Genomic DNA, 57,671 nt, shown 5'->3' with positions numbered 1-57,671 from the left:
CAGCCACATTGTGGTGCCGCGCCTGAATCGGGACACCGAAGCCTACATCCTGCAGAACGAGGACGAGCGCATCGTGTTCGTCATCCCCTACGAGGACCAGTTTTCGCTGGTCGGCACCACCGACGTCGAATACGAGGGCGATCCGAAGAAAGCCCGGATTTCGCCGGAAGAGACCCGGTACCTGCTGGACATCGTGAACGCCCACTTCGCTCGGCAACTGACCGCCGAGGACGTGGTCTGGTCCTATTCCGGGGTGCGACCGCTGATGGACGGGGAAGAAGAAAACGCGCAGAAGGCGTCCCGAGACTACTCGTTCGAGGTCAACAGCGGCCCCAACATGGCACCATTGATTTCGGTATTCGGCGGCAAGATCACCACCTACCGGAAACTGGCGGAAGCGGCCACCGACAAGCTCTGCCAGTTCTTCCCCCAGGCCGGGGCCCGGTGGACCCGGACCGCGGTCCTGCCCGGCGGTGATTTCGACAACCAGGAACAGCTCGCGGCGCGGTTGCACGGCGATTTTCCGTGGCTGCCGGAAACCCTGATCAGCCGCTACGTGCGCACCTACGGCACCAGCACCTACGACCTGCTGCGGGACTGTGGCTCGCTCGAGGATATGGGCCAGCGCTTTGCCGGCAACCTGTACGCCGCCGAGGTCAATTACCTGCGCGCGGCCGAATGGGCGGTGGATGCGGACGACATCCTCTGGCGCCGGACCAAGCAGGGGCTCTATGCCAGCGCGGCGGACGTGTCGGCCCTGAACGATTACCTGCAGGCGGAGCAACCGGCGCCAATGGCGGACGATGCCGCCCATCGCAGTGCCTAGTCGGTTTGCCCCAGCACCTCGGCCACCCGCCTCTGCAAGGCTGGCACCACCTCCTGCTCGAACCAGGGATTGCGCCTGAGCCAAAGATTGTTGCGCGGGCTTGGGTGCGGCATGGGCACCAGTGTCGGCCAGTACCTGGCCCATTGTTGGACGTTGCCGGTCACCGACCGCTCGCCATCGGGCAGATGCCAGGCGTGGGCGTACTGGCCAATGACCAGGGTCAGCGCGATGTCGGGCAGCCGGTCCAGCAGCAGTTGCCGCCACGCCGGCGCACATTCGGGCCGGGGCGGCAGGTCGCCCGATTTACCCGTACCCGGATAACAGAAGCCCATGGGGAGAATCGCCAGCTGCCGGTCGTCGTAGAAGGTGTCCCGGTCGATGCCCATCCAGGCCCGCAAGCGGTCGCCGCTCGGGTCGTTAAAGGGTAACCCGGTGTCGTGCACGCGTCGGCCCGGCGCCTGCCCGACCACCAGAATTTTCGACGTCTGCGACAACTGGACCACCGGCCGGGGCCCCAGGGGTAAATGGTCCGCGCACAGGGTGCACGCCCGCACCCGTTGCACCAGCTCCTGAAACGGCAGCTCCGCCAGCTGCTCCGTCATGTCACCCTCACTCACAGGCCCAAGCCCGCCTCCAAAGTCATTCCGGCAATTGCATCAGGGGCAGTTTGTGGTATCCATGGGTTCCCAGCAACCCACACTGAAAGGAAGCCATCATGAACGCCAATGCCGGCGCCTTGCCCGAGATCAACGTTGAGGAGTTTCAGAAGGTGGTGCGCTCACGCCGGTCCGTACGCCGGTTCCTGAGCGAGCCCGTACCGCCCCAGGTGCTGGCCGACTGCCTGGAACTGGCCACCCTGGCGCCCAATTCCAGCAACCTGCAACCCTGGGAATTCTACGTGGTGCAGACCCCGGAACTGAAAGCCCGGCTGGCCGAGGCCTGCCTGGGCCAGAATGCGGCCCGGACGGCGCCGGTGCTGATCGCCATCGTCGCCCGCACCGACACCTGGCGGCGCCACGCCCGGCTGGCGCTGGAGCACTGGCCCGAGGCTACCTTACCGCCCATCGTCGACAAGTACTACCGGAAGATCGCGCCGATCCACTACAACCAGGGCCCGTTTGGGGTACTGGGCGCGGCCAAGAAAGCGGCCGGGCTGGTGCTCGGGCTGGCGCGCCCGGTTCCGCGCGGCCCTTACTCGCCCGCTGAAATGAACGTCTGGGCCACCAAGTCGACCGCGCTGGCCGCGCAGAACCTGATGCTGGCCCTGCGCGCCCACGGCTACGACTCCTGTCCGATGGAAGGCTTCGACGAGTATCGGGTGAAAAAACTGCTCGGGATTCCGCGCCGCGGTCTGGTGACCATGGTGGTCGCCGCCGGCCGGCGCGCGGAGAACGGGGTCTACAACCAGCAATACCGGTTCGACCAGGACCAGTTGGTCCACTACCTGTGACCAGGCTCTGGTAGCAGGAAGGCTCAGACTTCGGCGTTGGCCAGGGCCTCGGCGGCACCCAGGAGCCCGGTGTAGGGCTCGGTCACCACGAACACCGGCGTGCGCTCGATCAACGGGCGCATCCGCCCCTTGTCCTCAAGGCCCGCGCGAAACGGGCTTTCCAGGAAGAAATCGAGGAAGCGTGGCAAAATACCGCCACACAGGTAGACGCCTCCGGTACTGCCCAGGGTCAGGACCGCGTTGCCAGTGACCCGCCCCAGGATCTCGCAGAAATGCCGCAGGCTGGCGCGCGCCAGCGCATCCTCCTGTCCCAGGGCCGCGGCCGTGATTTTCTCGGGCGCGTCCAGCGGCGCCGGCAGGCCCTGAATTTCGGCGTGGGCCTGGTAGAGGTTCAACAGGCCCTGGCCGCACAGAATGCGCTCCACCGACACCCGACCGAAGCGTGCTTTGAGAATTCGCAGGATGGCCATCTCGGTGTCTTCGGTCGGGGCGAAATCCACGTGGCCGCCCTCGGTCATCAACGGCACCCAGCCGTTGGTGATGGGCACCAGTCCCGACACCCCCAGGCCGGTGCCGGGCCCAATCACCAGCCTGGGCCGATGCGGGTCGCCCGGTCCGCCGCACACCGGTACCAGGTTGTGCTCGGGCACGTGGGGCACCCCCAGCGCCATCGCGGTAAAATCGTTAATCACCTTGAAGGTCCGCCAGCCAAATCGGGCCCGGACCTCTTCGGTGTCAAACCGCCAGTGATTGTTGGTCATTCGGATCTGGGTTCCGGTGACGGGCGAGGCCACGGCAAAGCAGGCTTCCGCAACCTCGGCAACCCCGGCCCGGGCCAGGTAATCGACCACGGCTTCGTCCAGGGTGCCGTAGTCACCACAGGCCAGGACCTCGATCGCCTGGGGCTCGAAGCCGCCCTGCTCGACCAGGGCGAATCGGGCGTTGGTGCCGCCGATGTCACCCACCAGGGCGTACTGAACGGCAGTCATGCGTCGTGATTCCAGAAAAAGCTGGCGCCTTCCTCGGGGTTGCCGGCGGCGCGGCGCATCCAGCCAAACAGTTCCCGTCCGTAGCCGTGATGGTACCCGGTCAGGTCCGCGCTGGCCGATTCCCGGTCGGCGAAAACCCGGTCCTCAAGCTGCACCGACAGCACGCCCTGCTCGGCATCCAGCCGAATCAGATCGCCGTTCTTGACCCGCGCCAGGGGCCCGCCTTCCAGGGCCTCCGGGTAGACATGAATGGCTGCCGGCACCTTGCCGGACGCGCCCGACATGCGGCCGTCGGTGACCAGGCCAACCTTGTACCCGCGATCCTGCAACACCCCCAGGTACGGCGTGAGCTTGTGCAGTTCCGGCATGCCGTTACTCTTGGGTCCCTGGAAGCGCACGATCACCACGCAATCCCGGTCCAGATCACCGGCGTCAAAAGCGGCCTTGAGCTCGTTCTGGTCATCGAACACCACCGCCGGCGCCTCCACCACCCGGTGCTCCGGGGCCACCGCCGAGACCTTGATCACGCCCCGGCCCAGATTGCCATCCAGCACCCGCAAGCCACCATCCGGTGCGAACGGCTCGGCGGCCGAGCTGAGTACATCCGGGCGCAAGCTCTTTTCCGGTGCCGGTTTCCAGACCAGCTTACCGCCCTCCAGCTCTGGCATCTCGGTGTAACGCTCAAGACCGTGGCCGACCACCGTGTTGACATCGTTGTGCAGGTACCCGCCCGACAGCAGCTCGCGAATCAGAAACGGCGTGCCACCGGCCTCGTGGAAGGCGTTCACGTCTTCCTGACCGTTGGGGTAGATTCGGGTCATCGATGGCACCACCGAGGACAGCTCGGCGTAATCGTTCCAGTCAATGATGATGCCCGCCGCCCGGGCAATGGCGATCCAGTGAATGGTGTGATTGGTGGAGCCGCCGGTGACCAGCAAGGCCACCAGGGCATTGACGATGGCTTTCTCGTCGACCATGTCCGCCAGGCCCAATTCGCCGCCGTGGGGTTTGGACAGCCGGATGACCTGCTCGGTGGCAAACCGGGTCAGCTCATCCCGCAGGGGCGTGTTGGGATTCACAAAGGCCGAACCGGGCAGATGCAGACCCATCACCTCAACCAGCAGCTGGTTGCTGTTGGCGGTGCCATAAAAGGTGCAGGTGCCGGGGCTGTGGTAGGACTTGCTTTCGGCCTCCAGCAGCTCGTCCTTGCCGACCTTGCCTTCGGCGTAGAGCTGACGGATCCGCTGTTTCTCCTTGTTGGGCAAGCCGGACGGCATGGGACCGGCAGGCAGCAGGATGGTGGGCAGGTAGCCAAAACTGAGCGAGCCAATCAGCAGACCGGGCACGATCTTGTCACAGATCCCCAGCAGCAGGGTGGCGTCAAACATGTTGTGACTCAGCGCCACCGCGGTGCTCATGGCGATGGTGTCCCGGGAAAACAGGCTCAGTTCCATGCCCGGCTGCCCCTGGGTCACGCCGTCGCACATCGCCGGGGTGCCACCGGCCACTTGGGCCACCGAGCCCATGCCACGCGCCGCCTCCCGGATCATCTCCGGGAACTTTTCATAGGGTTGGTGGGCCGAAAGCATATCGTTGTAGGCCGTCACCATGGCGACGTTGGCCTTGTTCATGAACTTCAGGGTGTATTTGTCATCCTGGCCGCAGGCCGCGAAGCCGTGGGCGAGGTTGCCGCAGGACAGTGAGCTGCGGTGGGGGGATTGCGCCTTCAAAGCGTTCATGCGTTGAAGGTAGTCCTGCCGCGTACCGCGGCTGCGCTCGATGATTCGCTGGGTAACCTTGTCGACGGTGGGGTGCATGCTGAGCTCCATCGCGTTCATTATTAGAGTGGTGGTTTTAAGATGTAATTTTACTTCCTTTTTTTGGCATTTCCACCCTTTGATCGTTCATTTACTCTTTTTTTGTTGTTATATTTACTACAAAATAGAGATGAAACGAACAAAAATTAGCCAAACAAGGAGTCAGAACATGACAATCCGCATCGCAATCAACGGTTTTGGCCGCATCGGTCGCAATGTTCTCCGGGCATTGTATGAAAATAACTACCGCAACCAACTTCAGATCGTCGCCATCAACGACCTCGGCGACGCCGAAACCAACGCCCATCTGCTCAAATACGACAGTGTGCATGGCCGCTTCGCCGCCGACGTCAGCCACGATGCCGAATCCCTGACCGTTGACGGCGACCGGATCGCCATTACCGCCCTGCGCAACCCGGAACAGTTGCCCTGGGGCGACCATCGCGTTGACGTGGTGTTCGAATGCACCGGCCTGTTCACCAAACGGGACCAGGCCGCCGCCCACCTGCGCGCGGGTGCGAAAAAGGTCATCATCTCCGCCCCCAGTCCGGACGCGGACGCCACCGTGGTTTACGGCGTCAACGATCAGGCCCTGACCGCCGATGACAACATCATCAGCAACGCCTCCTGCACCACCAACTGCCTGGCACCGGTGGTGGAAGCCCTGCACAAGACCGTGGGCATCGAAAGCGGCCTGATGACCACCATACACTCGTACACCAACGACCAGAAATTGAGTGACGTGTACCACAGTGACCTGTACCGGGCGCGCTCGGCCACCCAGTCCATGATCCCGACCAAGACCGGCGCCGCCGCCGCCATCGGCAAGGTGATCCCGGCCCTGGACGGCAAACTGGACGGCCTGGCCGTGCGGGTGCCGACCATTAACGTGTCCCTGGTCGACTTCGGCTTCATCGCCAGCCGGGATACCACGGTGGAGGAAATCAACGCGGCCGTGAAAGCGGCTGCCGAGAACAACCCGGTGCTGGGTTACAATATCGAGAAACTGGTCAGCGTGGACTTCAACCACAATGCCCTCTCCAGCGTCTTCGATGCCAATCACACCCGCGTCCTGGGCCGTCATGTAAAAGTCATGGCCTGGTACGACAATGAGTGGGGTTTTTCGAATCGCATGCTGGATAATGCCATCGCACTGATGAAAGCCGGCCACTAACACTGGCCGGCCCGGAATATTCCGCTACCCTGTTCGAGCCTCTACCAAAGAACCAAAGGACACCAACCATGCTCAGGCGTACCAAAATTGTCGCCACCCTCGGCCCCTCCACCGACTCGCCAGAGTCCCTTGCCGCCATCATCGGCGCCGGAGTCGATGTTACCCGACTGAATTTCTCCCACGGCAGCGCCGAAGAACACATCGGACGCGCCCGACGGGTGCGCGAGGCCGCCGCCGCTCAGGGCCGCTTCGTTGCCCTGCTGGCCGACCTCCAGGGCCCGAAACTGCGCATTGCCCGCTTTGCCGAAAACAAGGTCACCCTGAGCGCCGGCCAGACCTTCGTGCTGGACGCCGCCATGGACAAGGAAGCGGGTACCGACCAGCGCGTGGGTATCGACTACGAACAGCTGATCCGGGACGTCGAGCCTGGCGACATCCTGGTACTCGACGACGGCCGCATTGAAATGGAAGTGCAGTCCGTTGACGATCACAGCATCACCTCCAAGGTGCTGATCGGCGGCCCGCTGTCCAACAACAAGGGCCTGAACAAGCGCGGCGGTGGTCTGTCTGCCGACGCCCTGACCGAAAAGGACAAGCAGGACATAGTGACCGCCGCCAAACTGGACGCGGACTATGTTGCGGTGTCCTTCGTTCGGACCGCGGACGACATGCACGTGGCCCGCAAACTGCTCAAGGATGCCGGCTCCAACGCCGGCCTGGTGGCAAAGATCGAACGGGCGGAACTGGCCCACGACGTCGAAGCCCTGGACGCGGTCATCGAGGCCTCCGACGCCGTCATGGTGGCCCGGGGCGATCTGGCGGTCGAGATTGGCGATGCCGAACTGGTGGGCGTGCAGAAGCACATCATCCAGCGAGCCCGGGTACTCAACCGTGCCGTGATCACCGCCACCCAGATGATGGAATCGATGATCACCAGCCCCATGCCCACCCGCGCGGAAGTCTCCGACGTCGCCAACGCAGTCATGGACTACACCGACGCGGTGATGCTGTCGGCCGAAACCGCGGTGGGCGACTACCCGAAAGAGGCCGTGGAAGCCATGGTGCGCATCTGCCTGGGCGCCGAGAAGCACCCGTCCATGCACCAGTCCAAGCACCGAATTCACGAAAGCATGGAGGAAGTGGACGAAGCCATCGCCCTGTCCGCCATGTACGCCGCCAACCACCTGGAGGGTGTCGCCGCGATCATCTGCCTGACCGAAACCGGCGCCACACCGCGACTGATGTCCCGCATCAAGTCGAGCCTGCCAATCTTTGCGTTCTCCCGTCATCACTGGACCCAGCACCGGGTCGTGCTGTATCGGGGCGTGCAGACCATCCCCTTCGACTCCGCCAAGGTGCCAAATGAGCGCACCAATGCGCTGGCGATCTCTGAACTGGTGAATCGGGGAGCCGTGAAGGAAGGTGACCTGGTGGTTATCACCAAGGGTGACTATGTGAATGCCCAGGGCGGCACCAACACCATGAAGATTGTTCGGGTTGGCTCGGAGATTCGCTAGCCCAACTCCATTGGCGTTTTAGCATGAAAACCAGGCCCCACTCGATGGGGCCTAGTTTTTTGTGGCCGACTTCTTTCAAAGAGACTAAGGACAACTGCTGAGATATCGCTGCAGCTGGCAGCGGCCCGGGGACCGGCGTTCCGGGAATGTGGCTGGCCAAGGATGGCCAGCCTCAAGGGCACATGGATGTGCTCGCAGCGATTCCCGGAATGCCGGTCCTCGGGCTGCCAACTCCAGAACTGGCAGGCTTCAGGCAGTACACTCACCCCTGAAGGTCAGCCAAACTCCCACGGGCGATTTCAGTAATCTGGGCCCAGTCCTTGTTGGCCACCACATCCGCCGGCGTCAGCCAGGAGCCACCAACGGCCTTGACGTTTTTCAGGGCCAGATAGTCCTTCGCCGTGTCGCGGCGGATACCACCAGTGGGGCAGAAGGTGACGTCACCGAACGGACCGCTGAAGGCTTTCAAGGCCGCGGCTCCGCCGGATACCTCGGCAGGGAAGAACTTGAACTCACGATAGCCCAGGGCATAGCCCATCATCAGTTCCGATACCGTGGAAATGCCGGGCAGCAGCGGTGCCTCCGAGGTAACGCCGAACTCCAGGATGGCCTCGGTAACTCCGGGGGTGATGACGAACTGGGCGCCGGCGGCCTCGACCTTGCGGTACTCGGCCACGCTGGTGACCGTCCCTGCCCCCACCCAGGCCTCGGGGATGGCTTCGCGGACGGCGCGGATGGCGTCGACCCCGTGTTCGGTACGGAGGGTGATTTCCAGTACCTTGATGCCGCCATCGACCAGGGCCTGACACAGGGGCACGGCGTCCTCCAGCTCCTGGATGGCAATTACCGGCACCAGGGGTGAGGCCGCCAATACGGCCTGGACCCGCTCCCTTTGAAATTCAGACAGTTGAGTCATAGTGGTCTCCAAAAACAGAAAATCGGGCTCAGGGACTCCAGAACAGGCTCAGTCCCGGAGTGAGAAATGCGCGAATGGGCATGGCCGCCAGGTTGTCGGGTTCGGCCAGGGCCCGTTGCAGGGTGTCGAGCTTGTCCTGCCCTTTCAGGTGCAACGCCGTGAATCGGGCTCCCTGAAGCACCGGACGGGTCAGGGTAATGCGCCGCTGCGACTGAGACGGCGGGCTGGCCGGAGCCACCCGGTCCGGGCACGCGGCGCTCAGGGCATGGGCCAGCTCCGGGGCGTCCGGGAACAGCGAGGCGGTATGGCCATCATTGCCCATACCGAGAATAACCACATCCAGCGGCAGCTCCAGATCGGCCACGGCGGCGCTGGCGGCGGCCAGGCCCTCGGCCGGGGTGTCACCGGGCTGCTTCAGGGACAGGTAACGGGCGGCCGCCGCGGGTCCCTGCAACAGGCTGGCCTTCACCAGTCGGGTGTTGCTGTCCGGATGGTCTTCCGGCACCCAGCGCTCGTCCGCCAGCAACACATCCACACGGGACCAGGCCAGGGACTTTTGGGCCAGCGCCTTGAAAAACGGCAGCGGCGTGGAGCCGCCGGACACCACCAGACTGGCCCGCTCTGCCTGTTCCAAGCGGCTCGCCAGCACCTCGGCGGCGGCGTCGGCCAGCGCCAGGGCGACCTGGTCCGGGGTATCGTCAACGTGAACCTCGACGCCGGCCGGCAATCCAAGATCAGGCGTCTTCATACCAGCTCCTGCCGTCGCGGGTGATCATAGCGATGGAGGCCACCGGCCCCCAGGTTCCGGCGGCGTAGCGCTTGGGGGGCGCGCCGCTGTCACGCCAGTTCTGGATGACCTGATCAACCCAGCTCCAGGCGTGCTCCACCTCGTCCCGGCGGACAAACAGGTACTGGTTGCCCTTCATGACCTCCCACAGCAGTCGCTCGTAGGCGTCCGGGATGCGGTCGTTTTCGAAGGTTTCCGAAAAGGTCAGTTCGAGCGGGCCCTGGCGCAGGCGCATGCCTTTATCCAGGCCCTGGTCCTTGGTCAGAATCTTCAGCGACATGCCCTCGTCCGGCTGCAGCCGGATGATCAGCTTGTTGTTGGCCAGGTGCTTCTGGTCCGGATCAAAGATGTAGTGGGGCGCCGGCTTGAAGTGGATGATGATCTGGGACAACTTCTCGGGCAGGCGCTTGCCGGTACGGATGTAGAAGGGCACCCCGGACCAGCGCCAGTTTTCGATTTCGGCCTTGAGCGCGACGAAGGTTTCGGTGTCGCTGCCCTTGTTGGCACCCTCTTCTTCCAGGTAGCCCGGTACGGGCTTGCCGTTGCTGGTGCCGGCCGTGTACTGACCGCGCACCACGTGGCTCTCCATCATGTCCGGAGTGACCCGACGCAGGGCCTTCAGCACTTTCACCTTCTCGTCGCGAATGCTGTCGGCGGACAGATCCGAGGGCGGATCCATGGCGATCAGGCACAGCAGTTGCAGCAGGTGGTTCTGGATCATGTCGCGAATCTGGCCGGCCTTGTCGAAGTAGCCCCATCGGCCCTCGATGCCGACACTTTCTGCCACCGTGATCTCCACGTGGGATATGTGGTTCTGGTCCCACTGGGACGCGAACAGGTTGTTGGCGAAGCGCAGGGCAATCAGGTTCTGCACCGTTTCCTTGCCCAGGTAGTGGTCAATGCGGAACAGCTGGCTTTCCTTGAACACCTCGCCCAGTTCGTCGTTGATCACCCGGGACGATTCCAGGTCATGGCCGATCGGCTTTTCGACCACCACCCGGGTGTTCTCGGTGCAGCAACTGGCGGCGCGCAGATTGCGGGCGATGACGCCATACATGGACGGCGGTGTCGCCATGTAGACGATCAGTTCACCGCTGCCCTGCTGATGCCAGTCATTCAGCGCGCCAAACCCTTCCGGCTCGCTGAAATCCAGGCGCAGGTAATCGACGCGCTGCAGGAACCGGTCGGCAAGTTCGGCGTCCATTTCCTCAGGCTTTACGTAGTGCGTCAGCTTCTCGCGCAGCTGGGACCGCACCGCGTCGGTGTCGACGTCGGTCCGGGCGATGGCGAGAATCCGGCTGCCGTCGGCCAGCAGATTGGCTCGCTCGAGTTGATACAGGGCGGGAAACAACTTGCGCTGCGCCAGGTCACCCAGGGCGCCAAACAGCATCAGGTCGCAACGGGTATTGCTCTTGTTGGCCATTGGATCCTTCTCTCTGATGGGTGGGGCGTGGCGATGTCACGCCCCCGAAACACGACAAATGTAGTAATTTTATCAAAATAATGACAGGCAAAATCGACTTTTCCAAGAAAAAATTTGCCTTAATGATATTTTTACTACCCAAAGTCCGTAAGAAACGCGGTATAATCGCCGCGTTATTCCACTACTGATCGCCACGAAACAGGGAGTACCTTTCATGGCCGCGAACCAGGCGCACCGGGACGACAACCTGCTTGAAGACATCCAGGCCCGACTGGACAATCTCAACAAATCGGAGCGCAAAGTCGCCGAGGCCATTCTCCGGGACCCCAGTGCCGCCACCCGATACAGCATAGCTGCCCTGGCCCGGGCGGCCGAGGTTAGCGAACCGACGGTGAACCGGTTCTGCCGGGGCTTCTCCGCCACCGGGTTCCCGGACTTCAAGATCCGCCTGGCCCAGAGCATTGCCACCGGCACGCCCTACGTCGGCCAGAACGTGCAACCGGACGACACGGTGGCGGAGTTTGCCGACAAGATCATGCTCAGTACCATCGCCAGCCTCGACAAGGCCCGCCAGGCGCTGGATCCGAAGGCCCTGGCCCGGGTCATCGACTACCTGATCCAGGCCAAGCAGATCAGCTTTTTCGGCATGGGTGGCTCGGCCGCCGTCGCCCTGGACGCCCAGCACAAATTCTTCCGGTTCAACATTCCGGTCATGGCCTACGACGACGCCCTGATGCAGCGCATGGTCGCCGCCGGCACCGCGGTTGGCGACGTCATTGTGCTGATCTCCTATACCGGCCGGACCCGCGAAACCGTGGACATTGCGCGCCTGGCGCGGGACAACGGCGCCACCGTGATCGGCATCACCAATCCGGACTCGCCGCTGGCCCAGGTCTGCACCGCGGTCCTGGGAGTCACGGCACCGGAGGACACCGAGGTGTACATGCCGATGTCGTCGCGGATCATCCACCTGACGGTGATCGACATCCTCGCCACTGGCGTGACCCTGAAGCGCGGCGCCGATTTCCTGGGCCACCTGAAAAAGATCAAGGAAAGCCTCAAGCCCACTCGCTTCCCGTCGGAATAAACCTTACCTACGCCCCTCCTCCCCCTGAACTCTCACCCCCCTTTTTGTTCAGGGTGGAGGATGCACCACCCCACCGGTTCCCACACCATGAAATCCGGTTTCCCCAATGTCCGATTGGCAGAAGCTGCAATCAAGGGAACCGGACGTCCAGATCGAACCATTCCTGGCCGGCCGGACCGAACCGGCGCTTCCGATTCCCTGACATTCAACAATGACAAAAAACACAGGACTCAGAACATGCAGAAGCACTCCCTCCTCTCCGCACGCAAGCTCCCCCTTGCCGTGGCGGTGACGGCGGCCGTGATGGCCACGCCGACCGCCGCCGTCGACTTCCACGGCTACGCCCGGGCCGGCGTCTCCAGCAATCTGGGCAGTGGTGGCGAACAAACCTGTTTCGGCAACGGCGCCACTGGCCACTACGTCGGCCGCCTTGCCGACGAATGCGACACCTACGCCGAGCTGGCCCTGGGCGACGAGCTCTATAACGAGGACGGCAAAACCTTCCGCTTCGACACCATGCTGGCGTACAGCGCCGATCCCCAGGGCAACGACTACCAGGCCCTGAACGGTGGCAACAACATCAACAGCGTCGATTTCGACACCGCCGAGACAAGCACCAACAACGCCGACCCCTATGGCGGCGGCGACATTGCGCTGCGCCAGATCTACGTCTCGGCCAAGAATGTGATCGAGTCCCTGCCCGGCTCGACCCTGTGGGCCGGCAAACGCTTCTACCAGCGCAAGGACATTCACCAGCTCGACCTCTACTACCTGAACAATTCCGGATACGGCGCCGGGATTGAGAACATCCAGGCCGGCCCAGGCCGCCTGTCGATCGCCTACACCAACTCCGACACCAGCGATGGCGAGGACCTGGTCCAGAACAACAAAGTGGACCTGCGCTACGCCTTCCCGGTGGGCGAGCACACCCTGGAGCTGGTCGGCATTTACGCCATGGCCGACTTGACCGACCAGCAGGAAGCGGCCGGCATTGAGGACGAGCACGGGTACTTTCTGACAGCCGAACTGTCCACCGGCGTCATGGGCGGCTTCAACAAGTTTGCGATCCAGTACGGCGCCGATTCCATGGGGTTTGCCAACGCCGAGGGCAGCAGTGGCGGCCGGGTGGATAATGGCAACGTCGCCGGCTACTTCGAATCCAGCTGGCGCATCCTCAACCACGGCGTCATCAGACTGAGCGACAACCTCGAGCTGGGCCATTCCATCGTCTACGAGCAGGCCGAATCCCACGACCCGGCCGCCGACGATGGCGAGCGCCTGAGCCTGGTGGCCCGGCCCGTCTACAACTGGACCCCGATCATGAGCACTGCCGTGGAGCTGGGTTACAGCGAAACCGACCGGCCCTGGTTCGCGAGCTCGCAGGACCTGGCCAAGGTCGCGATTGCGCAGCAGTGGCAGGCCGGCCCCGGGTACTGGGCACGCCCAGTCATCCGCACCTACGCGGCGACCTTCTTTGGCGATGAGGCCGAATCCGCCCGGGGCGGCGAAGGCATTGACGGCGACATCCAGATTGGCGCCCAGATCGAGGCCTGGTGGTAAGGTGAATTAACGCGTCTCCCTTTGGACCCATTTAGCCGGCCTCGTGCCGGCTTTTTTGGGCCTAAATCCCGGGCACCGGGCATAAAAAAACCCGGGAGGATCCCGGGTTTTCGTTACTTGGGGCACCGGCGGCGCCCCGCGGTCCGCCGCTTACGGGCGCTCGACCTCGGCGCGGTTGCGCAGCAGTTGCTGGTAGGCACCGTACTCACGCTGCCCTTCCAGTGACGCCAGGAACTGGCTCAACTGGCCGAACTCGGCACCGCCATCGTCGACCTCGCCTTCGTTGACCGCGTCCAGCGCCACGATGGCCGCTCGGCTTGGGGTAACGGCGTGACCGTAGCTGGCCTCGCCTTCAGCCGGACGCGCCAGCGAGAACACGGTACCCATCACGTCGGCACCGGCTTCCTGGTTATTGCGGGACGCCGCTTCATAGCTGACCCACTCGCCTTCCACCAGCTCGTCCAGGCTCTGGCCGGCTTCCAGACCGGCTATAATGGCCTCGGCGCGGCCACGCAGGGCCGCCCGGGTTCTTTCCGCCAGCAGGCGCGCACGGACGTCACCGGCCACCTGCTCCAGCGGCAGCTGCTGCGCCTCGCGGTATTCGCGAACCCGCGCCACAACGGACACGTTATCACCCACATCAATCAGCTCGGTGTTGTAACCGTCCTCAACCACATCGGCAGAGAACAGCTGGCGCACCAGGCCCTGATGATCGAACGGCGCCATGCCGCCGTCACGGGTGATGCCCTTAGCCTCGCGCACCTCAAGGCCCAGCTCTTCCGCCGGTCCGGCCAGGTCGTCCGCGGAATAGGCGGAATCGGCCAGCTTGGTGCGGTACTCCGCGAACCGCTCCTCGGCGCGGTCACGAGCCAGCTCGTTACGCAGCTGGTCGGCAATGTCGGCCAGAGCCGGCACATCGGAACGACGCACCTCTTCCAGCTTGATCAGGTGTACGCCGAAACTGGTTTCCACCGGCTCGGACACCTCGCCCTCCTCCAGCGCAAACAGCGCCTGCTCGAAGGCCTGGTCGTAAACACCACGGCCGGCGAAACCCAGATCACCACCCTCACGGGCGGAGACAGTGTCCACCGAGTATTCCTCGGCCAGATCGGCGAAGGAGGCACCATCCGCCAGCTCTTGCTGGATCTTGGCCATGGTCTCGTCCGCGTTCTCGCCATCCTCAATCAGGATGTGCGCGGCCCGACGCTCTTCCCGGGCCAGCTCCGAGGCCCGCTGCTCGTAATAGGTCTGCAGCTCCTCGTCGCTGACCTCAATGGTGTCCGCGAGGGCACCCAGCGACAGGGTAATGTAGGCAGCATCCACCTGCTCTGGCTGCTGGAAGGCACTGCTGTTGGCCTGGTAAAAGGATTCGACGTCCTCGTCAGTGACCTCGACCTCATCGGCCACCGCGCTCTCGGGCACGGTGACGACGCGGAAGTCCCGGGTCTGGTTCTGGATGCGCAGCAGCTGTGCAACGTTTTCGTCGGCGGCCACGCCGCTTTGCACGATGCCGGCACGAATCTGGTTCACCACGTACTGCTTGCGCATGGCCTCCCGGAATTCACGCACCCCCATGCCCATGTTGCGGACGGTGGAAACGAAGCGGTCACGATTGAACTGGCCGTCCACCTGGAACTGGGGCATCTGGGTAATCAGGGCGTCGATGTCGGCGTCGGTCAGGGCCAGCCCCTGGCTGTCGGCGTCCTGGATCAGGACCTGCTGCTGGATCAGGGACTCGAGCACTTCGCGACGGATCTGGTCGTCGTTCAGCAGGGACGGATCCGGCGTTTCCATGCGCGACAGACGACGCTGACTTTCCATCTGGACCAGGCGCAGGAATTCGCGCTCGGTAATATCTTCACCATTGACGGTCGCCACCTCGGGCTCGCCGGAGAAGCCGCCAATGATGGCGTCCATTCCCCAGATGGATAGCGACACGATCAGCAGACCGATAATGATCTTGGCAATGGTGCCTTGGGCATTTTCCCGAATATCTTGAAGCATGTTTCTCCCGAATCCCTGTTCAAGGTCCTGAGGTTTTTATCGTTTGGCGATGGGCACTGGGGCACTGAACGTAAAAAGGCGCACCCTGTCCGGAATGCGCCTTGAATTCTTCTGGGCAGCCCCCTGCGACAGGAGCTGCCTGAGAAAGAACCGTTACTTAACGGCGTCTTTCAGGGCCTTGCCTGCTTTGAAACCAGGCACTTTGGAGGCCGGAATCTTGATCTCGGCACCAGTCTGCGGGTTACGACCGGTACGAGCAGCACGCTCTTTTACAGAGAAAGTACCAAAACCGATCAGGGTAACCTGATCACCCTTTTTCAGGGCACCGGTGATGGAGTTGGTCATGGAATCCAGAGCACGGCCAGCGGCGGCTTTGGAGATATCTGCGGACTCTGCAATTGCATCAATAAGTTCGGACTTGTTCACACTAAACCCCTTCGATTTCAGGTTGAAGATGTTATAGGTTGGTTTGTTTTTTCGCGGACGCTCTCGACTATCGCATAAGCGGTCGGAGAATTCCATTCTTCAGTTTTCTTATTCCTTGCGGCTGTTAACCGGTGCTCGGAATAGGCACTTAATGCGCGGGAGCCCTTGGTATTGGCTGCTTCACGGCGAAACAGTTATACCAACGGGCTCTCTGGCGTGTCAACAACTCCACAAGGCTTTAATGAGTATTTATGCGCTCTGCGGCGTCGCCTTCGTCGTCCCGGGGTTTGCCCGATCCGGCGCCGGATGACTCGTCGGCGGTGCGTGGCTCGGGCGGATACGCCAGCGCAATATCCAGCACCTCGTCGATCCACTTCACCGGACGGATCTCCAGCGATTCCTTGATATTATCCGGTATCTCCTTGAGATCACGAACATTTTCATCAGGGATCAGAACCGTCTTGATGCCACCGCGATGGGCCGCCAGGAGCTTCTCCTTGAGCCCGCCAATGGCCAGGACACGGCCGCGCAGGGTAATCTCGCCGGTCATGGCCACGTCGGCCCGAACCGGAATTTTGGTCAGCGAAGACACCAGCGCGGTGCACATGCCAATACCGGCACTTGGCCCATCTTTCGGGGTTGCGCCCTCCGGCACGTGCACGTGCAGGTCGTGTTTTTCGTGGAAATCGTCAGGGATACCGAGACCCGGGGCGCGACTGCGCACCACGGTCAGGGCAGTCTGGATCGACTCCTGCATGACGTCACCCAGGGAACCGGTCTTCACCACCCGGCCCTTGCCGGAGGTCAGCGCACACTCGATGGTCAGCAGCTCGCCACCCACCTGGGTCCAGGCCAGGCCGGTGACCTGCCCGATCTGGTTCTTCTCTTCCGCCAGGCCGTACTTGAACTTCTTGACCCCGGAGTAGTCCTCCAGCATGTCGGGCTCGAGGGTCACCGACGCCTTGTCGTTGGCCTCAACGTGCTCACGCACCACCTTGCGGCAGATCTTGGCGATCTCGCGCTCCAGGCCACGCACACCGGCTTCCCGGGTGTAGTAGCGGATCAGGTCGCGCAGGGTCGCCTCGGGAATCACCAGCTCGTCCTTGCGCAGGCCATTGGCCTTGATCTGCTTGGGCAGCAGGTACCGCAGCGCGATGTTGACCTTTTCGTCCTCGGTGTAGCCCGGGATGCGGATGATCTCCATCCGGTCCAGCAGCGCCGGCGGAATGTCCATGGAGTTGGAAGTACACACAAACATCACATCGGACAGATCGTAGTCGACCTCCAGATAATGGTCGTTGAAGGTGTGGTTCTGTTCCGGATCCAGCACTTCCAGCAGGGCCGAGGCCGGGTCGCCGCGGTGGTCCATGCCCATCTTGTCGATCTCGTCGAACAGGAACAGCGGGTTTTTCACGCCCACCTTGGACAGCTTCTGCAGCAGCTTGCCCGGCAGGGCACCGATGTAAGTCTTGCGGTGGCCACGGATCTCCGCCTCATCGCGGACACCACCCAGCGCCATCCGGGTGTACTTGCGGTTGGTGGCCCGGGCAATGGACTGCCCCAGGGAGGTCTTACCCACACCCGGAGGCCCAACCAGGCACAGCACCGGCCCCTTCACCTTCTTCACCCGGCTTTGCACCGCCAGGTACTCCAGAATGCGTTTCTTGACCTCGTCCAGCCCGTAGTGGTCGCGATCCAGAATCTCGCGGGCCTTCTCGATGTCGTGACGGACCCGGCTGCGCTTCTTCCAGGGCACCGCCAGCATCCAGTCGATGTAGCCGCGCACCACCGTGGCTTCGGCGGACATGGGCGACATCATCTTCAGCTTGTTCAGTTCCGCCTCGGTCTTCTTCCGGGCTTCTTCCGGCAGACCGGCTTCCTCGAGCTTCTGCTCGAGCTCTTCAAAGTCGTTGTTACCCTCGCCAAGCTGCCCCATCTCCTTCTGGATGGCTTTCATCTGCTCGTTCAGGTAGTACTCGCGCTGGCTGCGCTCCATCTGCTTCTTGACCCGGCCACGGATGCGCTTCTCGACCTCGATCAGGTCGATCTCGCCATCCAGCTTGCCCAGCAGCAGGTCCACCCGCTTGCGCACATCCAGCGCTTCCAGCAGTTCCTGCTTCTCGGGAATGCGCATCTCGAGGTGCGCGGCCATGGTGTCGGCCAGGCGCTCCAGTTCCTCGACACCGGTCAGGGCGTTGGAGACCTCCGACGGCACCTTCTTGGACAGCTTGACGTACTTTTCAAACTCGTCCATCAGGGTCTTGATCAGCACGTCCTGTTCGCGCTCCGGCAGCCCCTCTTCCTCCATCAGCACGGCACCGCCGGACAGGAAGTCGCCCTCGGTGATGTCACTGATGGTGGCGCGGGCATTACCCTCGACCAGTACCTTTACGGTGCCATCCGGCAGCCGCAGCATCTGCAGGACCGTGGCCAGGGTCCCCATCTCGAATACGTCACCGGGACCCGGCTCGTCGGTGGAAGCGTCCCGCTGGGCGACCAGCAGAATTTCCTTGCTCCCTTCCATCGCGGCTTCGAGCGCCTGGATGGACTTTTCACGGCCCACAAACAGCGGGACCACCATGTGCGGGAACACCACCACATCACGCAACGGCAGCAACGGGTATTCGTGCACAGTATTTTCGGGTATCCGGGTCATAGGGAATCCTCTGACGGTGTTTCTTTGAGCATACCACCCTTCATTGGGGCGCCCTCAAAAATTGCAATCTTTTTACCAAACGAAACGCGCGGGGAATATTGGGATACAGAACGTGAAAAGGGGCGTTTCCGCCCCTTTTTTACTGCTTGCTTGCCGTCACCGATCAGTCTTCCGGGACTGCCTTGGCGTGATCGCTGCTGGCGTAGATCTTGAACGGCTCGGAATCGCCGTCGATCACGCTTTCGTCGATCACCACCTTGGTCACATCGTGCTCGGACGGGATCTGATACATGGTATCCAGCAGGGTCGCCTCCATGATCGACCGCAGGCCCCGGGCACCGGTCTTCCGCTCCATGGCCTTGCGCGCCACTGCACGCAGTGCATCCTCGCGGAAATCCAGCTCGACGCCTTCCATGTCAAACAGCTTCTGGTACTGCTTGGTGAGGGCGTTCTTGGGCTCAGTCAGGATCTGGACCAGGGCTGCCTCGTCCAGCTCGGTCAGGGTTGCGACCACCGGCAAACGACCGACGAACTCGGGAATCAGGCCGAACTTGACCAGGTCCTCGGTTTCCACGTCCTTGATGATGTCGCCTGTGCTCTTGCTGTCGTCCTGGCTCACCACCGAGGCGGAGAAACCGATGGAGCTGCGCTCCGACCGCTCCTGAATCACCTTGTCCAGGCCGGCAAAGGCGCCGCCACAGATGAACAGGATGTTGCCGGTGTCGACCTGCAGGAACTCCTGCTGCGGGTGCTTGCGGCCACCCTGGGGTGGAACCGACGCCACGGTACCCTCAATCAGCTTCAGCAGCGCTTGCTGCACACCTTCACCGGAGACATCCCGGGTGATGGAGGGGTTGTCCGACTTACGGGAAATCTTGTCGATTTCATCGATGTAGACAATGCCACGCTGGGCCTTGTCGACGTCGTAGTCGCACTTCTGCAGCAGCTTCTGGATGATGTTCTCGACGTCCTCACCCACATAGCCCGCCTCGGTCAGCGTGGTCGCATCAGCAATGGTGAAAGGAACATTCAGCATGCGGGCCAGGGTCTCGGCCAGCAGGGTCTTACCGCTACCGGTCGGGCCAATCAGCAGGATGTTGCTCTTGCCCAGCTCGACATCGGCCTTGCCCTCGCCGTAGCGCAGGCGTTTGTAGTGGTTGTACACCGCTACCGACAGCACCACCTTGGCGCGGTCTTGCCCGATGACGTACTCGTTCAGGGTGTCGCGGATCTCAGCAGGCGTCGGGAGACGGTCGCTGGCCTCTTCCTGAGCATTTTCCTGAATTTCTTCACGGATAATGTCATTGCACAGGTCCACGCACTCGTCGCAGATGAACACCGAGGGCCCTGCAATGAGCTTTCGGACTTCATGCTGGCTCTTTCCGCAAAACGAGCAGTAGAGCAACTTGCCGTTATCGTCGCCCCTGCCGTTTCTATCATCTGCCATTGAATTACCTCTGGTCTTGGTTAGCCGGCGTTACTGGCTATTACGCCGGCCAAGTATGATGCGATTACTTCCAGTATTATTTATTCGGCACGCGCTTATCAAGTATAGAATCGATGAGCCCGTAGTCCTTCGCCTGCTGCGGATCCATGAAGTTATCACGGTCGGTGTCCTTGGCGATGGTGTCCAGGTCCTGCCCGGTGTGGTGCGCCAGGATGGAATTCAGGGTGTGGCGGATCTTGAGGATTTCACGGGTGTGAATCTCGATGTCGGTCGCCTGACCCTGATAACCGCCCAGGGGCTGGTGAATCATCACCCGGGAATTGGGCAGACAGGCCCGCTTGCCAGCCGCGCCACCTGCCAGCAGGAAGGCGCCCATGCTCGCGGCCTGACCGACACACAGGGTGGCCACGTCCGGCTTGATGAACTGCATGGTGTCGTAGATGGACATACCGGCTGTGACGGAACCGCCGGGACTGTTGATGTACAGGTGAATGTCCTTGTCCGGATTCTCGGATTCCAGGAACAACAACTGGGCAACGATCAGGTTCGCCATGTGGTCCTCGACCGGACCGACCATGAAAATCACCCGCTCCTTCAGGAGCCGGGAGTAGATATCAAACGAGCGCTCGCCCCGAGCCGTCTGCTCAATAACCATCGGCACCAGGCCGGAATTGGTAACCATTGCGGGACCATCAATTGGTTTCTGCGTCATGTGCGCCTGAACTCCTTATGGACAATGGGTCGTGGACTCGCGCCACGGCTTTCACTCTGGGTATTACTGCACTGCTTACTTTGCCAGCCGCCGGCCCAGATGAAAACAGCCGGACATGCCGGCTGTTTTCGTCGTTCGGCCAACCGGGCCGGAGGTCACCCCGGCCCGGACAGGATCAGCGCTGCTGCTGCCCTGCCTGAACGGCTTCTTCGTACTTGACCTTCTTCTCTTTTACCTTGGCCCGCTCCAGGACAAAGTCAACAACCTGGTCTTCCAGAACGGAGGACTCGATCTGGGACTTCTGCTCCGGGTTGCTGTTGAAGTGGGCAACCACCTCTTCCGGCTGTTCATACGTAGACGCGATCTCCTGGATCTTTTCGTCCACCTTGGCCGGCTCGGCCTTCAGGTCGTTCTGCTTGACCACTTCCTGGAACAGCAGACCGGTCTTCACGCGACGCTCAGCCTGCTCCTGGAAGATTTCCTTGGGCAGCTGCTGGAAGTCAACCTGGCCACCGAAACGCTGAACCGCGTCCTGACGCAGACGGTCGATTTCCTGGTCCACCAGCGCCGCCGGCACGTCCAGCTCGGTGCTCTCGAGCAGACCGTCAACCACGTCGTTCTTGACCTTATTGGACACCGCCTGCTTCAGCTCGCGCTCCATGTTCTTCTGCACTTCTTCGCGGAAGCTGGCTTCGTCTTCGGCGTCGATGCCGAACTTCTTGAAGAACTCGGCGTCCAGCTCAGGCAGCTGCGGCTCTTCAACCTTGTGGATCTTGATCTCGAACTTGGCCGGCTTACCCGCCAGCTCCTCGTTGTGGTAATCCTCCGGGAAGGTCACCTCGATCTCCATGTCCTCGCCGGCCTTGCCACCCTGAACGGCTTTCTCGAAGCCCGGGATCATCTGGCCGGAGCCCAGGGTCAGGCGATGGCCTTCGGCGGCGCCACCCTCGAACTCTTCACCGTCGATGAAGCCTTTGAAATCAATGGTCAGCACGTCCTTGCTCTTGGACTTGCGCTTGACTTCCTTCATGGTGGCCTGCTGGCGACGCAGGTTGTCGATCATCTTGTCGACGTCTTTCTCGGAGATCTCGGAGGTCAGCTTCTCGACGGAGATCTTGCTCAGGTCACCCAGTTCGATTTCCGGCAGCACCTCGAAGATGGCCACAAATTCCAGGTCCTTGCCCTCTTCCATCACCTTCGGCTCGAACTTCGGCCAGCCTGCCGGGTTGATGTCCTGCTCCTGCAGCGCCTTGACGTACTGATCGCGCATCACTTCGCCCACAACTTCCTGGCGGACGCTGTCACCGAAACGACGCTTTACCACCTTCATGGGCACCTTGCCCGGGCGGAAACCGTTCAGGCGCACGGTGCGCGCGGTTTCCTGCAGGCGCTTTTGGACCGCCTGGTCAATTTCCTGGGCGGGCACACCAATCGTCATGCGACGTTCGATGTTGGAGGTCGTTTCAACAGACACTTGCATGGAGGATCCTCAAATTACAGGTTCGGTATGTGAATGAAATAAAACCAAAAAGCCCAAAACCGGACAAACGCCCAGAAAGGACTGAAAATTAAAAGGCGATAGTTTATCACGGTTTGGCCCAGCGAGAGAATCACCTGTCACAGGCGAATTCAGCGGGTTCAACCACGCCTTATAACGGCTTTGTGCAATAGATGGGGATGAAACACAGAAAAGAAAGGGTGGTGCGAGAGGAGAGACTCGAACTCTCACGGGTTGCCCCACTGGAACCTAAATCCAGCGCGTCTACCAGTTCCGCCACTCTCGCACATCAATTGCAAGCCCGGCTGCGCCGTGGGCGATCGGGAGCTTTGCAGAAAACGCGGAAAAAACAAGAAAAGTGGGGTGGACGAAGGGGTTCGAACCCTCGACCGCAGGAGTCACAATCCTGAGCTCTACCAACTGAGCTACGTCCACCACATTCGGGACATACCTTTCGGTATCTTCAACCTTTCAACTTTGCTGCTTTGGCGACCCCGGTACGTACCCAGTCGGCGACTGTATGGCGCGCCCGGCAGGACTCGAACCTGCGACCATCCGCTTAGAAGGCGGATGCTCTATCCAGCTGAGCTACGGGCGCTTGACCGTTCGCCCACCTGAATACTCAGAAAAGTGGTCGGGGTAGAGAGATTCGAACTCCCGACATCCTGCTCCCAAAGCAGGCGCGCTACCAGACTGCGCTATACCCCGTCTGAACTGAACAACAAGTGCCTCAGCAAAGTTGGCGCGCATATTACCGGCGCCGATCGACGCCGTCAACACGGATTTCCAAATTCACCGAAACATTGGACCTCAATGTGACCCCGGCAGACGATCAAAGTTCCCGTCCCCCTGCCCCCGACCTCCCGCCAATTGGAGTTCCGACGGAAGCATGAGACAATGCGCAGCCTCCATTTTCTAACGCCCAAGCGACAAGACGAGACATGAGCGCCAAACTGATTAACGGAAAAGAAATTGCCGCCGGTGTGCGACAGCAGGTTGCCGCCGGTGTTGAAGCCCGCCAGCAACAGGGGCTGCGGGCACCCGGGCTGGCCGTGGTTCTGGTCGGTGACGATCCGGCCTCCCAGGTATATGTAGGCAACAAGCGCAAGGCCTGCGATCAGGCCGGCATCCTGTCGCTGTCTTATGACCTGCCTGCAGACACCTCCCAGGAGGCGCTCGAGGCGCTCATCGACGAACTGAACGAGAACCCGACCGTCGACGGCATCCTGGTGCAACTGCCCCTGCCGGACCACCTGGACGCCGACCCCATCCTGGTCAAGATCCGCCCGGACAAGGACGTAGACGGCTTTCACCCGTACAACATTGGCCGGCTGATGCAGCGCAAGCCCACCCTGCGCCCGTGCACCCCCGCCGGCATCATTACCCTGCTGGACAGCATCGACACCCCGTACAAGGGCCAGCACGCCGTCATCGTCGGCGCCTCCAACATCGTGGGTCGGCCGATGAGCATGGAACTGCTGCTGAAAGGTGCCACCACCACGGTGTGCCACCGGTTTACTCCGAACCTGGAAAAGTTCGTCCGTGAAGCGGACATTCTGATCGCCGCAGCCGGGAAGCCCGGCCTGATCAAGGGCGAATGGATCAAGCCGGGCGCCACCGTGATCGACGTGGGCATCAACCGGATGGACGACGGCAAGCTGCACGGCGACGTGGACTTCCACGCCGCGGCTGAGCAGGCCGCCTACATCACCCCGGTACCCGGCGGTGTTGGCCCGATGACCATCGCAACCCTGCTGCAGAACACCCTGTACGCCGCCGACGTGCTGCACGACGACTGACCAGGATAGGTGCGCCAGGCCGGCACTCCCGGCTTGGCCCGGTCATAAAAAAACCCCGCTCTTGGCGGGGTTTTTTCGTTCCTGCTCGGTACTTACGCGCCGTACTTGGCTTTCGCCTTCAGGCGGTAGGCGTGCAGCAGCGGCTCGGTGTAGCCGTTTGGCTGCTCGCGACCCTTCAGGATCAGGTCCATGGCGGCCTGGAACGCAACGCTGTCGTCGAAGTTCGGCGCCATGTTGCGGTAGGACGCATCACCGGCGTTCTGCTTGTCGACCACGGCAGCCATGCGCTTCATGGTTTCCTCGATCTGCGCCTGGGTGCAGACACCCTGGTACAGCCAGTTGGTCAACAGCTGGGAGGAAATCCGCAGGGTGGCACGGTCTTCCATCAGCCCGACGTTGTTGATGTCCGGCACCTTGGAGCAACCCACGCCCTGCTCGACCCAGCGAACCACGTAGCCAAGGATGCCCTGGGCGTTGTTGTCCAGCTCCTGCTGGATGTCCTCGGCCGACAGTGCGCTCGGATCTTCCATGACCGGCACGGTCAGGATGTCGTCCAGGCTGGCGCGCGCACGACTTTCGACCTCTTTCTGCACGTCGCTGACACTGACCTGGTGGTAATGAGTCGCGTGCAGGGTCGCTGCGGTCGGGGACGGAACCCAGGCGGTGTTGGCACCGGCTTTCGGGTGACCGATCTTGGCTTCCAGCATGCCCGCCATCAGGTCCGGCATGGCCCACATGCCCTTGCCGATCTGCGCCACGCCACGGAAACCGGTCTCCAGGCCGATATCCACGTTCCACTGCTCGTAGGCGTTGATCCACGCCGCCTGCTTCATCTCACCCTTGCGGATGAACGCGCCCAGCTCCATGGAGGTGTGCATCTCGTCGCCGGTGCGGTCCAGGAAGCCGGTGTTGATGAACACCGCGCGCTCTTTGGCAGCGTGGATACAGGCTTTCAGGTTCACGGTGGTGCGACGCTCTTCGTCCATGATGCCGACTTTCAGCGTGAAGCGCGGCAGACCCAGGGCGTCTTCGACACGACCAAAGAATTCGTTGGTGAAGGCCACTTCTTCCGGACCGTGCATCTTGGGCTTCACGATGTACATGGAACCCTTGGTGCTGTTCTGGAAGCTGCCGCCACCCTTGAGGTCGTGGATCGCGATCAGGGACGTGATCAGGCCGTCCATCAGACCCTCTGGCACTTCCTGACCGTCGCTCAGCAGGATCGCCGGGTTGGTCATCAGGTGCCCCACGTTCCGGATGAACATCAGGCTGCGACCCTTCAGTACCAGCTCGCCACCGTCGGTGGCTGTGTAAGTGCGGTCCGGGTTCATCTTACGGGTCAGCTGCTTGCCACCCTTCTCGAAGGTTTCCTGCAGATCGCCCTTCATCAGGCCCAGCCAGTTGCGGTAGGCCAGCGCCTTGTCGTCGGCGTCCACGGCTGCGACCGAGTCTTCGCAGTCCATGATGGTGGTCAGGGCCGACTCCATCAGCACGTCTTTGACGTTGGCGCCGTCGTCTTTACCAATCGGATGGCTGGCGTCGATCTGGATCTCGAAGTGCATGCCGTTCTTGACCAGCAGCACGCCGGTCGGTGCATCGGCGGCACCGGTGTAACCGACAAAACCGGCTTCGTCTTTCAGACCGGTGGTGTCACCGTTCTGCAGCTTCACCACCAGCTTGCCACCCTCGACCAGGTACTTGGCGGCGTCCTTGTGGCTGCCGGCGGCCAGCGGGGCGGAGCTGTCCAGCAGGTTGCGGGCCCACTCAATGACCTTGGCGCCGCGCACCGGGTTGTAGCCAGCACCCTTGTCGGCACCACCCTCTTCGGAGATGGCGTCGGTGCCGTACAGTGCATCGTACAAGCTGCCCCAACGGGCGTTGGCGGCGTTCAGTGCGAAACGGGCGTTCATGATCGGCACCACCAGCTGGGGACCGGCCATGGTGGCCACTTCCGGATCCACGTTGGAGGTGGAGATCTTGAAGTCCGCCGGCTCGTCGACCAGGTAGCCGATATCCTTCAGGAAGGACTTGTACTCGGCCATGTCCAGCTTCTGGCCCTTGTGATCGCGGTTCCAGGTATCCAGTTTTTCCTGGATCTGGTCGCGCTTGGCCAGCAGCTCGCGGTTGCGCGGCGCCAGCTCGTTCACGATCTTGTCAAACTCCGCCCAGAATTTGTCGGCATCCACGCCGGTTCCCGGAATGGCTTCGTTGTTCACGAAGTCATACAGATTCTTTGCGACCTGAATGCCGCCGACTTGTACGCGTTCTGTCATCGTTGTCTGCCTCAGTGGGTTATGTTTCCCGACTCCCCCTTCGCTGTGAGGGGGCATTCTAATTCGAGCGCCGCATTGTAAGGGAAAATCCCTACAAGATCATGCCCGCAAGCGCAAAACTGGTCTGACCAACGGCCGCCGACCGGAATCAGGCTTTTCGCCAGGTGGTCCCTTGCCGCGAATCATCAAGGATGATGCCTTTGTCCGCCAGCTCGTCCCGGATACGGTCCGCCTCGGCAAAATCCTTGGCTAAGCGGGCATCCGTTCGGGCCTGAATCATCGCCTCGATGTCCTCGGCGCTCAGTTCGCCACCGGTATCGGCCTGGAAAAACGCCTCCGGGTCCTGCTGCAGCAGACCGAGCACCGCGCCCAGGCGCACCAGCACCGCCGCGCTTTCCTTGGCTTCCTGCTCCTGCCCATCACGTCGGTGCTGGTTGATGTCGTTCGCGACCGCGTGCAACACGGCAATGGCGCCAGCGGTGTTGAAGTCGTCGTCCATCACTTCCTGGAACCGGCGATCGTGCTCGGTTTCCGCCACTTCCCCGGCTTTGGCCGGCACCACACCGCGCAGGGCGTGGTAGAGCTTGGTCAGGGTGCGGCCGGCCTCCGCCAGGTTGTCCTCGGAGTAATCGACCTGACTGCGGTAATGGCTGGACACCAGGAAGTAACGCACCACCTCGGCCGGATAGGACTCCAGGATCTCGCGAATGGTGAAGAAATTGCCCAGCGACTTGGACATCTTCTCTTTGTTCACGCGAATGGCACCGGCGTGCATCCAAGCCCGGGCAAATTCGTGGCCGGTGGCACACTCGGACTGGGCAATCTCATTCTCATGGTGCGGAAACAGCAGGTCCGGACCACCGCCGTGAATATCGAAGGTGTCACCCAGGCAGCAGGTGGACATGGCGGAACATTCGATGTGCCAGCCCGGGCGACCGTCGCCCCAGGGCGACGGCCAGCTGACCTCACCCTCGTCGGCCGCTTTCCAGAGTGCGAAATCCGCCGGACTGCGCTTGGCTTCCTGGACGTCGACGCGAGCACCGGCCACCAGGTCTTCGAGCTTCTTCTTACTCAGCTTGCCGTAGCCGTCGAAGGACTCGACGGCAAAGTAGACATCGCCGTTGTCGGCGGCGTAGGCATGGCCACTGGCCACCAGCTTGTGGATCATCGCCACGATTTCATCGATGTAGCCGGTCGCCCGAGGCTCTTCGGTGGGCGACAGCACACCAAGACGGGCCTCATCCTCGTGCATGGCGCGAATCATGCGCTCGGTCAGTTCGGTAAAGCGCTCTCCGTTCTCTTCGGCGCGGCGCAGAATCTTGTCATCGATGTCGGTGATGTTGCGCACGTAGTGCACGTCGTAGCCCCGGTGACGCAGGTACCGGGTGATCACGTCGAAGGCCACCAGCACCCGGGCATGGCCCAGGTGGCAGTAGTCGTAGACGGTCATGCCGCAGACGTACATGCGAACCTTGCCCGGCTCGATGGACTTGAACTCTTCCTTTTGCTGCGTGAGCGTGTTGTAGATGCGGATCACTTGCCCCCCTTACCCCAGGAGTCACGCAGAGTGACGGTACGATTGAACACCGGGTGGCCGGCCTGGGCGGTCAGCTCCGGGTCGCAGAAGAAATAGCCCTCGCGTTCGAACTGGTACGGCAGGTCGGTGCGCGGCTCGACCAGACCCTTCTCGGCACGCGCGCCCTTGAGCACCACCAGGGAGTCCGGGTTCAGGTGATCGACAAAATCGCCGTCCTTGTCGCTGTCCGGGGACTCGTGATTGAACAGGCGATCGTACAGGTTGATGTCGACCTCGACGCTGTCGGCGGCGGACACCCAATGCACCACGCCATTGGGCTTGTAGCCCTCCGGGTTGACGCCCAGGGTGTTGGGGTCGTACTCGCACTTGAGCTCGACAATCTCGCCACGGTCGTCGCGGACGATCTCACGGCAGGTCATGACATAGCCACCGCGCAGACGCACCGCCTGATCCGGCGCCAGCCGCTTCCACTTGCGCGGAGGCTCCTCGACGAAGTCGTCCCGGTCGATGTACAGGGTCTGGCTCCAGGTCACTTCCCGCTCGCCCATGTCCGGGCTCTGCGGGTGCACCGGCAGCACCAGGGTCTCGGTCTGGTCCGCCGGGTAGTTGGTCAGCGTCACCTTCAGCGGGCGCATCACGCACATGGCCCGCGGTGCCCGGCTGTTCAGGTCTTCGCGAATGGCGTGCTCGAGCATGCCCACGTCCACGGTACCGCCGGCCTTGTTGACGCCGATCATGTCGCAGAAGGTACGGATCGATTCCGGGGTGTAGCCGCGACGGCGCATGCCGGAGATGGTGGGCATGCGCGGGTCGTTCCAGCCGTCCACGAAGTTTTCATCCACCAGGCGCTTGAGTTTGCGCTTGCTGGTGATGGTGTAGTTCAGGTTCAGCCGGGCAAACTCGATCTGGCGCGGGTGGCAGGGGCCGGAAATGTTGTCCAGCACCCAGTCGTACAGCGGCCGGTGGTCTTCAAATTCCAGGGTGCACAGGGAGTGAGTGATCTCCTCCATGGCATCGGAAATCGGATGGGTGAAGTCGTACATCGGGTAGATGCACCACTTGTCGCCGGTCTGGTGGTGGTCGGCATAGCGAATACGGTACAGGATCGGATCCCGCAGGTTGATGTTCGGGGATGCCATGTCGATCTTGGCGCGCAGCACCAGCTCACCGTTCTGATACTTGCCGGCACGCATGTCCCGGAACAGCTGCAGGCTTTCCTCGACCGGGCGGTCGCGGTAGGGGCTGTTCTTGCCCGGCTCTTTCAGGCTGCCGCGGTATTCCGCCATTTCATCGGCCGACAGGGCGCAGACGTAGGCCTTGTCCTTCTCGATCAGTTCCTCGGCGAAGGCGTACAGGGCGTCGAAATAGTCGGAGGCGTGACGGACGTCGCCGGCCCAGTGGTAGCCCAGCCACTCCACATCCTGCTTGATGGCGTCGATGTATTCCTGGTTTTCCTTTTCCGGGTTGGTGTCGTCAAACCGCAGGTTGCACTCGCCACCAAAGGTCTCGGCGATGCCGAAATTCAGGCAGATGGACTTGGCGTGGCCAATGTGCAGATAGCCATTGGGCTCCGGCGGGAAACGAGTCACCACCTTGTCGGTGTGCTCGCCTTTGGCGATCGCGTCTTCGATCAGGCTCTGAATAAAGTTGTGGGCTTTCTTCGACTCGGCGCTCATACGTTCTCTGTCAAAAGGAGGTGGATCTGAAACTCGCTATTATACTCACAAAACCGGCCCGGACTCATGCATAGCGGGAAACACTTGCGTACAATAACGCCTTTACCCCTATTCACCCTTAGCAACAGGAAACCCTGATGATTCTGCTGAAAACCAACCTCGGTGACATCAAGCTTGAACTCGACTACGACAAGGCCCCTGAGACCGCGAAAAACTTTGAACAGTATGTACGCGACGGCTTTTACGACGGTCTGGTTTTCCATCGGGTAATCGGCAACTTCATGATCCAGGGTGGCGGCTTCGAGCCGGGCATGACACCGCGCAAGACCCGCGAGCCGATCCAGAACGAAGCCGACAACGGCCTGAGCAACATGCAGGGCACCGTCGCCATGGCCCGCACCATGGACCCGCACTCGGCCACCGCGCAGTTCTTCATCAACGTTGAGAACAACGGCTTCCTGGACCACACCGCCAAGAACGCCGAGGGTTGGGGCTACTGCGTCTTCGGCAAGGTGGTCGAGGGCATGGACACGGTGAACCAGATCCGTGCGGTGCGCACCACCATGAAAGCAGGCCACCAGGATGTGCCCGCCGATGACGTGATCATCGAGAAGGCCGAGGTGCTGGAGGACGGAGGCGCGGCGTGACCACGCTGTTCATTTCCGACCTGCACCTGGAGGAATCCCGGCCGGACATCACCGACGCGTTCCTGGCGTTCCTGAAGGACAAGGCGCATGGCGTTGAGCGGCTGTACATTCTCGGCGATTTTTTCGAAGCGTGGATCGGCGACGACGAACGCACCCCGCTGCAGGAGCAGGTCGCGGCCGCCCTGCGCGAGGTCAACGCCAGCGGCACCGAGATTTTCCTGATGCACGGCAATCGGGACTTCCTGATTGGCCAGGACTACTGCGAGCGTGCCGGTGCCACCCTGCTCGACGACCCCACGGTGGTGGACCTGTACGGTACCCCTACCCTACTAATGCACGGCGACAGCCTGTGCACCGCCGACGTGGAGTACCAGAAGTTCCGCGCCAACATGCGCAACCCGCAGTGGCAGCAGATGATCCTGCAGCGCCCGCTGGCCGACCGCCAGCAGATGGCGCGCCAGTTGCGGGAAATCAGCATGGCCAAGAATCAGGGCAAGGAAGAAACCATCATGGATGTGACACCGGAGGAAGTGGTCCGGGAGATGGAAGCGCACGGCGTGCAGCGCCTGATCCACGGCCACACTCACCGGCCGGCCGAGCACGAACTGGAGGCCAACGGCCAGCCGGCCAAGCGCATTGTGCTGGGCGACTGGCACACCCACGTGTGGTGGTTGACCGTCCAGCCCGGTCAAGAGCCGGTGCTGCAAAAGCAGCCGCTGTAACCAAAAAGGCCGGGCAATTGCCCGGCCTTTTTTTGCCTCTAGATTCAGTGCGCCAGAATCTGCTTGAGGAACTTCTGGGTCCGCGCTTCCTGCGGGTTGGTGAAGAAGTCGTGAGGCGGCGCCTCCTCGACAATCTCCCCACCGTCCATGAAGATGACCCGGTCGGCCACGGTCTTGGCGAAACCCATCTCGTGGGTCACGCAGAGCATGGTCATGCCACTGCCGGCCAGCTCGATCATGACGTCCAGCACTTCCTTGATCATCTCCGGATCGAGCGCCGAGGTGGGCTCGTCGAACAGCATGATCTTGGGTTTCATGCACAGCGCCCGCGCAATCGCGACCCGCTGCTGCTGACCACCGGACAGCTGGCCCGGGAACTTGTGGGCCTGGTCCGGGATCTTGACCCGTTCCAGGAACTCCATGGCGGTCGCCTCTGCTTCCTTGCGCGGGATCTTGCGCACCCAGATCGGCGACAGGCAGCAGTTCTCCAGCACCGTCAGGTGCGGGAACAGGTTGAAATGCTGGAACACCATGCCAACTTCGCGGCGCACACTGTCGATCTGGCGCACGTCGTCGGTGAGTTCGACATCGTCGACGATGATCTTGCCCTGCTGATGCTCTTCCAGCCGGTTGATGCAACGGATGAAGGTGGACTTACCCGAGCCCGAAGGCCCGCAGATAACGATCCGCTCGCCCTGGTGCACGTTCAGGTTCAGGTCTTTCAGTACGTGGAAATCGCCGTACCACTTGTGCATCCCTTCCACACGGATAATGTCCGGTTTCTCCCTCGTCTTGCCCTGAGAGGAAGACTTTACGTCTGAAGTTTGGGTTTGTTCTGTCATTGGGTTACCCATCAGGTTTTATGACCGGTGTCGAGTTTGCGTTCGAGTTTCTGGCTGTACTGGGAGATACCGAAACAGAATATCCAGAAACAGAAGGCCACGAAGACATAGCCTTCTATGGCAACGTTTTGCCAGGCCGGGTCCGTCACCGTGGACTGCACGGTGCCCAGCACGTCGAACAGGCCGATAATCAGGACCAGCGTGGTGTCCTTGAACAGCGCAATGAAGGTGTTCACGATGCCCGGGATGACCAGCTTGAGCGCCTGGGGCAGCACCACCAGGCCCATCTTCTTCCAGTAGCCCAGGCCGAGGGCGTCCGCCGCCTCGTACTGACCCCGGGGAATGGCCTGCAGGCCACCGCGGATGACTTCGGCCATGTAGGCCGACTGCCAGAGCGTGATGCCGATCAGCGCCCGGGCCAGCTTCTCGAAGTTGACGCCCTCGGGCAGGAACAGCGGCAGCATCACCGAGGCCATGAACAGCACGGTAATCAGGGGTACGGCCCGCCAGACCTCGATGAACACCACACACAGCCCGCGAATGATCGGCATCTCGGAGCGTCGGCCCAGGGCCAGCAACACGCCAATCGGCAGCGATGCGATGATCCCGATGTAGGCCAGGATCAGGGTCAGCATCAGACCGCCCCACTTGGTGCTCTCGACTTCTTCCAGACCAAAGCTGCCGCCCGGAATCAGGAAATAGCCGATCAACGGCAGGCCGGTCATGCCAAAGATCCCAAGCCACTTCCGCCCCGGGAAGCGCTCAATGAACTGGGGCACGAAGGCAATCGCCAGCAGCAGGAACATGAAGTCCACACGCCACTGGAGGTCATCCGGATAGAACCCGTAGATAAAGAAGTTCAGACGCTGGCTGATGAACAGCCAGCAGGCCCCGGCGCCGGTGCAGTCGCTCGGGTCGTTGCCCTCAAAGCTGGCGTCAAACAACGCCCAGCTGAGCAACGGTCCGACGCTGGTGACCAGCAGGTAGCCCACCGCCAGGGTGAGCAGCGCGTTGTACCAGGTGGAAAACAGGTGCTCACGCATCCACTGGATGGGACTGAGGGCCTTTTTCGGTGGTTTCATGGTGGATTCAGTCATCATCGCTCCTTAATCGCCACGGCCCGGTTGTAGATGTTCATGAACAACGAGATCGACAGGCTGATGGTGAGATACACCGCCATGGTAATGGCGACCACCTCAACCGCTTGCCCGGTCTGGTTCAGGGTCGTCCCCATGAACACGGCGACCAGATCGGGATACCCGATGGCGGTTGCGAGCGAGGAGTTCTTGGCCAGGTTCAGGTACTGACTGGTCAGGGGTGGAATGATCACCCGCATGGCCTGGGGGATCACCACCAGACGCAGGGTCAGGCCATTAGGCAGGCCGAGGGCTTTGGACGCTTCGGTCTGGCCCTTGCTGACGGACAGGATCCCTGAGCGGACAATCTCGGCAATGAAACTGGCGGTGTACAACGACAGGGCCAGCCACAGTGCGGCGAGTTCCGGAATGATGGTAATGCCACCGCGGAAGTTGAAGCCCTTGAGCTCAGGAAACTCCCATTGCAGCGGGCCACCCGCGGCGAAATAGGCCAGTGCCGGCAGCAGCACCAGGATCGCCACCCCCACCTTGAAGGTAGGGAAAATCTGCCCGGTCGCCACCTGGCGCTTCTTGGCCCAGATCCGAATACCCACCACCGCGGCAATGGCCACCAGAATGGCACCCCAGACCAGGCCAAAGCCGTCCTGGGTCAGCGGCTCGGGAACGTACAGGCCCCGGTTGTTGAGGAACATGGTGCCGCCCACGTCGATGCTCTGCCGCGGCGACGGCAAAGCCCCGAGGACCGCGAAATACCAGAAGAAAATCTGGAGCAGCAACGGAATGTTGCGGATCACTTCGATGTAGACCAGTGACACCTTGGCCACCAGCCAGTTACTGGACAGACGCGCCACGCCGATGATGAAACCGAGGATGGTGGCCGCAACAATCCCCATGGCAGACACCAGCAGGGTGTTGGTCAGACCCACCCAGAAGGTACGGCCGTAGGACATGGTGGCGTCGTAGGGAATCAGGCTCATGATGATGCCGAACCCGGCGGTTTCCTCAAGGAAACCGAAACCGGTGCTGATACCCCGGCTCTCCATGTTGGCGAGCGTGTTGTCTACCAGCGTCCAGCCACCCCAGAACACCAGGGCGATGGCAACGATCTGAAAGAATATGGAGCGAACCCGCGGGTCATACCAGGGTTTTGGCCCCGCTGGTTTGGTATCGATTGTTTGTTTTTTCATGCAATTTCCCGGAAAGCTTCCCTGCAACTTACTTCATCAGAGATCACAGGAGGCGCCCCGGATGGGGCGCCCCTGCGTGCTTTCTGGTCTTACCGGACCGGCGGGGCATACAGGATGCCGCCTTCGGTCCACAGGGCGTTGATGCCGCGGTCCAGACCCAGCGGGGTGTCCGGGCCGACGTTGCGGTCATACATCTCGCCGTAGTTACCCACCAGCTTGACGACCTTGTGGCCGAAGTCAGCCGGCAGGCCCAACTTGGCGCCCATGTCGCCGTCGGTGCCCAGCAGGCGCTGGATGTTCGGATTGTCGGAAGATTTGGCCATCTCGTCGACGTTGTCCATGGTCACACCCAGCTCTTCGGCGTTGATCTGCACGGACAGCACCCACTTCACGATGTTGAACCACTGGTCATCACCCTGACGAACCACCGGGCCCAGAGGCTCCTTGGAAATGGTGTTGGGCAGGATGATGGCAGAGCTCGGGTCCTGCAGCTTGGAGCGCAGGGCTGCCAGCTGGGAGCGGTCGGAAGTCAGCACGTCACAGCGACCGGCGGAGAAACCCTGAACGGTCTGCTCGGAGGTATCGAATACGATCGGCTTGAATTCCATACCCTTGGCGCGGAAGTAGTCGGACAGGTTCAGCTCGGTGGTGGTACCTGCCTGGATACACACGGTGGCACCGTCCAGCTGGGTGGCGTCATCGACGCCGATGTCCTTGTTCACCAGGAAGCCCTGGCCGTCGTAGTAGTTCACGCCGGCGAAGTTCAGGCCCAGGGACGCGTCGCGGGTCAGGGTCCAGGTGGTGTTCCGGGACAGCATGTCGATTTCACCGGACTGCAGTGCGGTGAAGCGTTCCTTGGCGGTCAGCGGAGTGAATTCGACGGCCTTGGCATCACCGAAGATGGCGGCTGCTACGGCGCGACAGGTGTCGACGTCGATGCCAGTCCAGTTGCCCTTTTCGTCCGGCTGGGAAAAGCCTGGCAGGCCGCTGGTAACACCACACTGCAGGTGGCCTTTCTGCTTGACGTTTTCAAGGGTCGTCGCGGCCATCGCACCGGTCGCCGTGAAGGCGCCCACTGCCAATGCCATCCCCAGCGCAATCGATTTCGTCTTCTTCATTATAGTGTCTCCAAACATCTGTTGGTTACTTCGCGAAAGCTCTTCAGCAATTTGCAAGCCATGCGCGGTAAGTATTTGATTATTTGTATTTATTGTCTTCCAACAAGCCGCAATCCTTGCCAAGGCCGGATGAAATGAGCGAACCGGCGCACCAACGGCGCGCAGGTCCAAATCGCTCGCCCTGTCCTGGAGCAAGAATTACGAACCGTACCATAACAAAGTAGATCAAACTTCATGTTTTCAACTAGTTTTTTCCAGAAATTTATGTGGACGCCGGCATGTCGACAGGCTCCCGATAGCTCTCCAATCGCTTCAGCCAGCCTTCCAGCCACCGCTCCCGTTCGATCGGGTTTTCCGCGTTGGCCGCCCGGCGCTTGAGCACCGTTGCCGCCGCCTCCCGGAATCGGTCCAGCGCCGGCTTACCGGCGGTGTCCGCTTCCATGGCCAACAAGACCTGCAGCAGGCCCCAGCCCTGCCCCTTGTACCGCTCCATCCGGGACAGCCCCTCGCCCTTGAAGTTGACGTAATCCATCAGGGCGTAGATACCGCCCGGCGTGGCTGCCAGAGCCTTGAGCCGGGTCCGCACCGAGGCCCGCTGATCCGCCGGGGCTTCGGCCACCACATCGGTCAGAGATTGCTTGGCCCGGCGCACGATAAACTCCGCCTGCAGGCCCTGGGTGCCCGCCAGGAACGACCGCAATTCGGCAACTTCCACCGAGTCCTGGGCCGCCAGAAAGGCCTGCCGGTCCGGCCAGGGCGCATCGAAGGGTTCGAGTTTGCGCAACCAGTCCGGCACTGGTGCCTGGCGCTGCACCATATACTGGATCAGCGCCGGGAAGCTCTCGATGAAGCGATCCTCCACCCCTTTCGGGTACCAGATGAAGTGACCGATTCCCAGAGACGGGAAGGCCTCGCCCTCATTCCAATGCACCAGGCAATCGAGCTGGCCGGCGCATTCGTTGCGGAAAATCTGCGCCCCCACCCATTTCATCTGGGCCGGCTTCAGGGTGACCGAGATATCCGGCTCGGCTGACTCCGCCTCGGAGACTTCCGACTCGGCGCCGGCCTCCGGACCGCCATTGCCGGGCGCGTCGCACCCGACCAGCAGCAGCGCGGCCGCCAGCACCCACAACATTCGTCTATCCATCGCCTGAACCTCCATCTCATGTGCCCGAACGGGGCCGGCCGGCTGCCGCCCTCACGGTTCGGAAAAGAGTCATTATGAAGCAGTGGCGAAGCTCGGAAACACCCTTCGGCTTACGATTTGGACAGAAACCAAATTGACTTATCCGCGCAGCCGGGACAGGCTTCCCAGGTCCCAACAACAACGCCAAAACAGGAACTCCAATGACCCGGACTGTCACCCCCGATGCCGTGCCGAACCCTCGCATAGTGGTGTTCGGCGCTGGCAGTGTCGGCTGCTACGTCGGTGGCCGCCTGCTCGCCAGCGGTGCCAACGTCACCTTGGTCGGCCGCCGTCGGCTCCGTGACATACTGATGGCGCATCCGCTGGTATTGACCGATTACCAAGGTTACCGCTCCGAAACCCACCTGACCCCGGACCAGTTCACCGAGGACGCCTCGGTTGTCGCAGACGCAGACCTGGTGTTGGTCACCGTCAAATCCGCCGCCACGGCCAATGCCGGCGAAAGCCTGGCGCCGCATCTGCGTCCGGGAACGCCGGTCATTAGCCTGCAGAATGGCATTTCCAATGCGGCCGTTCTCGAGAGCCGATTGCCGGGGGCGAGTGTCAGTGCCGGCATGGTGCCGTTCAACGTGGTCCAGAAACAGCCCGGCCACTTTCACCACGGCACCGAGGGCCACCTGATGGCCGCCCGCACCGATGGCCTGGACGCCCTGCTCCCGACGTTCGCGCGCAGCGGCCTGGCGCTGGAGCTGCGTGACGACATGCTCTCGGTGCTCTGGTCCAAGCTGCTGCTGAACCTAAACAACCCGATCAACGCCCTGTCGAACGTACCGCTGCTGGAGGAGTTATCGGATCGGGACTACCGGCGCTGCCTGGCCCTGGCGCAGCGGGAGACCCTGGAGCTGCTGGCCCAGGCCGGGATTCAGACCGTCAAGCTGACCGCCCTGCCTATGAGCCTGGTGCCGCGGGTAATGGCCTTGCCAAACTGGGCCTTTAATCGGCTGGCCAGCCGGATGCTGGCGATTGATCCGGTGGCGCGTTCGTCCATGTGGGAGGACCTGGAAGCGGGCCGGCCCACCGAGGTGGACTATATCAACGGCGAGGTGGTTCGGCTGGCCCAGTCTCTGGGCCGGACGGCCCCGATCAACCGGTGCCTGACTGAGCTGGTGCACCAGTGCGAAGTCACCCGGCGACGCTGGCCTGGGGATGAGCTGCTGGCCGAGCTGCGGTCGGCAAGGCGCCTGGCCGCCCGGGCCTGACCCGCAAGCGCCAGCAGCGCCGTTCACTTGGGGGCAATGCGCAGGAGTTGACCGTTTTCGCTGTCGGTCAGCAGGTACAGGGCGCCGTCGGGGCCGGTGATGACATCCCGAATGCGGGCCTCCAGTTCCTGAAAGAGGACCTCAACGTCCCGGGCCTGGCCGCCAGCCAGGGAGACCCGATGGACACTGCGCTCAGCCAGAGCCCCGATCAACAGGTCGCCCTGCCACTGGGGAAACAGTTCGCCCCGGTACAGCGTCATGCCGGAGGGGGCAATGGACGGCGTCCACTGCAGCAGCGGTGGCGCCATACCCGCGCGCTCGGTAAACGGCGTAACCAGGGCTCCGGTGTAGTCCCGACCGAAGCTGACCACCGGCCAGCCGTAATTGGCGCCGGGACGGATCAGGTTGATTTCATCGCCGCCCCGCGGCCCGTGCTCGTGACTGATCAGGCGCTCGCCCACCGGATCGTAGACCAGCCCCTGCACATTCCGGTGGCCGTAGCTGTAGATTTCGGGCCGCGCGCCCGGCTCGGACACCAGCGGGTTGTCGTCGGGCACCGAACCGTCCGGCCACAGCCGCACCAGGCTGCCCAGATGGTTACCCAGTATCTGGGCCTGTTCCCGGTAATCGAACCCGTCACCCAGCCCCACCACCAAGGAGCCATCGGGCAGCCAGGCCATGCGCCCGCCGTAATGGGCGTTGCCACGCTTGGCCGGATGAGTGCGGAAAATCTCGGTCACCTGTTCCAGACGTTGCGCTCCGAGTCGGGCCCGGGCCAGGCACAGATGATTGGCGGAGGCGGTGCCACAGGCGTAGGACAGCAGCACCAGCCGACTGTCGGGAAAGTCCGGCGCCAGCGTCACATCGAACAGCCCCGCCTGTCCGGACACGAACACCGGCGGAACGCCGGCAATCGGCGCGTCAGACAAAGCGCCGTCCGGGGTCAACCGGCGCAGCTGGCCCGACCGCTCGGTAATCAGGGCGCCGCCATCGGGCAGAAACGCCAGTGACCAGGGATGGCTCAGCCCGACGGCCAGTTCCTGGATCTGGTAGTGGGCGGCGGTTTGAGCCTGGGCCTCCGGTGCCAGACCGGGCGCGCCCGCCAGCGCCGCCAGCAGCCACACTGGCGCGTCACCGCCAGTGGCGCCGGCTCGAGTTGCGGTCAGGCGGGCGTACAGCCAGCCGGCGAAGGCCGCCGCCAGCGCCATGGCCGCAAGCCCCGTGCTCGTGCGGGTGGCGGCAATCAGCGTCGGCATGGGCGCAAAGGTGTTGACCAGCGTGAAGGTCAGCCACAGGCCGATGGCCGCCCCCAGGGCGTGAAAGAAACTGCGGGCAGGCCAGCCCAGCAGTTTCAGGGCGGCCCCGGTAATCAGGGTGGATGCAAGAAAGCTGACTCCGAAGACAGCGGCGTACAGCGGGGCAAAGTGCAGCAGATCCTGCGCGGTGGCCGACAACCGGGTAGCCAGGGCAATCTCCACGCCCAGCTGTTGCAGCGCCAGCAGATTGAACTGGGTCTGCACCACGCTGCCCACGGCTGCACCGGCCACCAGCGCAATCAGAAATCCCGGAATCGGCCCCATACCAGCTTGTCTGCTCACCCCCACCTCCGTGCGGTCAGAAGTCGTCGTTTCCTCGACTATAGCGGCATCCGCCGGGGCAACACCAAAAAGAAAGCCCCGGGCTTTCGCTCCGGGGCTCTCGATGTGGGCGCGTTGCCGGCGGCGACTTACTGCTCGACAAACGCCCGCTCGATCACGTAATGACCCATCTCACCACCGCGGGCTTCCTTGAAGCCCATCTTGTTGAGGATGGCGCAGGTGTCTTTGAGCATGCTCGGGCTGCCGCAGATCATGAAGCGGTCGTTCTCCAGATCAAAATCCTCCAGCCCCAGATCCTCGGTGATCTTGCCGCTTTCCATGGCGTCGGTCAGACGACCCTGGTTGCGGAACTCCTCGCGGGTCACGGTTGGGTAGTACTTCAGCTTGCCCTGGACCATCTCACCGAAGAATTCGTTTTCCGGCAGATCTTCGATGTCTTTCTGGTAGGCCAGCTCGGACACGTAGCGCACGCCGTGGGTCAGGATGACCTTGTCGTAGGCCTCATAGACCTCCGGATCCTTGATGATGCTCATGAACGGCGCCAGACCGGTGCCGGTGCTGATCAGCCAGAGGTTCTTGCCCGGCAGCAGGTTGTCCATCACCAGGGTACCGGTGGGCTTGCGGCTCACCAGGATCTCGTCGCCCGGCTTGATCTTCTGCAGACGGGAGGTCAGCGGGCCGTCCTGCACCTTGATGGAAAAGAACTCCAGCTCTTCCTCGTAGTTGGCGCTGGCAATGCTGTAGGCGCGCATCAGCGGCTTGCCGTCGGTTTCCAGGCCAATCATCACGAAGTGGCCGTTCTTGAAACGAAACCCGGGATCGCGACTGGTCTTGAAGCTGAACAGGGTATCGTTCCAGTGGTGTACGCTGGTCACTGTTTCTTTAATCAGGTTGCTCATGTAAACCTCGTCCTGCTCGTTTCGCCTGTATGCGATGTGTTCGAAATTGAATTGCGGAAAGTTTACCGCAGGACTAACCTATCGGGAAAATGGGATATTCTCATAACCTTATTCGAGCCAGTCGATTTAGGATAGCCGATCATGAAATACAGTTTCCGCCAGCTGGAAGTCTTCCTCGCCGCGGCCCATTTCCAGAACATCACCCGCGCCGCGGAATCCCTGGCCATGTCCCAGTCCGCCGCCAGCAGCGCCCTGAAAGAACTGGAGAACCAGTTCGACATCCAGCTGTTCGACCGGGTCGGTAAACGGCTGCAACTGAACGAGCTCGGTCGTCTATACCGGCCCAAGGTGGAGGCGGTACTGGCCCAGGCCAATGAGCTGGAACAGGCGTTCAGCAAGCATTCGGAAGTCGGCGCCCTGAAGGTGGGTGCTACCCTGACCATCGGCAACTACCTGGCGGTGGGCGTCATGGCCGACTACATGAACACCCCGACCCACCCCAAGGTGTCCCTGGAGGTGGCTAACACCAGCACCATCGCCCGACGGGTGCGGGACTTCGAACTGGACATCGGCCTGATCGAGGGTGAGCTGCATTCCTCGGAACTGGAAGTCCTGCCCTGGCGCGGCGACGAGCTGGTGGTGTTCTGCTCACCGGAGCACCCGTTTGCCACCAAGGGAACCCTGACCGACGACGACCTGCGCCAGGCCACCTGGATCATGCGGGAACAGGGCTCCGGCACCCGGCAAAGTTTCGAGCGCGGCATGCACGGCCTGCTGTCCGACCTGAACGTGCTGCTGGAGCTGGAACACACCGAGGCGATCAAGCGCGCGGTGGAAACCAACCTGGGCATTGGCTGCCTGTCGGAGGTGGTGCTGGAAGACGCCTTCCGCCGGGGCAGCCTGGTGCCGCTGAAAGTGCCCGAGCACCGGCAGTTCGACCGGCAGTTCTACTTCATCCTGCATAAGCAGAAATACCGCAGTGCCGGCATCGACGCCTGGATGGAGCTGTGCCGCCGGCTCTAGCTCAGTGCACCGGGCCGCTGTGGAACCGGAATTCGGTGTCCGGCTCAATGATCAGGCCATGTTCGATGGCGAGAAAAGTCTGCACCCGATCGGTGACCGGGCCGCCGTTGGCCTGCTCCGCCAGCTTCAGGTAGTCCTGGTAATGGCGCGCCTCGGATTTCAGCAGACTGTTGTAGAAATCCGTCAGCTTGTCGTCCAGGTGCGGTGCCAGGGCGGCGAAGCGCTCGCAGGAGCGGGCCTCAATGATGGCGCCGACGATCAATACATCCACCAAACGCCCGGGGTCCTCCGAGCGCACTTCCTGGCGCAGGCCGGCGGCGTACCGGGCCGGAGTCAGGTGATCGTACTGCACCCCGCGCTTTTTCATGATCGCCAGTACCTGCTCGAAGTGCCGCAACTCTTCCCGGGCGAGCCGGGACATCTTGTTCAGCAGGTCGGTGTTGTCGACGTAGCGGTACATCAGGCTGAGCGCCGTGGACGCCGCCTTCTTTTCGCAATGGGCATGATCGATCAGCATCAGGCCCTGATTCGCCAGGGCATTGTCGATCCATTGCTGCGGCGTGCGGCAAGGCAGGAAGTCGTGAATCTCTTGCAGGGCGTCGTTCATGAGGTTGCGGGGGATTGTCGAATGTGGCGGCGGAGTATAACGCACTTAACAGATTACTCCGACCACTGTCCAACTTAACTTTATAAGGGGTTTCCTATAGAATGCAGCGCCAGATCAAGGAGTCTCTGAATAAATCCTGAAACCCCATCGGTGATTTGAGGCCTTATTCAGAGGCTCCTGCGGCCTTTCCGCCACAAAACTCCCGTCGGGCCTCGTGCCCACGCAGGCGGGACATACCAACTGATGAGGGTCCATATCGTGTTAGAAGCCTATCGTGAACACGTTGCCGAACGTGAAGCCCTGGGTATTCCTCCCAAGCCCCTGAATGCTGAGCAAACCGCCGCTCTGGTTGAACTGCTCAAGAACCCGCCGGCCGGTGAAGAGGAAACCCTCGTTTACCTGCTGGAAAACCGCATTCCGCCCGGCGTGGACGAAGCCGCCTACGTGAAGGCCGCTTTCCTGACCGCCATCGTCAAGGGCGAAGCCACTTCCCCGTTGGTTGACAAGCAAAAAGCCGTTCAACTGCTGGGCATGATGCAGGGTGGCTACAACATCGCCACTCTGGTCGACCTGCTGGACGACGCTGACCTGGCCGAGCTGGCCGGCGAGCAGCTGAAAAAGACCCTGCTGATGTTCGACGCCTTCAACGACGTGAAGGAAAAGATGGACGCCGGCAACGCCGTCGCCAAGGCCGTTGTTGAATCCTGGGCCAACGCCGAGTGGTTCACCAACAAGAAGAAGGTACCCGAGAGCACCAAGATGGTGGTGTTCAAGGTCACTGGCGAAACCAACACCGACGACCTGTCTCCGGCTCCGGATGCCTGGTCCCGTCCGGACATCCCGCTGCACGCCCGCGCCATGTACAAGATGGAGCGCGACGGCCTGAACCCGGAAGAGCCGGGTGTGACTGGCCCGATCAAGCAGATCGAGGAAATCCAGTCCAAGGGCCTGCCGGTTGCCTTCGTCGGTGACGTAGTCGGTACCGGTTCCTCCCGTAAGTCCGGTACCAACTCGGTACTGTGGTACTTCGGCGAAGACATCCCGGGCGTGCCGAACAAGCGTGCCGGCGGTGTCTGTATCGGTAACAAGGTTGCCCCGATCTTCTTCAACACCATGGAAGACGCTGGCGCCCTGGTATTCGAGGCTCCGGTCGACAACATGAACATGGGCGACGTGATTGAGATCCGCCCGTACGAAGGCAAGATCCTGAACGAAGCCGGTGAGACCATCTCCGAGTTCGGCTTCAAGTCCGAAGTGATCCTGGACGAAGTGCAGGCCGGCGGTCGTATCCCGCTGATCATCGGTCGTGGCCTGACCAACAAGGCGCGCGAAGCCCTGGGCATGGGCGCCACCGATATCTTCCGTCTGCCGAAGGATCCGGAAGCCGGCACCAAAGGCTTCACCCTGGCCCAGAAGATGGTCGGCAAGGCCTGCGGCCTGGAAGAAGGCCAAGGCGTACGCCCGGGCACCTACTGCGAGCCGGAAATGACTACGGTCGGCTCCCAGGACACCACTGGCCCGATGACCCGTGACGAGCTGAAAGACCTGGCCTGCCTGGGCTTCCAGTCTGACCTGGTTATGCAGTCGTTCTGCCACACCGCGGCCTACCCGAAGCCGGTCGACGTGGAAATGCAGCACACCATGCCGGACTTCATCCAGACCCGTGGCGGTGTTGCCCTGCGTCCGGGTGACGGCATCATCCACTCTTGGCTGAACCGCATGCTGCTGCCGGACACCGTTGGTACCGGTGGTGACTCCCACACCCGTTTCCCGATGGGCATCTCCTTCCCGGCCGGTTCCGGCCTGGTCGCCTTCGCTGCTGCCACCGGCGTTATGCCGCTGGATATGCCGGAGTCGGTTCTGGTGCGCTTCAAGGGCGAAATGCAGCCGGGCATCACCCTGCGTGACCTGGTCCACGCCATCCCCCTGTACGGCATCAAGCAGGGCATGCTGACCGTTGAGAAGAAGGGTAAGATCAACGAATTCTCCGGCCGCATCCTGGAGATCGAAGGTCTGGAGCACCTGACCGTTGAGCAGGCGTTCGAGCTGTCTGACGCTTCCGCCGAGCGCTCCGCCGCCGGTTGTACCATCAACCTGTCCGAAGACTCTGTGGGCGAGTACCTGCGCTCCAACATCACCATGCTGCGCTGGATGATTGCCGAAGGTTACGGCGATCCGCGTACCCTGGAGCGTCGCGCCCAGAAGATGGAAGAGTGGCTGAAGGATCCGAAGCTCATGCGTGCCGACAAGGACGCCGAGTACTCCCACGTCATCGAAATCGACCTGGCCGACATCAAAGAGCCGATCGTGTGCTGCCCGAACGACCCGGACGACGCCAAGTTCCTGTCCGAAGTCGCTGGCGACAAGGTCGACGAGGTGTTCATCGGTTCCTGCATGACCAACATCGGTCACTTCCGTGCCGCCGGCAAACTGCTGGAGCAGCACAAGGGTGCATTGACCACCCGCCTGTGGATGTCGCCGCCGACCAAGATGGACGAGGCGCAGCTGATGGAAGAAGGTTACTTCAACACCTACGGCACCGCCGGTGTGCGCACCGAGATGCCGGGCTGCTCCCTGTGCATGGGTAACCAGGCGCGGGTCGCTCCGAAGTCGACCGTGCTGTCCACCTCCACCCGTAACTTCCCGAACCGCCTGGGCGATGGTGCCAACGTGTACCTGACCTCTGCGGAACTGGCAGCGGTTGGTGCGGTTCTGGGCAAACTCCCCTCCCCGGCGGAGTACATGGAATACGCCAAGAACCTGAACAGCATGTCGAAAGAGATCTACAAGTATCTCAACTTCGACCAGATGGAGAACTACACCAAGAAGGCGGCCGAAGCGAACATCGCCTAAGCCCACACCTTCACGGTGAGCTCCACGAAAAACGCCAGCCCTCGGGCTGGCGTTTTTTTATGCCTGCAGGAACTCAGCGTTCCAGCAGGATCTTGCCGACCGCCTGGCCTGATTCGATCAGGCGATGGGCCTCGCTGATCTCGGTGAACTTAAAGCGCTTGCTGTCCAGCAGCGGCTTGACCTTGCCCTGCTCCAGCAGGTCGCACAGGGCCTTCAGCAGCTTCGGCTGATCATCCATGCCAACGCCGTGCAGCAGTGAAATGGAACGGAAGATCACGTGCAGGGTCAGGCTCTTGGCGTGCATCTGACTGAGGTCGTGACTGGAGCGGGTGTTGATCGAGCACAGGCGACCATTCACCGCCGTGGCTTCGATGGACCGGTCCACGTTCACGCCGCCCACGGTGTCGAACACCAGGCTGAAGCCCTTGCCGCCGGTCAGGCGTTGCTTGTAGTCCTCGACCGACTCATCCTTGTAGAAGATGATGTCGTCGGCACCGAGATCGCGGGCCAGCTCGGCCTTCTCCTCGCTGGACACGGTGGTCGCCACCCGAGCGCCCAGATACTTGGCGATCTGGATCGCCACATGCCCCACCCCGCCGGTGCCGGCGTGAATCAGCACATGCTCACCGGCCTGGATGCCAGCCCGGTCCACCAGGGCGCTCCAGGCGGTCAGGAACACCAGGGGCAGCGCCGCACACTCGTTCAGGGGCAGGCCCATGGCCGGAGTACGCTTACCCAGCAGGCGCACGTCGGCGATCATGTAATCCGCCAGGGCACCCTGCCAGCCTTTCACGCCGCCGGCGCAGCCGAACACCTCGTCGCCTTCGGAAAAACCGGTTACACCCGGGCCCACCTTGTCGACGACGCCGGAGACATCGCCGTTCAGGATCGCCGGCATGGCCGGTCCGGTCTTGACCAGTCCGGAACGGATCTTGGTTTCGAGCGGATTGACGCTGGAGGCCACCACCTTGATGCGAACCTGGCCCTCGGCCGGCTCCGGGGTGTCCACCTCACGTTCGACGAACACCTCCGGTCCGCCAAATTCCTCAATAACCATTGCTTTCATTGTCTTGCACCTCACTCGTCGGATATCAGTACAGAATCAGTCTCAGGAGAATCGCCACCACCATGACCAGGGTGACGGCCTTGACCCAGCGCGCGCCCTGCTTGCTCATGTTGACCCGGGTCGCGATAAAGGCGCCGGTGACGTTGCCCAGGGCCAGGGTCAGCCCGACCCCCCAACGCACCTGATCGTTAAAGGCGAACACCAGCAGCGCGGCGAAGGTAAACGGCAGCACGATCGACACCTTGAGCACGTTCACCTGGCGCAGGTCGATCTTGAGCATGTGGTAGAGCACCACGATGAACAGCACCCCCACCCCGACCTGAATGAAGCCGCCATACATGCCCACGAAGAACATCGCCAGGTAGATGGCCGGACTCAGCCGGTCGGTGGTCAAGGGTCGGGTATTCAGGGACGGCTGCGGCAGCAGCATGAACACCGAGGCACCAATCATGGCGCACACCAGCACCAGTTCGAACACCGCATCCGGCACCCAGGTGGCCACCCAGGCCCCCAGCAGCGCACCGAGTGTGGCCGGCACCGCCAGGTGCAGGCTCACCATCAGGTTGCCGTGGCCCATGCGGTAGAAGCTGCCCACCGCCATCACACTCTGGAGCGTGACAGCCACCCGGTTGGTGCCGTTGGCGACCTGGGGCGGCAGTCCCAGGAACATCAACAGCGGCAGGGTCAGCATGGAGCCCCCGGCCGACAGCACGTTGATGAAACCGGCGATGCCACCCAGCGCCAGCAGCGCCAGAACCTCGATCAGGGTCATGGGCGGCTTCCGTCAGGCAGCGGCCGGTCGAGCCAACCGCCGGCCCTGGCGACTGCTCCACACGAAGGCAATGATGAAGATCACCAGACCGGCGACGTCGAACAGGATCTGCCCGTGGGGCCAGAGCATGAGCACGCCAATGGGGAACATCAGCACGCGCACCACCGGATTGAGCGGATGTTCCAGGTAGCCTTCCAGGCCGGCGACGATGGCGTAGATGCCAAACAGCGCGAAGCAGAACACCTGCAGCATCTGGTCGAAGTCGCCGGTAATCAAAGGCGAATAGGCGAACAGCAGCGGCACGATGTACAGCCCCTTGGCCAGCTTCCAGGCGGTGAAACCGGTGCGCATCTGGGGCGTACCGGCAATGGCAGCGGCGGCAAAGGCGGTCAGGCACACCGGCGGGGTCACATTGGAGTCCTGGGACAGCCAGAAGATCACCATGTGCGCGGCCACCAGCGCCATTGACAGGGTCGCCGGCGACAGCGCCTGTTCCAACAGTTGGTTGCTGAAGGTATCCGGCACCGACGCCAGCAATTGCTGGGCGGTGGCGCGTTCCATGGGCGAATTCAGCAGCTCCAGCTTGTCCGGCGCCACCAGCATGAAGATGGACTTGGCCTGCTCCGGCAGATTGCCATTCATCACCATGTCCAGCAGCTGGCTCTGGGCGATCAGGTTGTAGATTGCCGGCGCCGACAGCGTGGCCAGTACGATGTAGGCCGCGGTCACCGGCAGACCCATGCCCAGGATCAGCGACGCCAGCGCCACCAGGACGATGGTGATCAACAGGCTGCCGCCGGCCCAGTCGGTGATCATGATCGAGAAGGTATTACCAATACCGGTGGTCGACACCACCATCACGATCAGGCCGACGGTGATCAGCAGGATGGCCGTGGTGGTGATGTTGCGGGCGCCCATCACCATGGCCTCCAGGATGTCCTTCGGCCCCATCGGGTGCTTGGACAACCAGGACGCCACGATGACCGACAGGATGGCGATGCCCGCCGCGTAGGTGGGCGTGAAGCCGTAGACCAGGGCCGCCACCAGCACCACCAAGGGCAGCAGGAAATGCCAGCCGTCCTTGAGCACCTCTTTCAGGCTGGGCGTGTTGTCGTCTTCCAGCTTGATGGCATGGCTGCGCTTGGCCTCGATGCGCACAAACATGGCCACCGACAGGAAATACAGCAGCGCCGGCAGGGCCGCGACCGAAATGATGGTCAGATAGGACACCTGGGTGTAGGACGCCATGATGAAGGCCCCGGCCCCCATCACCGGCGGCATCAGCTGGCCCCCGGTGGAGGCCGCGGCCTCGACCCCGGCGGCAAAGCGCGGCGGGAAACCGGCCTTGCGCATCAGGGGAATGGTGATGACACCGGTGGACACGGTGTTGGCGACACTGGAGCCGGACACCGAGCCCATCAGCCCGGACGAGAACACCGCCACGAACCCCGGGCCACCGACAAAGCGGCCGGCGGCGCAGCGGGCCAGCTCGATGATGAAATCCCCTGCCCCGGACTTCACCAGGAAGGCCCCGAACAGGATGAACATGAAGACGTAAGTCCAGGAAATGCGGGCAATGGACCCGAGCATGCCCTGGCCGCCAATGTAGGAGCGGAACAGCACGGTCTCCCAGGTCAGACCCGGGAAATTGAAGATGCCGTCCACGTACTGGCCCCACCAGGCCACGTAGGACAGCGCCAGGATACATAGCACCGGAATAAACCAGCCCACGGTCCGGCGGGCAAATTCGAGAATCAGCAGCACCGCAGCGATGGAGAAGATCCAGTCCCCAGTGCTGAAATTAACGCCACGCTCGTAGAGCGCATTTTCGAACAGCATCAGGTAGACGGCACAGGCCAGGGCCGCCAGCCCGAGGAACACATCGACACCCAGAACCAGGCGCTGGCCGGACACCGAGCGCGCCTTCAGCATGGGCGTGGTCAGGGCGCAGATGAGACCGAACAGGCCGAAGTGCAGCGCCGAGGTCCACAGCTCGGACAGCGTGGACACGGTGTTGAAATAGAGGTGGATCAGCGAGGTTACGATGGCCAAACCAAAAATCACCGGCCCTAGGAGCCGGTGATCGAGGCGTTCGCTGGCTTCGCTCGCGCTTTCGTCGCGAACCTCAGAGAGAGGTTCGCTCGTTGGTTGCTCTGCCACGGTTACTCCGCAATCAGTCGCTCGGGGATCTCAAGGCCCTGCTCCCGGTAGAAACGGGCAGCCCCCGGGTGCAGCGGCATGGGCAGGCCGGCAATCGCCTTTTCCAGCGCCATGGCCTTGGTGGCCGGGTGAATGTTGTTCAGGAACGGCAGGTTGGCATAGATCGTCTTGGTGATCTGGTACACATCCTCTTCGGAAACATCCGCACGGGCCGCCATGATGTTCGGCTGGGCGATGGTGTTGATGTCCTTGTCCTGGTTCGGGTAAGTCCCGGCCGGGATGGTGTACGGGGTCCACAGCTCGAAGTCGCTGTTGACCTTGGCCAACTGCTCGGCGGTGAAGTCCAGGGTGGTGATGTCATCGCCCAGGTTGGCGTAGGCACGGGTCACGGCCGAGGCCGGCACGCCCGCCGGAATGTTCATGCCGTCGATGTTGCCGTTCTGCATGGCATCGGCACTGGGACCGTAGCCCAGGTAGGCGATGTCCACCTGCTCAAGATCGACGCCGACCTTGCCCAGGATGAAGCGGCCAGAGCCTTCGGTACCGGAGTTGCGGGCACCGATGGAGAAGCTTTCGCCGTACAGGTTGGTCATGTCGGAGATGGTGCCGGAGTCCACCACGCTGTTACGCACCACGAAGTGCTCAACGTTCTGCCACAGCATGGAAACCGAGCGCAGGTTCTTGTAGGCCTTGGGGACCGGACCGGTGCCATTCCAGGCGTAGGCGCCGTACAGGCCCTGCAGGATGCCGAACTGGATCTGGCCTTCGTCCATCAGTTTCAGGTTCTCGCCGGAACCGGCGGAGCTGATGGCGGACACGGAGATGTTGGTCTGGGGCTCGAGCTTGACCTTGACCAGGGTGGAGATGGCCACGCCAACCGGGTAGTAAGTGCCACCGGTGGTGGCGGTACCCATCACATAATTGCCTTCGGCCTGGAGGCCGGAGGAGAACGAAACGGCGGCGGCAGCGACCACACCCTTGGCAGTCCTGCTCAGACTCTTGGTATTCATAAGCCTTAATCCTCAGATGGTTATAGTTATTTCGGGACGCGTTCCAAGTCTTTATCACGGTAGCGGTTTGGCGAAACGACTGCCAGCCGCAAGACCACGGCTTCGACTTATGTATAAGACCCGCACGCCACCCGGGCAAGAAAAAAGCCCCCGTCATTGCTGACGGGGGCTTTCGGTAGTGCCAGCCGAAACCCGGCAATCACCGGGTCCGGCCCTGCCGGTTACGGCAGGTTGTGATAGCGCTCTTTGATGGCCTTGTCGAAGCCGGCCAGGATCTCCGCGTGCGGCTTGTCACCGAACTTGGACACCAGCACGATGGCGATGGTGGCGAAGATGAAGCCCGGAATGATCTCGTACAGGTCCAGCAGGCCGCCGGACATGTTGCCCCAGATCACCACGGTGGCACCCCCCACAACAACACCGGCGATGGCGCCGTTGCGGGTCATGTTACGCCAGAACAGCGACAGGATCAGCGCCGGACCGAAGGCCGCACCGAAGCCAGCCCAGGCGTAGGAGACCAGCTCCAGGACCTTGCTGTCCGGGTTCAGACCCAGGATACAGGCGATGATGGCAATGCCCACAACGGCCAAGCGACCCACCCAGACCAGCTCTTCCTGGGACGCGTCCTTGCGGAACAGCGCCTTGTAGAAATCCTCGGCCAGGGCGGAAGACGACACCAGCAGCTGGGAGTCGGCGGTGCTCATGATCGCGGCCAGGATGGCGGCCAGCAGGATACCGGCTATGATCGGATGGAACAGCGCATCCACCAGCAGCATGAAGGCGCGCTCACCATCCTCCAGAGGCGTCTCGAAGTAGCCGATGGCAGCGAAACCACACAGCAGCGCGCCCAGCAGGCCCAGGCCACTCCAGGTTACGGCAATGCGACGGGCATTGGGTACGTCGTCTTCGCTACGGATGGCCTTGAAACGGGCCAGGATGTGCGGCTGACCGAAGTAACCCAGCCCCCAACCCAGCAGGGACAGGATCGACAGGACACCCAGGGCGGTACCGTCGGTGCTGGTGAAGGCGTCGAGGAACTCGGGGTTCTTCGCTTCCATGGCAGCGGTGGTCGCACCCCAGCCGCCATCGGCACTGATGGCCATGATCGGCACCAGCAGCAGCGCGGCGAACATCAGCAGGCCCTGGATCACGTCGGTCCAGGTAACCGCCAGGAAGCCACCGAAGAAGGTGTAGGAAACAACGGCAACGGTGCCGACGATGACCGCCACGGTGTAGTCGAGGCCGAACACGGTTTCAAACAGCTTGCCGCCTGCAACCAGACCGGAGCTGGTGTAGAACAGGAAGAACAGCAGAATAAAGAAGGCACACACCACGCGCAGGATGCGGCTGGTGTCGTTAAAGCGGTTTTCGAAGAAGGACGGCAGCGTCAGCGAGTCACCGGCAGACTGCGAGTAGGTCCGCAGACGGCTGGCCACAAACAGCCAGTTCAGCCAGGTACCGGCCAGCAGGCCAACGGCGATCCAGATCGCTTCGTAACCGGCGGCGTAGGCGTAGCCCGGGAGGCCGAGCAGCAGCCAGCCACTCATGTCCGAAGCGCCGGCACTGATCGCAGACGGCAGCGGCCCGAGGCTACGACCGCCCAGGATGTAATCGGACAGGTTTGACGTACGTTTCCAGGCTACATAGCCGATGCCGAGCATCAGCAAAATGTAGGCGATGAAGGTAATGCTGATACCAACACTATTTCCTATCATTCAGTTTTCTCCCCGTGCGCTAACTGGGTTGGTTATTATTGGCTTTGGAACGGACTCCCTACGCTCCCGGCCGAGTTTCAGACCTGCGTACGTTAGTATTACTACGGATCACAAACTTGCAAAATCCTACGTTTTTTTTGAAAAAACCTCCAAAACACCAAGATTTTTTTAAAATTAGCCTATTTCTCACGAAAACCAAAAAACAGAAGGCGTTGTGCCCCGGGCGATTCGACCGAACGGAAAAGGCTCCCGCGGGAGCCTTGTCCATCTACCTGATCAGAGCACAACGTGCTCACTGCGTTATCGCGAGATCGCCTGATACTCGCCAGCATCGGCTGTCGCCAGGCTCACGACCATGATCGCAATCCAGGCGGCAATGAATCCTGGAATGATCTCGTAGACCCCTGGACCACCCATGAATTCACCGTTCCATCCCAGCGAAATCCAGATCATGACCGTCGCGGCGCCGGCGATCATGCCCGCGATGGCACCGGCGCCATTGGTGCGCGGCCACATCAGGGACAGGATAATCAGCGGACCAAAGGCGGCACCGAAGCCTGCCCAGGCGTTACTGACCAGCGCCAACACCTGCGAGTCGGGGTCCGATGCAATGGTGGCAGCAACCAGGCCCACCAGCACGACGCAACCCCGGCCGACGTTCACGCACTCCCGGTCACTCGCTTCCTTGCGCAGGAACAGGCGGTAGAAATCTTCCGTGAGTGACGACGATGACACCAGAAGCTGGCTGGAGATGGTGCTCATCACCGCCGCCAACAGTGCCGCATAGAGGAAACCGGTGATCAGCGGATGGAACAACAGGTCAGACAGGATGATGAAGATGGTTTCCGGATCCTGAACGTCCAGGCCATTGCGAACCGCGTAAGCCCGACCGAAGATACCGAGAGACACGGCACCGATGAGCGAGATCGCCATCCAGCTCATGCCGATATTGCGCGCCGTCGGCACGTCTTTCAGGGTACGGATTGCCATGAAACGCACGATAATATGGGGCTGACCGAAATAACCCAGACCCCAGGTAACGGCGGACAACCAACCGATGATGGTCAATCCTTCCGTCCAGGACAGTAGATTCGGATCGACCTCATTGAGCGTCTGTGATGCCTGGGCGAACCCGCCACCGCCTTCGCCAAAGAGTACGACAGTCGGCATGATCACCAGCGCCAGCATCATGATGCAGCCCTGCACAAAGTCGGTCATGCTCACCGCCAGGAAACCGCCCACAACCGTGTACACCAACACGACACCCAGTGTGATCACGATGCCGACGGCGTAGTCACTGAGGCCGCCAAAGTTAAAAATGCCGGCAAAGGCACTTTCGAACAGCTTGCCACCGGCAACCAGGCCGGATGCTGTGTAAACCGCGAAGAATATGACAATGACAATGGCCGATACCGTACGAAGGGAGAGCGCCTGGCTGGGGAATCGGTTCGCCAGAAACGAGGGGATCGTGATGGCGTTGCCATAGTGAACCGTCTGTTCGCGCAGCCGGGGGGCGACCAGAGTCCAGTTGAAGAACGCGCCGACCAAAAGGCCGATACCGATCCACGCTGACCCCAAACCAGATACGAACAGCGCTCCCGGAAGTCCCAGCAGCAACCAACCACTCATGTCCGAAGCACCGGCAGACAGGGCTGCCACTTTGGGGCTGAGCGATCGCCCACCCAACATGTAATCTTCCGATGAAGACGTGGACGTGCGCATCGCATAAACGCCAATGGCGATCATGATCGCAAAGTAAGCAAACAGACTTATCCAAACACCAATAGCCATAACGCTCCTCCGGTTGAATGAGTCGGATGGTATCCGCTCGAAATGCACTCGGTGGCTCGCAGAACGAGCCACTCACGCGAGTTCTTCACCTGGCCTGTAATTTGGCCGGTGTAATCCCTTTGTGTTTGCGCAACGAATTGGTCAGGGCGCTCTGCGACGAAAAACCTGATCGATAACTGATTTCCGAGACAGAGAGTGACGTTGAGGCCAGCAGATTAACCGCCTGATCGAGACGAATCTGAAGAAGAAATTGGTGGGGCGTGATACCAGCGACATCCCGAAAGACTTCATAAAAACGACTCACCCCCAGGCAGGCTTCATCCGCCAGTTCCTTGACTGAAATCTTCCGGTGGAGATTCGCGATGATGTAACGCTGGATGGCGTCGAGATTGAGGCTGTGACGACTGGGATGGTGAACCGACCGATCGACGATCCGATCCGCCATGCAATACAGAATACTGGCGGCCAGATGTCCATGAAGCGTGACGTTCTCGGGGGCACGGTCGAATTCATTTGCTGCGAATTGAACCATTCCGTGCAGTTGGCTATCCATGTGGATCGTGCGCGGCTTTTCGAAGACCCGCATCATCTGCTCATAGTCAGCATGAGAAGGAGACGAGGTCATGGGGCTGGCAGGGTTGAGGTTGATAACCAGAACGTGGTTCTGCTGATCACCACAATAGTCGTGCCACGCCCCGGTAGGGACCAGGCAGGCTTTCCATGTGTTGAGCTGGGATCCCCTGCCTTCGACGCTTACGACTGCCTCGCCCTTCACTCCCACCACAATCTGGTGATGCCCATGGCAATGCTGATGGGATGTGGTCGGCAACTCCATTAGTCGAGCATCTAACATAGACGCAAGCGCACCTTAATAATTGATAATATTACTCAATTAAAGCAGATCTGAATAAAACTTGCACACCAGCGCCTTCACGCTGGCGCTGACCTGGTCCAGGGGACGGGCGGCATCCACCACGCTGTAGCGCGACGGCGCGGCTTTCGCCCTGGCCAAATAGGTGTTCCGTATACGCTGAAAAAACGAAATGGCTTCCTGCTCGAAGCGATCCAGCTCGCCCCGTTGCCGGGCCCGCTTCATACCGGTTTCGACCGGCGCGTCCAGCAGAATGATGTGGTCCGGTCGGACCTCGCCCTGCACCAGCGTCTCCAGCAGGGCGATGCGTTCACTCGGCACCCCACGCCCGCCGCCCTGGTAGGCAAAGGTGGCATCGGTGAAGCGGTCGCACAGCACCCACTGGCCGCGCTCCAGCGCTGGCAGGATGTGGGTGTGCAGGTGTTGGGCCCGGGCCGCAAACATCAGCAGCAGTTCGGTGAGGTCGTTGACCGGCTCGTCCCGGGGTGCCAACAGCAGGTCGCGGATGGCCTCGGCCATGGGCGTGCCGCCGGGCTCCCGGGTCACCACCACATCCACCCCCAGATCCTCGAGGGTGGCCGCGGCGTTGGCCAACTGGGTCGATTTGCCAACCCCTTCGGTGCCCTCGAACGTAATGAACTGACCACGCTTGATCATCAGGAATCCCCGTTGCCACTGGTCGGGGCCGGAGAGGACCGGTAGTCCTTGCGGCGATTGAGCTGATATTCACGCACCGCTTTCTGGTGCTCGGCCAGGGTCCGTGAGAATTTGTGGGTGCCGTCACCCCGGGCTACGAAGTACAGGGCCTCGCCATCGTCCGGGTGCAGGGTCGCGTGAATCGCTTCACGGCCGGGCAAGGCGATGGGCGTCGGCGGCAGCCCGTCGATGCGGTAGGTGTTGTAGGGAGTATGGGTGCGCAAGTCCTTGCTGCCGATGCGGCCCTGGTATTTGTCACCCATGCCGTAGATCACCGTGGGATCGGTCTGCAGGCGCATGCCTTTCTGCAGCCGGCGCACAAACACCCCGGCCACCTGCTCGCGCTCGTGGGGCGCGCCGGTCTCGCGCTCGACGATGGAGGCCATGATCAGTGCTTCGTAAGGCGAGTCGTAGGGCAGGCCCTTCGCCCTGCCCTCCCACTCCTCGGCCAGCACCGAGCTCATGGTGTTGAAGGCGCGCTTGAGCAGGTCCAGATCCGACTCGGTGCTGGTGAACAGGTAGGTGTCCGGAAAGAACCGGCCCTCAGGGTGTTCACCCTCGGCGCCTACCGCCGCCATGATCTCGGCGTCGGTCCAGTCCGCCGTCACCTGCTTCAGACGTTCGGTATTAGCCAGGGCGGCGCGCATGTCGCGGAAGGTCCAGCCCTCGATGAATTGCACCGACCACATCTTGGTGTCGCCGGCGACCATGGCCGCCACCATGTCGCGCGCGGTCATGCCACCGGTGAATTCGTACTCCCCGGCCTGAATCCTGGCCTGGGCCGGATAGATCCGGCCATACAGGCGCAACCACAGGCTGTCGGACACCAGCCCCGCCTGCTCCAGGTCCCGGGCCACCTGACTGAAGGCGGTGCCGCTGGGCACGTTGAACAGCACCGGCTCATCGAGCACCACGGGCATTTCCAGGGTTTTCAGCCCCTGCCACAGCCAGAGGGCAGTCCCGGCCGACACCAGTACAACGGCACAAACCGAGGCGATCAGTAACTTCTTAAGCAAGGGTTTTATTCCAGTAGTTCCAGAGGGTTGAAGATTGTCGCAAGTCCGGTATCGACAGGCAAATCATGATCGGCCAGGGTGCGAACCGGCACCACGCCGAGCACGCTGTTGAGCAGGAACAGCCCCTGGCACTCCGGGCCGGTCACATCGGCCATGGTGATCGGTTGCTCGAGAACCGGCTCACCGCGGGCGCGTAGCCGCTCCAACAGCCACTCCCGCAACACCCCGGCCACAGCCAGGGTCGATGCCGGCGGGGTGACCCAGCCGAGACTGGTTTTCAGCAGCACATTGGTACGCGTGCCTTCGACCAGCTCGCCCCGGGCGTTGGACATCAGGACTTCAAACAGGGAGCCCTGGATGTCCTGGGCCGCCATGACCTGCTCCAGGCGGTTGAGGGATTTGATGCCGGCCAGCAGCGGATTGACGGTCAGCGGGACCCGGGAAAAATCGGCCACCACTCCGGCCGGGTCCGGCATGGGTGGCAGCGGCGCGGCAGACACCAAGAGGTTCGGGGTCATACCCGGGTCGGCCCGGTAGCCCCGGCCGCCGGCACCGCGGGTGAGGGTCAGTTTCAGCACCCAGCCCTCGTCGTCCGATCGGGGCCAGCGCTCGACGGCGCGCGCGCAGACCGATTGCAGGTCGCGCCGCGACACCGGAATACCGAGCCGGGCCGCATCCCGGGTCAGGCGAGCCAGATGGCGGGACAGCAACAGCCCCTGGCGCCCCTGCATCCGGATGGTCTCGAACAGCCCGTCGCCGTAGGCCAGCCCGCGATCGGTCGCGGGCAGCCCCTGCTCGTCGGCCCAGAACACATGGGGCATGGCCCGGGTCAGTCCTCGAAGCGACGGAAGATCAGGGTGCCGTTGGTACCGCCAAACCCGAAGGAGTTGGACAGCGCCACCCGGGCATCCGACTTCCGGCTCTGGTTGGCGACAAAGTCCAGGTCACAGCCCTCGTCCGGATTGTCCAGATTGATGGTCGGGGGCAGCACGCCATCGCGGAGCGCCAGCACCGAGAAGATGCCTTCCACGGCACCGGCGGCGCCCAGCAGGTGGCCGGTCATGGACTTGGTGCTGCTCATTGCGAGCTTGCTGGCGTGGTCACCAAACACGCTCTTCACCGCCGCCACCTCGGCCACGTCTCCGACCTGGGTGGAGGTGCCGTGGGCGTTGATGTAGTCGACCTGGGCCGGATCCAGACCGGCGTCGCGCAGGGCGTTCTTCATCGAACGGGCCGCGCCCTCGCCGGTCTCCGGGGGTGCGGTAATGTGGTGGGCGTCGTCGCTCATACCGAAGCCAACGATCTCGCCATAGATGGTCGCGCCCCGCTTGCGGGCGTGCTCCAGGTCTTCCAGCACCATGACACCGGCGCCGTCGCTGAGCACAAAGCCGTCACGCTCACGATCCCAGGGCCGACTGGCCTTCTCCGGTTCCTCGTTGCGCGTAGACAGCGCCCGGGCCGCGGAAAAGGCGGCAATGCCGGTGCGGGTGGTGGCCATTTCCGAGCCGCCTGCCAGCATCACATCGGCGTCGCCGTAGGCGATGGTCCGGGCGGCGTAGCCGATGTTGTGGGTACCGGTGGTACAGGCGGTCACAATCGCGATGTTCGGGCCGCGGTAGCCAAAGCGGATGGCGGCGTTACCGGAAATCATGTTGATCACCGACGCGGGCACGAAGAACGGAGACACCTTGCGCGGGCCCGACTTCTCCATGGTGATCACGTTCTTTTCAATGTACTCCAGGCCGCCGATTCCGGAACCGATGGCGATACCGGCGCGGTCCTTGTCGAGGCCGTCGTAGTCGGCCAGACCACTGTCGTCGACCGCCTGCTGGGCGGCAATCAGGCCGTAATGAATAAAGGCGTCGAGCTTTCTGGCTTCCTTGCTAGACAACCAGGGCTCAAGATCCAGATTCTTGATCGCGCCGCCGATGCGGGTGGAATAGCCGGAAGCGTCAAAGCGCTCAATCATGCCAATGCCACTACGCCCGGACTGGACGCCCT

The 57,671-nt window shown here is 62.0% G+C and carries 46 protein-coding genes and 4 tRNA genes (2 of these 50 only partly in view); 12 read left to right on the top strand and 38 right to left on the bottom strand.

Features of this window, described 5'->3' with window-relative positions:
- Positions 1 to 826, top strand: the 3' portion of a protein-coding gene (gene glpD, locus U5822_RS13455) for a glycerol-3-phosphate dehydrogenase (protein WP_322856127.1). The gene continues 704 nt to the left of window position 1, outside the view; 826 of the gene's 1,530 nt are visible here — the last part of the coding sequence; its start codon lies off the left edge, out of view; the stop codon is at positions 824 to 826.
- Here the strand turns inward: glpD and U5822_RS13450 are convergent.
- The gene (locus U5822_RS13450) at positions 823 to 1,428 is read right to left on the bottom strand and encodes a uracil-DNA glycosylase family protein (RefSeq protein ID WP_322856126.1); all 606 of its coding nucleotides are present in this window, start codon (positions 1,426 to 1,428) and stop codon (positions 823 to 825) included. The two genes, glpD and U5822_RS13450, sit on opposite strands and share 4 nt — an antisense overlap.
- Positions 1,429 to 1,541: 113 nt before the next feature.
- On the opposite strand from U5822_RS13450, the gene U5822_RS13445 reads away from it, so the two are divergent.
- On the top strand, positions 1,542 to 2,276 hold the full coding sequence (locus U5822_RS13445; protein WP_322856125.1) for a nitroreductase family protein: 735 nt from the start codon (positions 1,542 to 1,544) through the stop codon (positions 2,274 to 2,276).
- A gap of 23 nt (positions 2,277 to 2,299) precedes the next feature.
- On the opposite strand, the gene U5822_RS13440 is transcribed toward U5822_RS13445, so the two are convergent.
- Complete coding sequence (locus U5822_RS13440; protein WP_322856124.1) at positions 2,300 to 3,265, bottom strand: glucokinase; 966 nt, start codon at positions 3,263 to 3,265, stop codon at positions 2,300 to 2,302.
- A complete protein-coding gene (gene edd, locus U5822_RS13435) occupies positions 3,262 to 5,082 on the bottom strand; it encodes a phosphogluconate dehydratase (RefSeq protein WP_322856123.1) in 1,821 nt (606 codons plus the stop codon). The genes U5822_RS13440 and edd overlap by 4 nt, the downstream gene beginning before the upstream one ends.
- Positions 5,083 to 5,251: 169 nt before the next feature.
- On the opposite strand from edd, the gene gap reads away from it, so the two are divergent.
- Together gap and pyk are read left to right on the top strand one after the other, a co-directional pair.
- Entirely contained in the window at positions 5,252 to 6,256 is a 1,005-nt protein-coding gene (gene gap, locus U5822_RS13430; RefSeq protein ID WP_322856122.1) for a type I glyceraldehyde-3-phosphate dehydrogenase, read from the top strand.
- A 68-nt stretch (positions 6,257 to 6,324) separates the two neighbouring features.
- The gene (gene pyk, locus U5822_RS13425) at positions 6,325 to 7,773 is read left to right on the top strand and encodes a pyruvate kinase (protein WP_322856121.1); all 1,449 of its coding nucleotides are present in this window, start codon (positions 6,325 to 6,327) and stop codon (positions 7,771 to 7,773) included.
- Between the two features lie 262 nt (positions 7,774 to 8,035).
- On the opposite strand, the gene U5822_RS13420 is transcribed toward pyk, so the two are convergent.
- Genes U5822_RS13420 through zwf form a run of 3 tightly spaced genes read right to left on the bottom strand, consistent with a single transcriptional unit; the run spans position 8,036 to position 10,899 of the window.
- Positions 8,036 to 8,689, bottom strand: a complete 654-nt coding sequence (locus U5822_RS13420; RefSeq protein WP_322856120.1) for a bifunctional 4-hydroxy-2-oxoglutarate aldolase/2-dehydro-3-deoxy-phosphogluconate aldolase — start codon at positions 8,687 to 8,689, stop codon at positions 8,036 to 8,038.
- A gap of 28 nt (positions 8,690 to 8,717) precedes the next feature.
- Positions 8,718 to 9,437 carry a 6-phosphogluconolactonase gene (gene pgl, locus U5822_RS13415; protein ID WP_322856119.1) on the bottom strand — a complete coding sequence of 240 codons (720 nt, stop codon included), beginning with the start codon at positions 9,435 to 9,437 and terminating at the stop codon, positions 8,718 to 8,720.
- Complete coding sequence (gene zwf, locus U5822_RS13410; protein ID WP_322856118.1) at positions 9,424 to 10,899, bottom strand: glucose-6-phosphate dehydrogenase; 1,476 nt, start codon at positions 10,897 to 10,899, stop codon at positions 9,424 to 9,426. Before zwf ends, pgl begins: the two co-directional genes overlap by 14 nt.
- A 214-nt stretch (positions 10,900 to 11,113) precedes the next feature.
- On the opposite strand from zwf, the gene U5822_RS13405 reads away from it, so the two are divergent.
- Positions 11,114 to 11,986 carry a MurR/RpiR family transcriptional regulator gene (locus U5822_RS13405; protein WP_322856117.1) on the top strand — a complete coding sequence of 291 codons (873 nt, stop codon included), beginning with the start codon at positions 11,114 to 11,116 and terminating at the stop codon, positions 11,984 to 11,986.
- A gap of 237 nt (positions 11,987 to 12,223) precedes the next feature.
- On the top strand, positions 12,224 to 13,546 hold the full coding sequence (gene lamB / locus U5822_RS13400) for a maltoporin LamB (RefSeq protein WP_322856116.1): 1,323 nt from the start codon (positions 12,224 to 12,226) through the stop codon (positions 13,544 to 13,546).
- Between the two features lie 150 nt (positions 13,547 to 13,696).
- Here lamB and U5822_RS13395 read toward each other — a convergent pair whose 3' ends face one another.
- From U5822_RS13395 to U5822_RS13350, 10 genes are all read right to left on the bottom strand, one after another.
- Positions 13,697 to 15,550 (bottom strand): SurA N-terminal domain-containing protein, encoded by a 1,854-nt coding sequence (locus U5822_RS13395; RefSeq protein WP_322856115.1) that lies wholly within the window; start codon positions 15,548 to 15,550, stop codon positions 13,697 to 13,699.
- Between the two features lie 153 nt (positions 15,551 to 15,703).
- Positions 15,704 to 15,976, bottom strand: a complete 273-nt coding sequence (locus U5822_RS13390) for an HU family DNA-binding protein (protein ID WP_297792402.1) — start codon at positions 15,974 to 15,976, stop codon at positions 15,704 to 15,706.
- Positions 15,977 to 16,214: 238 nt separating this feature from the next.
- Complete coding sequence (gene lon / locus U5822_RS13385; protein ID WP_322856114.1) at positions 16,215 to 18,632, bottom strand: endopeptidase La; 2,418 nt, start codon at positions 18,630 to 18,632, stop codon at positions 16,215 to 16,217.
- Positions 18,633 to 18,795: 163 nt separating this feature from the next.
- Positions 18,796 to 20,079, bottom strand: a complete 1,284-nt coding sequence (gene clpX / locus U5822_RS13380; protein WP_322856113.1) for an ATP-dependent Clp protease ATP-binding subunit ClpX — start codon at positions 20,077 to 20,079, stop codon at positions 18,796 to 18,798.
- A 76-nt stretch (positions 20,080 to 20,155) separates the two neighbouring features.
- Positions 20,156 to 20,791, bottom strand: a complete 636-nt coding sequence (gene clpP, locus U5822_RS13375) for an ATP-dependent Clp endopeptidase proteolytic subunit ClpP (protein ID WP_322856112.1) — start codon at positions 20,789 to 20,791, stop codon at positions 20,156 to 20,158.
- 175 nt (positions 20,792 to 20,966) lie between these two features.
- Positions 20,967 to 22,271, bottom strand: a complete 1,305-nt coding sequence (gene tig / locus U5822_RS13370) for a trigger factor (RefSeq protein WP_322856111.1) — start codon at positions 22,269 to 22,271, stop codon at positions 20,967 to 20,969.
- A 219-nt stretch (positions 22,272 to 22,490) separates the two neighbouring features.
- Positions 22,491 to 22,575 (bottom strand) — tRNA-Leu (locus U5822_RS13365).
- 73 nt (positions 22,576 to 22,648) lie between these two features.
- Positions 22,649 to 22,724, bottom strand: a tRNA-His gene (locus U5822_RS13360).
- Positions 22,725 to 22,810: 86 nt separating this feature from the next.
- Positions 22,811 to 22,887: transfer RNA gene (locus U5822_RS13355), tRNA-Arg, on the bottom strand.
- A gap of 33 nt (positions 22,888 to 22,920) precedes the next feature.
- Positions 22,921 to 22,997, bottom strand: a tRNA-Pro gene (locus U5822_RS13350).
- 233 nt (positions 22,998 to 23,230) lie between these two features.
- On the opposite strand from U5822_RS13350, the gene folD reads away from it, so the two are divergent.
- A complete protein-coding gene (gene folD, locus U5822_RS13345; RefSeq protein WP_322856110.1) occupies positions 23,231 to 24,088 on the top strand; it encodes a bifunctional methylenetetrahydrofolate dehydrogenase/methenyltetrahydrofolate cyclohydrolase FolD in 858 nt (285 codons plus the stop codon).
- A 92-nt stretch (positions 24,089 to 24,180) separates the two neighbouring features.
- On the opposite strand, the gene U5822_RS13340 is transcribed toward folD, so the two are convergent.
- The 3 genes from U5822_RS13340 to U5822_RS13330 all read right to left on the bottom strand — a co-directional run bounded on the left by U5822_RS13340 (position 24,181) and on the right by U5822_RS13330 (position 29,574).
- Complete coding sequence (locus U5822_RS13340) at positions 24,181 to 26,361, bottom strand: malate synthase G (RefSeq protein WP_322856109.1); 2,181 nt, start codon at positions 26,359 to 26,361, stop codon at positions 24,181 to 24,183.
- Between the two features lie 148 nt (positions 26,362 to 26,509).
- Positions 26,510 to 27,898, bottom strand: coding sequence for a cysteine--tRNA ligase (gene cysS / locus U5822_RS13335; RefSeq protein ID WP_322856108.1), 1,389 nt, complete (start codon positions 27,896 to 27,898; stop codon positions 26,510 to 26,512).
- Positions 27,895 to 29,574, bottom strand: coding sequence for a glutamine--tRNA ligase/YqeY domain fusion protein (locus U5822_RS13330; protein ID WP_322856107.1), 1,680 nt, complete (start codon positions 29,572 to 29,574; stop codon positions 27,895 to 27,897). Before U5822_RS13330 ends, cysS begins: the two co-directional genes overlap by 4 nt.
- Before the next feature lie 137 nt (positions 29,575 to 29,711).
- On the opposite strand from U5822_RS13330, the gene U5822_RS13325 reads away from it, so the two are divergent.
- Positions 29,712 to 30,221, top strand: a complete 510-nt coding sequence (locus tag U5822_RS13325) for a peptidylprolyl isomerase (RefSeq protein ID WP_322856106.1) — start codon at positions 29,712 to 29,714, stop codon at positions 30,219 to 30,221.
- A complete protein-coding gene (locus U5822_RS13320; RefSeq protein WP_322856105.1) occupies positions 30,218 to 30,943 on the top strand; it encodes a UDP-2,3-diacylglucosamine diphosphatase in 726 nt (241 codons plus the stop codon). The genes U5822_RS13325 and U5822_RS13320 overlap by 4 nt, the downstream gene beginning before the upstream one ends.
- Before the next feature lie 44 nt (positions 30,944 to 30,987).
- On the opposite strand, the gene U5822_RS13315 is transcribed toward U5822_RS13320, so the two are convergent.
- The 5 genes from U5822_RS13315 to U5822_RS13295 all read right to left on the bottom strand — a co-directional run bounded on the left by U5822_RS13315 (position 30,988) and on the right by U5822_RS13295 (position 36,334).
- Positions 30,988 to 31,698, bottom strand: a complete 711-nt coding sequence (locus U5822_RS13315) for an amino acid ABC transporter ATP-binding protein (RefSeq protein ID WP_322856931.1) — start codon at positions 31,696 to 31,698, stop codon at positions 30,988 to 30,990.
- Positions 31,699 to 31,796: 98 nt separating this feature from the next.
- A complete protein-coding gene (locus tag U5822_RS13310; protein WP_322856104.1) occupies positions 31,797 to 32,882 on the bottom strand; it encodes an amino acid ABC transporter permease in 1,086 nt (361 codons plus the stop codon).
- Positions 32,882 to 34,069 carry an amino acid ABC transporter permease gene (locus U5822_RS13305; RefSeq protein WP_322856103.1) on the bottom strand — a complete coding sequence of 396 codons (1,188 nt, stop codon included), beginning with the start codon at positions 34,067 to 34,069 and terminating at the stop codon, positions 32,882 to 32,884. Before U5822_RS13305 ends, U5822_RS13310 begins: the two co-directional genes overlap by 1 nt.
- Positions 34,070 to 34,158: 89 nt before the next feature.
- Positions 34,159 to 35,187 (bottom strand): amino acid ABC transporter substrate-binding protein, encoded by a 1,029-nt coding sequence (locus tag U5822_RS13300; RefSeq protein WP_322856102.1) that lies wholly within the window; start codon positions 35,185 to 35,187, stop codon positions 34,159 to 34,161.
- A 262-nt stretch (positions 35,188 to 35,449) separates the two neighbouring features.
- On the bottom strand, positions 35,450 to 36,334 hold the full coding sequence (locus tag U5822_RS13295; protein WP_322856101.1) for a hypothetical protein: 885 nt from the start codon (positions 36,332 to 36,334) through the stop codon (positions 35,450 to 35,452).
- A gap of 200 nt (positions 36,335 to 36,534) precedes the next feature.
- On the opposite strand from U5822_RS13295, the gene U5822_RS13290 reads away from it, so the two are divergent.
- The gene (locus tag U5822_RS13290; RefSeq protein ID WP_322856100.1) at positions 36,535 to 37,593 is read left to right on the top strand and encodes a 2-dehydropantoate 2-reductase; all 1,059 of its coding nucleotides are present in this window, start codon (positions 36,535 to 36,537) and stop codon (positions 37,591 to 37,593) included.
- 23 nt (positions 37,594 to 37,616) lie between these two features.
- Here the strand turns inward: U5822_RS13290 and U5822_RS13285 are convergent, their stop codons facing one another.
- Complete coding sequence (locus U5822_RS13285) at positions 37,617 to 39,191, bottom strand: PQQ-dependent sugar dehydrogenase (RefSeq protein WP_322856099.1); 1,575 nt, start codon at positions 39,189 to 39,191, stop codon at positions 37,617 to 37,619.
- Positions 39,192 to 39,319: 128 nt separating this feature from the next.
- Complete coding sequence (locus U5822_RS13280) at positions 39,320 to 40,090, bottom strand: ferredoxin--NADP reductase (RefSeq protein ID WP_322856098.1); 771 nt, start codon at positions 40,088 to 40,090, stop codon at positions 39,320 to 39,322.
- Between the two features lie 141 nt (positions 40,091 to 40,231).
- On the opposite strand from U5822_RS13280, the gene U5822_RS13275 reads away from it, so the two are divergent.
- Positions 40,232 to 41,113 carry a LysR family transcriptional regulator gene (locus tag U5822_RS13275; RefSeq protein WP_322856097.1) on the top strand — a complete coding sequence of 294 codons (882 nt, stop codon included), beginning with the start codon at positions 40,232 to 40,234 and terminating at the stop codon, positions 41,111 to 41,113.
- Position 41,114: 1 nt separating this feature from the next.
- Here the strand turns inward: U5822_RS13275 and U5822_RS13270 are convergent, their stop codons facing one another.
- Positions 41,115 to 41,720, bottom strand: coding sequence for a MiaE family protein (locus tag U5822_RS13270; protein ID WP_322856096.1), 606 nt, complete (start codon positions 41,718 to 41,720; stop codon positions 41,115 to 41,117).
- 258 nt (positions 41,721 to 41,978) lie between these two features.
- Between U5822_RS13270 and U5822_RS13265 the strand changes: the two genes are divergently transcribed.
- The gene (locus U5822_RS13265) at positions 41,979 to 44,573 is read left to right on the top strand and encodes a bifunctional aconitate hydratase 2/2-methylisocitrate dehydratase (protein ID WP_322856095.1); all 2,595 of its coding nucleotides are present in this window, start codon (positions 41,979 to 41,981) and stop codon (positions 44,571 to 44,573) included.
- Positions 44,574 to 44,646: 73 nt separating this feature from the next.
- Here the strand turns inward: U5822_RS13265 and U5822_RS13260 are convergent, their stop codons facing one another.
- The 11 genes from U5822_RS13260 to fabF all read right to left on the bottom strand — a co-directional run.
- Positions 44,647 to 45,639, bottom strand: a complete 993-nt coding sequence (locus U5822_RS13260; RefSeq protein WP_322856094.1) for a zinc-dependent alcohol dehydrogenase family protein — start codon at positions 45,637 to 45,639, stop codon at positions 44,647 to 44,649.
- Between the two features lie 25 nt (positions 45,640 to 45,664).
- Entirely contained in the window at positions 45,665 to 46,411 is a 747-nt protein-coding gene (locus U5822_RS13255; protein WP_322856093.1) for a sulfite exporter TauE/SafE family protein, read from the bottom strand.
- Between the two features lie 12 nt (positions 46,412 to 46,423).
- Positions 46,424 to 48,571: a TRAP transporter permease gene (locus U5822_RS13250; RefSeq protein ID WP_322856092.1), complete on the bottom strand. Its 2,148-nt coding sequence runs from the start codon at positions 48,569 to 48,571 to the stop codon at positions 46,424 to 46,426.
- Positions 48,572 to 48,573: 2 nt separating this feature from the next.
- Positions 48,574 to 49,581 (bottom strand): TAXI family TRAP transporter solute-binding subunit, encoded by a 1,008-nt coding sequence (locus tag U5822_RS13245; RefSeq protein ID WP_322856091.1) that lies wholly within the window; start codon positions 49,579 to 49,581, stop codon positions 48,574 to 48,576.
- Positions 49,582 to 49,802: 221 nt separating this feature from the next.
- Positions 49,803 to 51,293: a sodium/proline symporter PutP gene (putP, locus tag U5822_RS13240; RefSeq protein WP_425259418.1), complete on the bottom strand. Its 1,491-nt coding sequence runs from the start codon at positions 51,291 to 51,293 to the stop codon at positions 49,803 to 49,805.
- Between the two features lie 303 nt (positions 51,294 to 51,596).
- Positions 51,597 to 53,087 (bottom strand): sodium/proline symporter PutP, encoded by a 1,491-nt coding sequence (putP, locus tag U5822_RS13235; protein WP_322856089.1) that lies wholly within the window; start codon positions 53,085 to 53,087, stop codon positions 51,597 to 51,599.
- Positions 53,088 to 53,172: 85 nt separating this feature from the next.
- Entirely contained in the window at positions 53,173 to 53,940 is a 768-nt protein-coding gene (locus tag U5822_RS13230; protein WP_322856088.1) for an AraC family transcriptional regulator, read from the bottom strand.
- Positions 53,941 to 53,979: 39 nt separating this feature from the next.
- Positions 53,980 to 54,615 carry a dTMP kinase gene (gene tmk, locus U5822_RS13225; protein ID WP_322856087.1) on the bottom strand — a complete coding sequence of 212 codons (636 nt, stop codon included), beginning with the start codon at positions 54,613 to 54,615 and terminating at the stop codon, positions 53,980 to 53,982.
- Positions 54,615 to 55,670, bottom strand: coding sequence for an endolytic transglycosylase MltG (mltG, locus tag U5822_RS13220; protein WP_322856086.1), 1,056 nt, complete (start codon positions 55,668 to 55,670; stop codon positions 54,615 to 54,617). The genes tmk and mltG overlap by 1 nt, the downstream gene beginning before the upstream one ends.
- Before the next feature lie 5 nt (positions 55,671 to 55,675).
- Complete coding sequence (locus tag U5822_RS13215; protein ID WP_322856085.1) at positions 55,676 to 56,491, bottom strand: aminotransferase class IV; 816 nt, start codon at positions 56,489 to 56,491, stop codon at positions 55,676 to 55,678.
- Between the two features lie 8 nt (positions 56,492 to 56,499).
- Positions 56,500 to 57,671, bottom strand: partial view of a beta-ketoacyl-ACP synthase II gene (gene fabF, locus U5822_RS13210; RefSeq protein ID WP_322856084.1) — the 3' portion only. Its footprint extends 76 nt past the window's final position; the window shows 1,172 of its 1,248 coding nt (coding positions 77-1,248); its start codon lies beyond the right edge, outside the window — the gene reads right to left on this strand; it ends in the stop codon at positions 56,500 to 56,502.

The organism is Marinobacter qingdaonensis, from assembly GCF_034555935.1.
GTDB classification, from domain to species: Bacteria; Pseudomonadota; Gammaproteobacteria; order Pseudomonadales; family Oleiphilaceae; genus Marinobacter; species Marinobacter qingdaonensis.
The sequence above is the reverse complement of the archived record's forward strand: the minus strand, read 5'-3'. Positions and strand labels throughout refer to the sequence as shown.

What these genes read in the sequence shown, in the direction of transcription:
- folD (WP_322856110.1), top strand. Translation starts at nt 23,231, where the DNA reads ATGAGCGCCAAACTGATTAACGGAAAAGAAATTGCCGCCGGTGTGCGA.
- U5822_RS13315 (WP_322856931.1), bottom strand. Translation starts at nt 31,698, where the DNA reads ATGCACAAGTGGTACGGCGATTTCCACGTACTGAAAGACCTGAACCTG.
- tig (WP_322856111.1), bottom strand. Translation starts at nt 22,271, where the DNA reads ATGCAAGTGTCTGTTGAAACGACCTCCAACATCGAACGTCGCATGACG.
- U5822_RS13330 (WP_322856107.1), bottom strand. Translation starts at nt 29,574, where the DNA reads ATGAGCGCCGAGTCGAAGAAAGCCCACAACTTTATTCAGAGCCTGATC.
- clpX (WP_322856113.1), bottom strand. Translation starts at nt 20,079, where the DNA reads ATGGCAGATGATAGAAACGGCAGGGGCGACGATAACGGCAAGTTGCTC.
- clpP (WP_322856112.1), bottom strand. Translation starts at nt 20,791, where the DNA reads ATGACGCAGAAACCAATTGATGGTCCCGCAATGGTTACCAATTCCGGC.
- U5822_RS13295 (WP_322856101.1), bottom strand. Translation starts at nt 36,334, where the DNA reads ATGGATAGACGAATGTTGTGGGTGCTGGCGGCCGCGCTGCTGCTGGTC.
- U5822_RS13245 (WP_322856091.1), bottom strand. Translation starts at nt 49,581, where the DNA reads ATGAATACCAAGAGTCTGAGCAGGACTGCCAAGGGTGTGGTCGCTGCC.
- lamB (WP_322856116.1), top strand. Translation starts at nt 12,224, where the DNA reads ATGCAGAAGCACTCCCTCCTCTCCGCACGCAAGCTCCCCCTTGCCGTG.
- U5822_RS13270 (WP_322856096.1), bottom strand. Translation starts at nt 41,720, where the DNA reads ATGAACGACGCCCTGCAAGAGATTCACGACTTCCTGCCTTGCCGCACG.
- pyk (WP_322856121.1), top strand. Translation starts at nt 6,325, where the DNA reads ATGCTCAGGCGTACCAAAATTGTCGCCACCCTCGGCCCCTCCACCGAC.
- U5822_RS13290 (WP_322856100.1), top strand. Translation starts at nt 36,535, where the DNA reads ATGACCCGGACTGTCACCCCCGATGCCGTGCCGAACCCTCGCATAGTG.
- U5822_RS13275 (WP_322856097.1), top strand. Translation starts at nt 40,232, where the DNA reads ATGAAATACAGTTTCCGCCAGCTGGAAGTCTTCCTCGCCGCGGCCCAT.
- U5822_RS13340 (WP_322856109.1), bottom strand. Translation starts at nt 26,361, where the DNA reads ATGACAGAACGCGTACAAGTCGGCGGCATTCAGGTCGCAAAGAATCTG.
- U5822_RS13310 (WP_322856104.1), bottom strand. Translation starts at nt 32,882, where the DNA reads ATGACTGAATCCACCATGAAACCACCGAAAAAGGCCCTCAGTCCCATC.
- zwf (WP_322856118.1), bottom strand. Translation starts at nt 10,899, where the DNA reads ATGGCCAACAAGAGCAATACCCGTTGCGACCTGATGCTGTTTGGCGCC.
- U5822_RS13440 (WP_322856124.1), bottom strand. Translation starts at nt 3,265, where the DNA reads ATGACTGCCGTTCAGTACGCCCTGGTGGGTGACATCGGCGGCACCAAC.
- U5822_RS13215 (WP_322856085.1), bottom strand. Translation starts at nt 56,491, where the DNA reads ATGCCCCATGTGTTCTGGGCCGACGAGCAGGGGCTGCCCGCGACCGAT.
- U5822_RS13450 (WP_322856126.1), bottom strand. Translation starts at nt 1,428, where the DNA reads ATGACGGAGCAGCTGGCGGAGCTGCCGTTTCAGGAGCTGGTGCAACGG.
- putP (WP_322856089.1), bottom strand. Translation starts at nt 53,087, where the DNA reads ATGGCTATTGGTGTTTGGATAAGTCTGTTTGCTTACTTTGCGATCATG.
- U5822_RS13260 (WP_322856094.1), bottom strand. Translation starts at nt 45,639, where the DNA reads ATGAAAGCAATGGTTATTGAGGAATTTGGCGGACCGGAGGTGTTCGTC.
- U5822_RS13405 (WP_322856117.1), top strand. Translation starts at nt 11,114, where the DNA reads ATGGCCGCGAACCAGGCGCACCGGGACGACAACCTGCTTGAAGACATC.
- U5822_RS13300 (WP_322856102.1), bottom strand. Translation starts at nt 35,187, where the DNA reads ATGAAGAAGACGAAATCGATTGCGCTGGGGATGGCATTGGCAGTGGGC.
- lon (WP_322856114.1), bottom strand. Translation starts at nt 18,632, where the DNA reads ATGACCCGGATACCCGAAAATACTGTGCACGAATACCCGTTGCTGCCG.
- edd (WP_322856123.1), bottom strand. Translation starts at nt 5,082, where the DNA reads ATGCACCCCACCGTCGACAAGGTTACCCAGCGAATCATCGAGCGCAGC.
- U5822_RS13255 (WP_322856093.1), bottom strand. Translation starts at nt 46,411, where the DNA reads ATGACCCTGATCGAGGTTCTGGCGCTGCTGGCGCTGGGTGGCATCGCC.
- U5822_RS13325 (WP_322856106.1), top strand. Translation starts at nt 29,712, where the DNA reads ATGATTCTGCTGAAAACCAACCTCGGTGACATCAAGCTTGAACTCGAC.
- U5822_RS13395 (WP_322856115.1), bottom strand. Translation starts at nt 15,550, where the DNA reads ATGCTTCAAGATATTCGGGAAAATGCCCAAGGCACCATTGCCAAGATC.
- U5822_RS13305 (WP_322856103.1), bottom strand. Translation starts at nt 34,069, where the DNA reads ATGAAAAAACAAACAATCGATACCAAACCAGCGGGGCCAAAACCCTGG.
- U5822_RS13420 (WP_322856120.1), bottom strand. Translation starts at nt 8,689, where the DNA reads ATGACTCAACTGTCTGAATTTCAAAGGGAGCGGGTCCAGGCCGTATTG.
- tmk (WP_322856087.1), bottom strand. Translation starts at nt 54,615, where the DNA reads ATGATCAAGCGTGGTCAGTTCATTACGTTCGAGGGCACCGAAGGGGTT.
- pgl (WP_322856119.1), bottom strand. Translation starts at nt 9,437, where the DNA reads ATGAAGACGCCTGATCTTGGATTGCCGGCCGGCGTCGAGGTTCACGTT.
- gap (WP_322856122.1), top strand. Translation starts at nt 5,252, where the DNA reads ATGACAATCCGCATCGCAATCAACGGTTTTGGCCGCATCGGTCGCAAT.
- U5822_RS13230 (WP_322856088.1), bottom strand. Translation starts at nt 53,940, where the DNA reads ATGTTAGATGCTCGACTAATGGAGTTGCCGACCACATCCCATCAGCAT.
- U5822_RS13280 (WP_322856098.1), bottom strand. Translation starts at nt 40,090, where the DNA reads ATGAGCAACCTGATTAAAGAAACAGTGACCAGCGTACACCACTGGAAC.
- U5822_RS13445 (WP_322856125.1), top strand. Translation starts at nt 1,542, where the DNA reads ATGAACGCCAATGCCGGCGCCTTGCCCGAGATCAACGTTGAGGAGTTT.